Source organism: Micromonospora pisi (genome assembly GCF_003633685.1).
In the GTDB taxonomy this organism is placed as follows: domain Bacteria; phylum Actinomycetota; class Actinomycetes; order Mycobacteriales; family Micromonosporaceae; genus Micromonospora_G; species Micromonospora_G pisi.
Genome location: NZ_RBKT01000001.1, coordinates 8,661,785 through 8,717,048 on the forward strand (window position 1 = coordinate 8,661,785; position 55,264 = coordinate 8,717,048).

At 70.3% G+C, this 55,264-nt stretch carries 58 protein-coding genes, 2 pseudogenes and 1 riboswitch (2 of these 61 cut by a window edge); of the genes and pseudogenes, 25 read left to right on the plus strand and 35 right to left on the minus strand.

Going from position 1 to position 55,264, the window contains the following annotated elements; all coding sequences use genetic code 11:
* Positions 1–376, minus strand: partial view of a GNAT family N-acetyltransferase gene (locus BDK92_RS37835; RefSeq protein WP_121161254.1) — the 5' portion only. The gene continues 134 nt to the left of window position 1, outside the view; only the first 376 of its 510 coding nucleotides appear in the window; its start codon is at positions 374–376; its stop codon lies beyond the left edge, outside the window.
* Positions 377–382: 6 nt separating this feature from the next.
* Positions 383–763 (minus strand): GntR family transcriptional regulator, encoded by a 381-nt coding sequence (locus tag BDK92_RS37840; protein ID WP_121161257.1) that lies wholly within the window; start codon positions 761–763, stop codon positions 383–385.
* 63 nt (positions 764–826) lie between these two features.
* Here BDK92_RS37840 and BDK92_RS37845 point away from each other — a divergent pair, with 63 nt between their 5' ends.
* Complete coding sequence (locus BDK92_RS37845; RefSeq protein WP_170208840.1) at positions 827–1,282, plus strand: Rv0361 family membrane protein; 456 nt, start codon at positions 827–829, stop codon at positions 1,280–1,282.
* A gap of 58 nt (positions 1,283–1,340) precedes the next feature.
* Here the strand turns inward: BDK92_RS37845 and BDK92_RS37850 are convergent, their stop codons facing one another.
* The 3 genes from BDK92_RS37850 to BDK92_RS37860 form a co-directional block, all read right to left on the minus strand.
* The gene (locus tag BDK92_RS37850) at positions 1,341–2,057 is read right to left on the minus strand and encodes a thymidine kinase (protein WP_121161261.1); all 717 of its coding nucleotides are present in this window, start codon (positions 2,055–2,057) and stop codon (positions 1,341–1,343) included.
* 64 nt (positions 2,058–2,121) lie between these two features.
* Positions 2,122–3,507, minus strand: coding sequence for an MFS transporter (locus BDK92_RS37855; protein ID WP_121161263.1), 1,386 nt, complete (start codon positions 3,505–3,507; stop codon positions 2,122–2,124).
* A 43-nt stretch (positions 3,508–3,550) separates the two neighbouring features.
* Positions 3,551–4,330: a glycerophosphodiester phosphodiesterase family protein gene (locus BDK92_RS37860; protein ID WP_246017448.1), complete on the minus strand. Its 780-nt coding sequence runs from the start codon at positions 4,328–4,330 to the stop codon at positions 3,551–3,553.
* Between the two features lie 127 nt (positions 4,331–4,457).
* Here BDK92_RS37860 and BDK92_RS40700 point away from each other — a divergent pair, with 127 nt between their 5' ends.
* The 3 genes from BDK92_RS40700 to BDK92_RS37870 all read left to right on the plus strand — a co-directional run bounded on the left by BDK92_RS40700 (position 4,458) and on the right by BDK92_RS37870 (position 5,822).
* Positions 4,458–4,700 carry a hypothetical protein gene (locus tag BDK92_RS40700; protein ID WP_246017449.1) on the plus strand — a complete coding sequence of 81 codons (243 nt, stop codon included), beginning with the start codon at positions 4,458–4,460 and terminating at the stop codon, positions 4,698–4,700.
* Positions 4,682–5,215: a class I SAM-dependent methyltransferase gene (locus BDK92_RS37865; RefSeq protein WP_246017450.1), complete on the plus strand. Its 534-nt coding sequence runs from the start codon at positions 4,682–4,684 to the stop codon at positions 5,213–5,215. The genes BDK92_RS40700 and BDK92_RS37865 overlap by 19 nt, the downstream gene beginning before the upstream one ends.
* A gap of 88 nt (positions 5,216–5,303) precedes the next feature.
* Complete coding sequence (locus tag BDK92_RS37870; RefSeq protein ID WP_121161267.1) at positions 5,304–5,822, plus strand: hypothetical protein; 519 nt, start codon at positions 5,304–5,306, stop codon at positions 5,820–5,822.
* Positions 5,823–5,840: 18 nt separating this feature from the next.
* Here BDK92_RS37870 and BDK92_RS37875 read toward each other — a convergent pair whose 3' ends face one another.
* Genes BDK92_RS37875 through BDK92_RS37885 form a run of 3 tightly spaced genes read right to left on the minus strand, consistent with a single transcriptional unit; the run spans position 5,841 to position 10,007 of the window.
* A complete protein-coding gene (locus tag BDK92_RS37875) occupies positions 5,841–6,575 on the minus strand; it encodes a hypothetical protein (protein ID WP_121161269.1) in 735 nt (244 codons plus the stop codon).
* Positions 6,576–6,579: 4 nt separating this feature from the next.
* Entirely contained in the window at positions 6,580–8,448 is a 1,869-nt protein-coding gene (locus BDK92_RS37880) for a dynamin family protein (protein WP_246017451.1), read from the minus strand.
* Positions 8,445–10,007: a dynamin family protein gene (locus tag BDK92_RS37885; protein WP_121161271.1), complete on the minus strand. Its 1,563-nt coding sequence runs from the start codon at positions 10,005–10,007 to the stop codon at positions 8,445–8,447. Before BDK92_RS37885 ends, BDK92_RS37880 begins: the two co-directional genes overlap by 4 nt.
* 204 nt (positions 10,008–10,211) lie before the next feature.
* Here BDK92_RS37885 and BDK92_RS40960 point away from each other — a divergent pair, with 204 nt between their 5' ends.
* Positions 10,212–12,770, plus strand: coding sequence for a LuxR C-terminal-related transcriptional regulator (locus BDK92_RS40960; RefSeq protein WP_281278679.1), 2,559 nt, complete (start codon positions 10,212–10,214; stop codon positions 12,768–12,770).
* Positions 12,767–13,306, plus strand: coding sequence for a LuxR family transcriptional regulator (locus BDK92_RS37895; protein WP_121161275.1), 540 nt, complete (start codon positions 12,767–12,769; stop codon positions 13,304–13,306). Before BDK92_RS40960 ends, BDK92_RS37895 begins: the two co-directional genes overlap by 4 nt.
* Before the next feature lie 39 nt (positions 13,307–13,345).
* Here BDK92_RS37895 and BDK92_RS37900 read toward each other — a convergent pair whose 3' ends face one another.
* Positions 13,346–14,149 carry a lysophospholipid acyltransferase family protein gene (locus BDK92_RS37900; protein WP_121161277.1) on the minus strand — a complete coding sequence of 268 codons (804 nt, stop codon included), beginning with the start codon at positions 14,147–14,149 and terminating at the stop codon, positions 13,346–13,348.
* Between the two features lie 193 nt (positions 14,150–14,342).
* Between BDK92_RS37900 and BDK92_RS37905 the strand changes: the two genes are divergently transcribed.
* The 3 genes from BDK92_RS37905 (at position 14,343) to cydB (ending at position 17,213) form a co-directional block, all read left to right on the plus strand.
* Positions 14,343–14,633: a DUF1905 domain-containing protein gene (locus tag BDK92_RS37905; protein WP_121161279.1), complete on the plus strand. Its 291-nt coding sequence runs from the start codon at positions 14,343–14,345 to the stop codon at positions 14,631–14,633.
* 121 nt (positions 14,634–14,754) lie between these two features.
* A complete protein-coding gene (locus BDK92_RS37910; RefSeq protein ID WP_121161281.1) occupies positions 14,755–16,203 on the plus strand; it encodes a cytochrome ubiquinol oxidase subunit I in 1,449 nt (482 codons plus the stop codon).
* A 14-nt stretch (positions 16,204–16,217) separates the two neighbouring features.
* The gene (gene cydB / locus BDK92_RS37915; RefSeq protein ID WP_121161283.1) at positions 16,218–17,213 is read left to right on the plus strand and encodes a cytochrome d ubiquinol oxidase subunit II; all 996 of its coding nucleotides are present in this window, start codon (positions 16,218–16,220) and stop codon (positions 17,211–17,213) included.
* A 74-nt stretch (positions 17,214–17,287) separates the two neighbouring features.
* Here cydB and BDK92_RS37920 read toward each other — a convergent pair whose 3' ends face one another.
* Positions 17,288–18,010 carry a hypothetical protein gene (locus tag BDK92_RS37920; protein ID WP_121161285.1) on the minus strand — a complete coding sequence of 241 codons (723 nt, stop codon included), beginning with the start codon at positions 18,008–18,010 and terminating at the stop codon, positions 17,288–17,290.
* Positions 18,011–18,327: 317 nt separating this feature from the next.
* Between BDK92_RS37920 and BDK92_RS37925 the strand changes: the two genes are divergently transcribed.
* Positions 18,328–19,056 (plus strand): SDR family NAD(P)-dependent oxidoreductase, encoded by a 729-nt coding sequence (locus BDK92_RS37925; protein WP_121161287.1) that lies wholly within the window; start codon positions 18,328–18,330, stop codon positions 19,054–19,056.
* 92 nt (positions 19,057–19,148) lie between these two features.
* On the opposite strand, the gene BDK92_RS37930 is transcribed toward BDK92_RS37925, so the two are convergent.
* Positions 19,149–19,505 carry a DUF2255 family protein gene (locus BDK92_RS37930; protein ID WP_170208841.1) on the minus strand — a complete coding sequence of 119 codons (357 nt, stop codon included), beginning with the start codon at positions 19,503–19,505 and terminating at the stop codon, positions 19,149–19,151.
* A 172-nt stretch (positions 19,506–19,677) separates the two neighbouring features.
* Entirely contained in the window at positions 19,678–20,025 is a 348-nt protein-coding gene (locus BDK92_RS37935) for a DUF1330 domain-containing protein (RefSeq protein WP_121161291.1), read from the minus strand.
* A gap of 460 nt (positions 20,026–20,485) precedes the next feature.
* Here BDK92_RS37935 and BDK92_RS37940 point away from each other — a divergent pair, with 460 nt between their 5' ends.
* The 3 genes and pseudogenes from BDK92_RS37940 to BDK92_RS37950 form a co-directional block, all read left to right on the plus strand.
* Positions 20,486–21,484, plus strand: coding sequence for a tyrosine-type recombinase/integrase (locus tag BDK92_RS37940; RefSeq protein ID WP_121161293.1), 999 nt, complete (start codon positions 20,486–20,488; stop codon positions 21,482–21,484).
* A 29-nt stretch (positions 21,485–21,513) separates the two neighbouring features.
* Positions 21,514–21,678, plus strand: a complete 165-nt coding sequence (locus BDK92_RS39980; protein ID WP_211349528.1) for a hypothetical protein — start codon at positions 21,514–21,516, stop codon at positions 21,676–21,678.
* Positions 21,605–22,144: pseudogene (locus tag BDK92_RS37950) on the plus strand (hypothetical protein); the annotation flags it as partial. The gene BDK92_RS39980 and the pseudogene BDK92_RS37950, both read left to right, overlap by 74 nt.
* Positions 22,145–22,437: 293 nt before the next feature.
* Here BDK92_RS37950 and BDK92_RS40710 read toward each other — a convergent pair.
* Positions 22,438–23,886 carry a pentapeptide repeat-containing protein gene (locus tag BDK92_RS40710; protein WP_246017453.1) on the minus strand — a complete coding sequence of 483 codons (1,449 nt, stop codon included), beginning with the start codon at positions 23,884–23,886 and terminating at the stop codon, positions 22,438–22,440.
* Between the two features lie 556 nt (positions 23,887–24,442).
* On the opposite strand from BDK92_RS40710, the gene BDK92_RS37960 reads away from it, so the two are divergent.
* Positions 24,443–24,919, plus strand: a complete 477-nt coding sequence (locus BDK92_RS37960) for an MFS transporter (protein ID WP_211349529.1) — start codon at positions 24,443–24,445, stop codon at positions 24,917–24,919.
* 22 nt (positions 24,920–24,941) lie between these two features.
* Here BDK92_RS37960 and BDK92_RS39510 read toward each other — a convergent pair whose 3' ends face one another.
* Together BDK92_RS39510 and BDK92_RS37990 are read right to left on the minus strand one after the other, a co-directional pair.
* A complete protein-coding gene (locus tag BDK92_RS39510) occupies positions 24,942–27,587 on the minus strand; it encodes an Hsp70 family protein (protein WP_170208842.1) in 2,646 nt (881 codons plus the stop codon).
* Between the two features lie 128 nt (positions 27,588–27,715).
* A complete protein-coding gene (locus tag BDK92_RS37990) occupies positions 27,716–28,495 on the minus strand; it encodes an endonuclease/exonuclease/phosphatase family protein (RefSeq protein WP_121161299.1) in 780 nt (259 codons plus the stop codon).
* A gap of 208 nt (positions 28,496–28,703) precedes the next feature.
* On the opposite strand from BDK92_RS37990, the gene BDK92_RS37995 reads away from it, so the two are divergent.
* Complete coding sequence (locus BDK92_RS37995) at positions 28,704–29,474, plus strand: sulfite exporter TauE/SafE family protein (protein WP_121161301.1); 771 nt, start codon at positions 28,704–28,706, stop codon at positions 29,472–29,474.
* Between the two features lie 16 nt (positions 29,475–29,490).
* On the opposite strand, the gene def is transcribed toward BDK92_RS37995, so the two are convergent.
* Together def and BDK92_RS38005 are read right to left on the minus strand one after the other, a co-directional pair.
* Positions 29,491–30,000, minus strand: coding sequence for a peptide deformylase (def, locus tag BDK92_RS38000; RefSeq protein WP_121161303.1), 510 nt, complete (start codon positions 29,998–30,000; stop codon positions 29,491–29,493).
* A 110-nt stretch (positions 30,001–30,110) separates the two neighbouring features.
* Positions 30,111–30,992, minus strand: a complete 882-nt coding sequence (locus BDK92_RS38005) for a bifunctional helix-turn-helix transcriptional regulator/GNAT family N-acetyltransferase (RefSeq protein ID WP_121161305.1) — start codon at positions 30,990–30,992, stop codon at positions 30,111–30,113.
* Between the two features lie 171 nt (positions 30,993–31,163).
* Between BDK92_RS38005 and BDK92_RS38010 the strand changes: the two genes are divergently transcribed.
* The 3 genes from BDK92_RS38010 to BDK92_RS38020 all read left to right on the plus strand — a co-directional run bounded on the left by BDK92_RS38010 (position 31,164) and on the right by BDK92_RS38020 (position 33,589).
* A complete protein-coding gene (locus tag BDK92_RS38010) occupies positions 31,164–31,307 on the plus strand; it encodes a hypothetical protein (RefSeq protein WP_211349530.1) in 144 nt (47 codons plus the stop codon).
* A 335-nt stretch (positions 31,308–31,642) separates the two neighbouring features.
* Positions 31,643–32,269, plus strand: a complete 627-nt coding sequence (locus BDK92_RS38015) for a hypothetical protein (RefSeq protein WP_246017454.1) — start codon at positions 31,643–31,645, stop codon at positions 32,267–32,269.
* 453 nt (positions 32,270–32,722) lie between these two features.
* Positions 32,723–33,589 (plus strand): nitroreductase/quinone reductase family protein, encoded by an 867-nt coding sequence (locus tag BDK92_RS38020; RefSeq protein ID WP_121161307.1) that lies wholly within the window; start codon positions 32,723–32,725, stop codon positions 33,587–33,589.
* 3 nt (positions 33,590–33,592) lie between these two features.
* Here BDK92_RS38020 and BDK92_RS38025 read toward each other — a convergent pair whose 3' ends face one another.
* Complete coding sequence (locus tag BDK92_RS38025; RefSeq protein WP_121161309.1) at positions 33,593–34,795, minus strand: chorismate-binding protein; 1,203 nt, start codon at positions 34,793–34,795, stop codon at positions 33,593–33,595.
* Between the two features lie 123 nt (positions 34,796–34,918).
* On the opposite strand from BDK92_RS38025, the gene BDK92_RS38030 reads away from it, so the two are divergent.
* Positions 34,919–35,119: a DUF5999 family protein gene (locus BDK92_RS38030; RefSeq protein ID WP_121161311.1), complete on the plus strand. Its 201-nt coding sequence runs from the start codon at positions 34,919–34,921 to the stop codon at positions 35,117–35,119.
* Positions 35,120–35,290: 171 nt separating this feature from the next.
* Here the strand turns inward: BDK92_RS38030 and gcvP are convergent.
* Positions 35,291–38,114: pseudogene (gene gcvP / locus BDK92_RS38035) on the minus strand (aminomethyl-transferring glycine dehydrogenase).
* 80 nt (positions 38,115–38,194) lie between these two features.
* Positions 38,195–38,293, minus strand: a riboswitch (glycine riboswitch).
* 263 nt (positions 38,294–38,556) lie between these two features.
* Between gcvP and BDK92_RS38040 the strand changes: the two are divergent.
* Both BDK92_RS38040 and mgrA read left to right on the plus strand, forming a co-directional pair.
* Complete coding sequence (locus tag BDK92_RS38040) at positions 38,557–38,973, plus strand: winged helix-turn-helix transcriptional regulator (RefSeq protein ID WP_121161313.1); 417 nt, start codon at positions 38,557–38,559, stop codon at positions 38,971–38,973.
* A 67-nt stretch (positions 38,974–39,040) separates the two neighbouring features.
* The gene (mgrA, locus tag BDK92_RS38045; protein ID WP_281278680.1) at positions 39,041–40,039 is read left to right on the plus strand and encodes an L-glyceraldehyde 3-phosphate reductase; all 999 of its coding nucleotides are present in this window, start codon (positions 39,041–39,043) and stop codon (positions 40,037–40,039) included.
* Positions 40,040–40,127: 88 nt separating this feature from the next.
* Here mgrA and BDK92_RS38050 read toward each other — a convergent pair whose 3' ends face one another.
* From BDK92_RS38050 to ssuE, 13 genes are all read right to left on the minus strand, one after another.
* A complete protein-coding gene (locus BDK92_RS38050) occupies positions 40,128–40,586 on the minus strand; it encodes a group I truncated hemoglobin (protein ID WP_246017456.1) in 459 nt (152 codons plus the stop codon).
* Positions 40,587–40,741: 155 nt separating this feature from the next.
* On the minus strand, positions 40,742–41,383 hold the full coding sequence (locus tag BDK92_RS38055; protein WP_342775888.1) for a SanA/YdcF family protein: 642 nt from the start codon (positions 41,381–41,383) through the stop codon (positions 40,742–40,744).
* A gap of 144 nt (positions 41,384–41,527) precedes the next feature.
* A complete protein-coding gene (locus tag BDK92_RS38060) occupies positions 41,528–42,136 on the minus strand; it encodes a MerR family transcriptional regulator (protein ID WP_121161315.1) in 609 nt (202 codons plus the stop codon).
* Between the two features lie 184 nt (positions 42,137–42,320).
* Complete coding sequence (locus BDK92_RS38065) at positions 42,321–42,785, minus strand: bifunctional nuclease family protein (RefSeq protein WP_121161317.1); 465 nt, start codon at positions 42,783–42,785, stop codon at positions 42,321–42,323.
* A 224-nt stretch (positions 42,786–43,009) separates the two neighbouring features.
* On the minus strand, positions 43,010–43,717 hold the full coding sequence (gene ftsR, locus BDK92_RS38070; protein WP_211349743.1) for a transcriptional regulator FtsR: 708 nt from the start codon (positions 43,715–43,717) through the stop codon (positions 43,010–43,012).
* Positions 43,718–43,773: 56 nt separating this feature from the next.
* Positions 43,774–44,226 (minus strand): oxoglutarate dehydrogenase inhibitor Odhl, encoded by a 453-nt coding sequence (odhI, locus tag BDK92_RS38075; protein WP_121161321.1) that lies wholly within the window; start codon positions 44,224–44,226, stop codon positions 43,774–43,776.
* A gap of 213 nt (positions 44,227–44,439) precedes the next feature.
* A complete protein-coding gene (gcvH, locus tag BDK92_RS38080; RefSeq protein ID WP_121161323.1) occupies positions 44,440–44,820 on the minus strand; it encodes a glycine cleavage system protein GcvH in 381 nt (126 codons plus the stop codon).
* A 60-nt stretch (positions 44,821–44,880) separates the two neighbouring features.
* The gene (locus tag BDK92_RS38085; RefSeq protein WP_121161325.1) at positions 44,881–45,915 is read right to left on the minus strand and encodes a DUF881 domain-containing protein; all 1,035 of its coding nucleotides are present in this window, start codon (positions 45,913–45,915) and stop codon (positions 44,881–44,883) included.
* Positions 45,916–45,925: 10 nt separating this feature from the next.
* Positions 45,926–46,258, minus strand: coding sequence for a small basic family protein (locus BDK92_RS38090; RefSeq protein WP_121161327.1), 333 nt, complete (start codon positions 46,256–46,258; stop codon positions 45,926–45,928).
* On the minus strand, positions 46,255–47,196 hold the full coding sequence (locus BDK92_RS38095; RefSeq protein ID WP_121161329.1) for a DUF881 domain-containing protein: 942 nt from the start codon (positions 47,194–47,196) through the stop codon (positions 46,255–46,257). The genes BDK92_RS38090 and BDK92_RS38095 overlap by 4 nt, the downstream gene beginning before the upstream one ends.
* Positions 47,193–47,834, minus strand: a complete 642-nt coding sequence (gene clsA / locus BDK92_RS38100; protein WP_121161331.1) for a cardiolipin synthase ClsA — start codon at positions 47,832–47,834, stop codon at positions 47,193–47,195. The genes BDK92_RS38095 and clsA overlap by 4 nt, the downstream gene beginning before the upstream one ends.
* Before the next feature lie 385 nt (positions 47,835–48,219).
* The gene (locus BDK92_RS38105) at positions 48,220–49,395 is read right to left on the minus strand and encodes an LLM class flavin-dependent oxidoreductase (RefSeq protein ID WP_121161333.1); all 1,176 of its coding nucleotides are present in this window, start codon (positions 49,393–49,395) and stop codon (positions 48,220–48,222) included.
* Positions 49,396–49,449: 54 nt separating this feature from the next.
* A complete protein-coding gene (ssuE, locus tag BDK92_RS38110) occupies positions 49,450–50,001 on the minus strand; it encodes an NADPH-dependent FMN reductase (RefSeq protein ID WP_121161335.1) in 552 nt (183 codons plus the stop codon).
* A 476-nt stretch (positions 50,002–50,477) separates the two neighbouring features.
* Here ssuE and BDK92_RS38115 point away from each other — a divergent pair, with 476 nt between their 5' ends.
* The 3 genes from BDK92_RS38115 to BDK92_RS38125 are packed head-to-tail and all read left to right on the plus strand — an operon-like array spanning position 50,478 to position 53,055.
* Entirely contained in the window at positions 50,478–51,458 is a 981-nt protein-coding gene (locus tag BDK92_RS38115; protein WP_246017458.1) for an aliphatic sulfonate ABC transporter substrate-binding protein, read from the plus strand.
* On the plus strand, positions 51,455–52,324 hold the full coding sequence (locus BDK92_RS38120; protein WP_121161337.1) for an ABC transporter permease: 870 nt from the start codon (positions 51,455–51,457) through the stop codon (positions 52,322–52,324). Before BDK92_RS38115 ends, BDK92_RS38120 begins: the two co-directional genes overlap by 4 nt.
* Positions 52,297–53,055: an ABC transporter ATP-binding protein gene (locus BDK92_RS38125; protein ID WP_121161339.1), complete on the plus strand. Its 759-nt coding sequence runs from the start codon at positions 52,297–52,299 to the stop codon at positions 53,053–53,055. The genes BDK92_RS38120 and BDK92_RS38125 overlap by 28 nt, the downstream gene beginning before the upstream one ends.
* Here BDK92_RS38125 and BDK92_RS38130 read toward each other — a convergent pair.
* Complete coding sequence (locus BDK92_RS38130) at positions 53,052–53,645, minus strand: GNAT family N-acetyltransferase (protein WP_121161341.1); 594 nt, start codon at positions 53,643–53,645, stop codon at positions 53,052–53,054. The two genes, BDK92_RS38125 and BDK92_RS38130, sit on opposite strands and share 4 nt — an antisense overlap.
* 78 nt (positions 53,646–53,723) lie before the next feature.
* Positions 53,724–54,455: an SAM-dependent methyltransferase gene (locus tag BDK92_RS38135; RefSeq protein ID WP_246017459.1), complete on the minus strand. Its 732-nt coding sequence runs from the start codon at positions 54,453–54,455 to the stop codon at positions 53,724–53,726.
* Positions 54,456–54,597: 142 nt separating this feature from the next.
* On the opposite strand from BDK92_RS38135, the gene BDK92_RS38140 reads away from it, so the two are divergent.
* A complete protein-coding gene (locus BDK92_RS38140) occupies positions 54,598–55,107 on the plus strand; it encodes a GNAT family N-acetyltransferase (RefSeq protein ID WP_121161345.1) in 510 nt (169 codons plus the stop codon).
* Positions 55,108–55,128: 21 nt separating this feature from the next.
* Here BDK92_RS38140 and BDK92_RS38145 read toward each other — a convergent pair whose 3' ends face one another.
* On the minus strand, positions 55,129–55,264 hold the end of the coding sequence (locus BDK92_RS38145; protein WP_121162908.1) for a hypothetical protein. Its footprint extends 164 nt past the window's final position; the window shows 136 of its 300 coding nt (coding positions 165–300); its start codon lies beyond the right edge, outside the window; it ends in the stop codon at positions 55,129–55,131.

Consider the following 55,264-nt stretch of genomic DNA (forward strand, 5'->3'; position numbering starts at 1 on the left):
GACTGACCTGTTCCCAGCCCAGGGCAAGGGCCTGGCCCGCCACCGCCCGCAGCAGCGCCCGGCCGATGCCCTGTCCCCGGTGACCGGGTAGGACGGCCATGCTGAGTTCCGGTACGTCGACGTCGACGAAGCCGTAACCGGGGTCGTCGGCCGGAAACACCCGGGCCCAGACGGCACCGAGCGGTTCACCCGCCTCGTCGATGGCGACAGTGCCGAAGTCCGATGGCCGCTGCCACCCGGTCACGTAGTGCATGACCTGCGGGTCCGCTTCCATCTGCGCGCGACTCAGGGCCGGCTCGTCGGCCCAGTTGAACGCCTCGAACAGCAGCCGGTGCAGCAGTTCCAGATCATCGGGGGTGGCGGCACGCAGGCGCATGGTCGGTCAGCGCTCCGAAGCGGTGGACGGCAGGTCCAGGGCGGCCCGGGCCAGTACCAACGCCTGCTGGGCCGGGACCCCCAGCCGGCGGCTTTCCTCGGCGTAACGCTGGGCGAGCCGCTGCGCCTCGATCCGCACCTGCGCCGCCCGGGCGGTGACGACCGTACCGTGCCGACCCCGGGTCTCGACCAGCCCGGCCTGTTCCAGTTCCCGGTAGGCGCGGGCGACGGTGTTGGCCGCGAGGCCCAGCTCCTCGGCGAGGTGCCGCACGGTCGGCAGGCGGCTGCCGGCGGTCAGCTCACCGGCGGCGGCCAGCGCGGCGATTCCCGCCCGGACCTGCTCGTACGGTGGGACCGGCGAATCCGGGTCCAGTTCGATGAGAGCGATTGACCGAGGGTAGCAACGTGAGTTCCTGCGGTGGGGCGTGGGAGGTCTCTACCGTCGGTAGACGTGGCGTACGAGGTCGCGGGATCGCGGGCACGGCCGGGACGGGCCCTGCGCCGGGCGCTGCTCGTGGTCGGCGTGACGCTCTTCGTCTGCTGTGTCGGCGCGGCCGGACTGGGCGCCTGGAACTACCAGTCGATCCGGCTCGCGGAGGGCCCGGCGAAGAAGGCGACCGAGACGTTCTTGACTGCGGTGAGCTCCGGTGACCACGAGTCGGCGTACGGGCGGCTCTGTCCGGCGACCCGGGAGCAGTGGAGCCTGCCCCGGTTCGCGTTGCAGGCGCAGACCCCGTCGGCGATCGCCCGGTACGCGGTCGAGGACGTCAAGATCTCCAGCAAGGACGGGCAGCAGCGGGCCACGGTCGCGGTCGCGCTTACCCGGCAGAGCGGGTCGGTCGACCAGCACGAGGTGCCGGTGGTCAAGGGCGACGACGGCTGGCGGGTCTGCGGTGACCCGTTCTGAGCCGGCCCGCCCGGTTGCCGCCGCTCGGGTGGGTGCGGGCCGAGCGGGCGGGACTGCCTCAGCCGCGGGGGCCGAGGTTGCCGGTACGGAAGTGACGCCGGCAGAGCACCTGGTAACGCACGTCGGCGCTGACCACCGTGTCGCCGATCACCACCTGCCGCCCCTCCCGGACCACCACACCGTCGACGACCCGGGCGTTGAGCAGCCCTTCCCGGCCGCACCAGCAGAGCACCTCCACCTGGATCCGGGTGACCTCGTCGGCGAGTTCGAACAGTCGCTGGGCCGCCGGGAACAGCCCGGAACGGAAGTCGGTGGCCAGGCCGAACGCGAAGACGTCGACGTCGTAGTCGTCGACCAGTTCGGCCATCTGCTCGACGTGCTGCACGGTGTAGAAGCACGCCTCGTCGCAGATCAGGTAGTCGACCCGCAGCCCTTCGGCACGGCGTCCCCGTACCAGGGCCCGCAGGTCCAGGTCGTCGGTGACCTCGATCGCCTCGTGCGCCAGCCCGATCCGGGTGGTCACCTGCGGGCCGAGGGAACGGTCGATGCGGGTGGTGACCAGCCCGCCCCGCCCCTGCCGCGCGTGGTTGTAGTTCATCTGCAGGGCCATGGTCGACTTGCCACAGTCCATCGGTCCCCAGAAGAACTTCAACGCGGCGGCGTGCAGCGGTCGGCCGTCGCCGGCCGACCGGGCCGCGTAGGTCTGGTCGGCGTCGGGCCCCACGTACGGAGGGGGCGCCAGGCGGGCGGAGGAGGCGGCAACGTCGTCGGTCACGGTCGGGCAGCCTAACGCATGGTGAACAGCGGCCCCTTCCTGTCCGGGCCGTGGTCGGTCTCGCTCACAGCACCCGGGGCGGCGTGTTTCCGGCGGCCACGATGGCGCGTCGGATCGGAACCGCGAGCAGGAGCACGAATCCGACCACGAAGAAGATCAGTAGCGAGACCAAGCCCACCCGGTAGCTGTTGGTGAGCTGGAACACCAATCCGAAGGCGAGCGGCCCGAGCCAGCTCGTACCCTTGTCGCTGATCTCGTAGAAGCCGTAGTACTCGCCCTCCTTGCCTGCGGGAATGAGCTGGCTGAACAGTGACCGGCTCAGCGCCTGGCTGCCGCCGAGCACCAGGCCGATACCGGCGCCGAGAATCATGAACGGCACCGGCGCCTCGGCGGGGAGCCGGAATGCCGCCAGGATCACCACGGTCCAGAGCACCAGGCTGAGCAGCACGGTCTTCCAGGCGCCGATCCGCTTGGCCAGGGCGCCCAGCAGGAGCGCGCCGCCGAAGGCGAGGAACTGCACCAGCAGGATGGTCACGATCAGGGTGGTCTGCTCCAGTCGCAGTTCCTCGGTGCCGTACTGGCTGGCCAGGGCGATCACGGTCTGGATGCCGTCGTTGAAGACCAGGAACGCGAGCAGGAAGAACAACGTCAACGGGTACGCCTTGAGGCCCCGTACGGTCCGACCGAGCTGACGGAACCCGTCGGTGAGCAGGTTGCCGCCGACGCTGGCTTCGGCCGCCGGGCGTTCCCGCAGCCAGCGCAGCGGGACCAGGGTGAAGGCCGCCCACCAGACGCCGGCCGAGACGATCGACCAGCGGGCCAGGTCCAGGGTGCGCTGGGGGTCGCCCTCCACGCTGAACATGGTCACCACGACCAGGTTCACCGCGAGCAGCAGGCCACCGCCGAGGTAGCCCAGCGCCCAGCCTCGGCTGGAGATCCCGTCCCGGTCGTCGGGGCCGCCGAGCTGCGGCAGGAACGAGTTGTAGACCACCACGCTGGCGCCGAAGGCGATGTTGGCGATCAGGAACAGGACACCGCCGAGCAGGTACCGGTCACCGGTGACGAAGAACATCGCGATGGTGGCGGCGGCGCCGACGAAGGCCGCGCCGGCCAGCAGCCGCTTCTTGTGTGCCGACCGGTCCGCGATCGCGCCAGTCACCGGCAGTACGAACACGGTCAGGAAGACCGACAGCGACACCAGGTACGGGAAGTACGAGCCGGCCGCCACCTTGATCCCCAGCGGGTACACGTAGCCGGAGCAGGTGTCGGCGCCGAGTTCACAGCCGGCGGCGAGTTCGGTGACCGTGGTCAGGAACGGGCCGAGGAAGACGGTGATGACGGTGGTGGAGAAGGCCGACATCGCCCAGTCGTAGAAGTACCATCCGGTCCGTTCCCGCCTGGTGCTGGGCGGTGGTGTACCGGTCACGGAGACGGAGACGGTTTCGGCCATCGGTGGTCCTTCGACGGGGGTTGGGCGGCGGGTCCGGTCCGACCTAGGGGGTTCGGTCGGCGGGCCAGTGACCGCGGCTGAGGTACACGTCGCGTAGCACGTCCACGCGATCGGTCATGATGCCATCCACGCCGAGGTCGAGTAACTCGTGCATCTGTGCAGTTTCGTCGATCGTCCAGACATGCACCTGGAGGCCCAGGCGGTGGGCGTAGGTGACGAACCGTCGGTCGACCACCGGGATCCGGCCGTAGCGGACCGGGACCTGGGCGGCGACCACCGACGGTGGCAGGATCAGCCGCCGTCCGGTCAGCGACGCGAGTCGGAGCCGGGCCGCCCCGCGCAGGCCGAGCGAGGTCGCCACCTTCGGGCCGGCCAGGGCGCGCAGCTGGGCGAGTCGGGCGTCGCTGAACGAGGCGAGCAGCACCCGGTCGGCCGCACCGGTCCGTTCCATCGACGCGATCGTGGGGGCGATGCCGCCGTCGGCCTTCACGTCGATGTTGAACCGCACCTGCGGCCAACTGCCGAGCACGTCGTCCAGGCGTGGTACGGCGGCCGCCCCGCCGATCCGTACGCTGGTCAGGTCGGCCCAGGTCAGGTCGGAAATCCGGCCCCGCTCGCCGGTGAGTCGGGCGAGCGTCTCGTCGTGGAACACGACGGCCACCCCGTCGGCGGTGCCGTGTACATCGGTTTCGACGTACCGGTAGCCGAGGTCGATCGCGCGGCTGAACGCCTCGGTGGTGTTCTCGTCGCCGTCGGCGGCGCCGCCCCGGTGGGCGAAGGCCAGTGGTGTCGGCGTGTCGAGGTAGGCGAAGTGCTCGGTCACGCAGCGCAGTATGCCGGCCGGAGGTGGCCGCCGGGTGTCCGTCGCTCGACCGGTGTTGGCCCGGATGCCGCCGAAATTGGGTGTGTCGGGTTCGACGCGACCCCGGTTCGTAACTACCCTTGCGCCCATGGCTCCTTACGTGATCGATCCGGTGGCATGGCAGGAGAGCTGGGACCGGCAGCAGGAGGGCTACCTGCCCGATCGAGAGGAACGCTTCGCCGCGCTGCTCGACACGGTCGAGGCCGTCGCCGCCGGGCCGGGCGTCGCCGTCCTCGACCTCGCTGGCGGCACCGGCAGCATCTCGTTGCGGGCGCTGCGCCGGTTCCCGTCGCGACGACCACGCTGGTCGACGTGGACCCGGTGCTGCTGACCATCGCCCGGGAGTCACTGGACCAGCGCTCGACCGTGGTCACCGCCGACCTGCGTGACCCGGACTGGACGGCCGGCCTGCCGCGACACGACTACGACGCGGTGCTGACCGCCACCGCCCTGCACTGGATCGCCCCGGAGCGCCTCACCGCGCTCTACGCCGAGATCCGACAGGTGCTGCGCCCCGGCGGCGTGTTCGTCAACGTCGACCGGGTGCCCGACGACGGCCTGCCCGGGCTCGGCGCCCGACTCGGTGACGTCGCCCGGCGGCGGCGCGAGTCGCGCTACACCGCCGGCGCGGTGCTCTCCTGGGAGGCGTGGTGGGACCACGTCGCCAGGGACCCGGTCCTCGGACCGTTGCTGGAACAGCGCCGTCAGGTCTTCGCCGAGCGGCACGAGACGGAATGGAACCCGCCGCTGTCGTGGCACCTCGACGCGTTGCGCGCCGCCGGCTACACCGAGACCGGTCTGGTCTGGCGGGGTGGCCGCGACGCGGCGGTGGCCGCCGTCCGCTGAGCCGCCCGACGCCGGGCTGAGCGCCCGGTGCGGACGGCGGTGGTGTCCCGTCGGAACCGCATGACCGGTTCGACCCGTCGAACCGGTCATGCGAACCATCGGAACCGTCTCCGCCTCGCTGACCGTCACCGCCCTGTTGGCCACCGCCTGCGCCGCGTCCGACGCCCCGGCCGAGCGCCCGCCGGCCCCGCCGACCGCCCCGGTCACGGTCGCGGCGACCTGCCCGGCACCGACCCGGTCCCACCCGCCCCGGTCCGGGTACGACCCCGGACCGGCCGGGAACGTACCGGCCGACTTCGGGGCGGTCGCCGCGCTGCGCTGCACCGCGCTGCCGACCGGGATCACCGGACCGGTCACCGTCCAGGAAGATCGGCTCGACGGTGAACTCGACGGGCTGCTCACCGCGCTGGCCACCCCGTGGGCCAGTGAACGGGCCGACGTCTGCCCGTTGGACCACCGGGTGAACCCCTATCTGGTCCTGCTCGCCGCCGACGGGACCGCGATCCGCCCGGCGGTGCCGCTGGACGGCTGCGGCCAACCGCGCCGGGAGGTGATCGACGCGATCGACGCCCTGCCGTGGCGGGCGGTCCCCGTACCGGCCCGGTGAGCACGGCTCACCCGCCGGTCAGCTCTCCCGCTGCCCCCAGAACCGGGCCAGCGCACTGGTCGCCGGGTCCTCGGAATCGGCGAGTACGGCCCACGGGTCGGCGTCGGGCGGTAACTCCCGGGCGGCGTACCCGGCCAGTTCGGTGGGATCGGGGGCGGCCGTGGGAACGGCGGCGGGGTCCGGCAGCGTGTCCGGGCCGCCGAGGGTGGCCGGGTCGGCCCAGGGCCAGCCGTCGATCGGTTCCGGCGCCACCCCGCCCTCGAACGTTTCCGGGAACGCCGGTTGCGGCCACCCGTCGGCGTCGCCGTACGGCCCGAGGTCCGGATCGGCGCCCACCGGTGGCCCGGCCGAGCCGAAACCGACCTCGGCGTCCGGCTCCGCCGACCCCAGGCCGCTGTCGGCCTGCGCCGCGCCGAGGCCCGTGTCGGTGTCCGCCGCCGGACCCAGCCCACTGTCGGCGTCGACGCTTCCCGGCCCGGTTTCGGAGCTGAGGGAGTCGTCGCCGTACCCGAGATCGGTGTCGAAGGTGAACGGCTCGTCGCCGTACCCGATCGGTCCGGTCTCCGGCGACCCGCCGGGGTCCTCGGCGCCGGCACCACCACCACCACCGCCGGTGAGGTCGTCGGCGGGGCCGAACCCCTCGACCGGGTAGCCGTCATCGGCGGAAAGGTCCGGTAGGGCGCCGGTGTTGCCGTCGGGTCCGTCGTCGAATCCCGAACCGTCCTCGATCCACCCGTCCCAGTGGTCGGTCATCCGGCTACCCCCGCTCGTCCGGTGCCGCTGCCGGGGCGAGCACCCGGGCCCGGAGCAGCACCTCGTCGACCTGTTTGATCCGCGCCCGCAGCGTCTCCCGATCGGCCTGCAGCGCCGCCTTGCGTCTGGCCCGGCTCGACTTGTCCTCGACCATCGCCTTGTCGATCTCGGCGATGTGCGCGTCGAGTTCCTTCAACCGTCGTTCGATCGCGTCGTCGAGGGCGAGGGTCAACGCGTACTGCAGGTCGGTGAAACGGTGGGTCACCTCGTCGGAGAGCGCGGCCCGGGCCTCGGCGAGCACCTCCCGCAGCCAGGTCCGGGCCTGCTGCCGGTCGGCCTGCACCCGCCGCCGGTAGAGGATGAACGCGCCAGCGGCCAGGCCGAGCCCCAACCCCGCGAACGGCACCAGCAGCCCGCCGCCGATCAGTGTGCCGGCGCCGAGCGCGGAGGCGCCGGCCATCGCCCCCCGGCCGGCCATGAACGCCATCCCACCGGCCGACATCGCGATCATCACGTTGTCCGCGCCGCCGCCCTCACGGCGCGGTTTGCTGGCCAGGGCGTGCTCCAGTGTCGCGTTGAGCCGGCCCAGCACGTGCCGCAACTCGTCGGGGGCGAACACCTGCGCCAACGCCCGCTCGGCAACCTTGCCGAACCGGGCCTCGAGGTCGCGCGACAGGCGTACGGAGACCGCGTGCAGGGACTCGTCGACCAGTCCCGGCAGCCCCTTGAGGTCCTCACCCCGACCCTTCTCGACCTTGGTCAGGAGTTCCTCCTGCAGACTGCTCAGATACCCGCGCAGCAGACCGGTCACCTCGACCCGGGCCCGTTGCGTCTCGGTGCTCAGCGTCAACGACCACTGCCGGGACTCGGTGCGTTTCCGGGCCGCCAGCGCCGCCCGCTCCTGCCTCGCCCGGGACACGTCCGCCGGCTCCGGGTCGGTCGCCGCCAGCCTCGCCCCGAGGCCGAGGTCCAACCGGACCAGTTCGCTGCGGACCGTACGCAACACGTTCGCCTGGGCCAGCAGGTGCGCCTTGCCGGCCAGGTCGACCAACGCGTGCTGCAGTTCCCCGATCCGTGATTCACGGACCAGTTCGGTGGCCGCCTCGGCGGGGAGGGTCAACGCCAGCTCGGCCAGCCGGGACGAGACCGGGAACCAGGCGGCGGCGGCGAACCGGGCCGCGTGCGTACGCAACTGTGCCTGGTTGTCCGACCAGATCGTCCGCCAACCCGGGTACGCGTCGGTCTTGGTCAACGCGAACACGACCAGGTTGACCCGCTTACTCGCCTCGATCAGGAAGTCGAGTTCGGCCTTGCCGAACGGGGCCGACGCGTCCACCACGAACAACAGCAGGGTGGCCCGTTCCACCGCGTCCAGGGCGATCTCGGCGTGGACCGGGTCCAGCCCACCGGTGCCCGGGGTGTCGACGAGGGCCAGGTACTGCAACAGCGGGGCCGGGTGCCGTACCTCGAGCCGCCTCGGCGGGCGGGTCCCCTCCGGTAGGGTCCCCAGGCCGGTGCCCCAGTCCCGCAGGTCCGCCACACCGATCTCGACCGGGTCCTCCCGGCCCGGCACCCACGCCCGCGCGCCGGGTTCGGACCCGGGTACGAACTCCAGGTAGGTGCTGGTCGCCACGGCCACGTCCACCGGCGACAGTCCGGGCACCCCGATGAGCGCGTTGACCAGCGAACTCTTGCCCCGCTTGGTCTCACCGACCACCACCACCGCCGGCCGGGTCAGCTCCCGCCGCCGGACCGCGTCGACCTCGGCACCCGCGTCCGGGTCGACCTTGCGCAGGTACGCCAGCGACGTCTGCACCGCCCCGGTCAACAGTTTGCCCAGCGCCTCCGGTTTCACGTCCGCAGTCGCCGTCACCGCACCTGCCCTCCGTATCCGTATCCGACCGTCGGCGGCGCGGGTTCCGGCGGCGCCCCGGCACGGATCTGCTGTGCGAGTAGATAGAAGCCCCGATGCGCGACCAGCGCCACCCGGGACTGGGCCGGGCCGGCACCGGCGACCGCGTAGACCCGCCAACGGGTCGCCGCCGCCAGTGCCGCCTCAGCCAGCTCCCGTGGTCCCGCGCCGGGCAGGGACAGAATCCATTGCGGATCGGTGGCCAGCGCCAGCCGGGACAGCTCCTGTTCCATCGGCTCGGGCAGCTCGACCACGCCGGTGCCGACGAGCTGAGCCACCTCCAGCAGCCGCAACCGGTGGTACTCAGGCTGTTGCAGCACCCGTTCGATCGCGTCTCGCAGCAGTTCCCGGTCCGCCGGTACGGCGGCGTGGCTGGCGATCCGCTCCAGGGCGGAGAGCGCCCACCCGGCCTTGATCGCGTCGGTCCGCCACCGGAACGCCTGGTCCAGGGTGTGTCGCAGACGCGGGAAACCCGACGCCTGGAACAGTGCCCGGACCAGGTCACCACTGGCCAACCGTGGTGCGGCGGCGAACCGCGCCAGGGCGAAGCCGACCCCGTACAGGTCCAGCAGCCGCAGCAGCCGCTCCCGTTGCGCCCGTGGCACCACACAGTCCCGCCTGGTGAACAGGTCCACCGAGGCGAGCAGGATCATCCGTTCGGTGGCCGGCAGCCCGGCCAACGTACGCAGCGCCTCACAGTCGGCGGCGGTCAACCGGCCCGCCTCGGTCGTCTCGGCCAGCAGCCCCACCACCGGCACCACGTCCGACACCACCCGACGCAACACGGCGGCCTGGCCGTCGGCGAGCGGCCCGGCGACCGGCCACGGGTCGTCCGGCCCGCCGACGAGCTTGTCGACCTTGTTGAACAGACCGAGGGAGTTGATCGGGTTGCTGGCCAGCCGCGCGGACACCGAACGGAACGCCTCCAGGGCCTCCACGTCGTCGTCCCGTACCGCCTGGGTGAACACGTAGACGATCGCCTCGGCGCCGGAGACCGCCCCGACCGAGTCGGCGTCGATGTCGTCGTCGTACGGGGCGACGGCGTCACCGTGCAGGAACCGGCTGGCACCGTCGCTGACGGAGGTGTTGGTCGAGCCGAGCCCGGGGGTGTCGACCACGGTCAGGTCCCGCAGATGGTCACTGGTGAGCGTCACGTCCACGAACGCGATCTCGGCCCGCGCCACCCCGAGCCGGGACGGGATCATCCCGGCCTCGTCCAGCGGCAGACTCGTACGGCTGCCGTCGCGGCGCACCACGTCGACCCGGTCGGTGGTGCCGTACCGGAACTGGGTGACGACCCGGGTGCACTCGCCGACCTCGGTCGGCGCCACCCGGCGACCGATCAACGCGTTGACAAGTGTCGACTTTCCGGCTTTGAGTCGGCCGGCGATCGCCACCCGCAACGGCTCGTCGAGCCGGCGCCGTACGCCGAAGACCTGTCCCTGCAACGAAACGCCGAGCCGAGGCCCCACCTCGTCGCAGAGCGCGGCGACGCGGGCACCGAGCGGACCTGATCCCATGACTCGTCAGCCGGCGGTACGGTCGGCGACAATGGCATGGTCACGGCGGTCTTGCTCGCTCATATCGTTGGTCGTCCCTCCGACGCGGCGACAGGGCGGGGCGCTCCTGTCGGACCTCACACTACGAATATCCTGCCGGCGCAGGATCCCACGTTCGTGCCACCGCCCCCGCGGTGGTGGCCGCGAGCCCTGGCGGGAGGACCAGTGCGGCACGCACTCGGCGGCGACCCCGACGACCGCGTCCCCGGAGACGGGCCGGTCGACGCGTCCGCGCGCGCCCTCGCCGCCGCCTCGGCGGCGCTGACCGGACCCGGCCTGGTGGTGATCCACGGTGGTCCGGGCAGCGGGCGCAGCACCCTGCTGCGCCGCCTCGGCGCCACCTTCCACGGGCCGGTGTTCTCCGGAAACGCGCTGGCCACCCTGCAGGCGGTGCCGGCGTTCGGGCTCAGTCACGCGCTGCGGGTGCGACTGCCGACCGACGACCCGGCGCTGCTCGCCGAAGCGGTCCGGTCCCGGGTCCGGGCTGGTCTGCTGCTTCTCGACGATCTGCAGTGGGCGGACCCGGTGACCCTCGCCGCCCTGGTCCCACTGGCCGCGCACTGCCGGGTGGCGGTGGCGTTGCGTACCCCGCACCGGCTGCCACCGGCCGCGGTGACGGCGATGCGCGGCGCGGCGACCGGCTGGTTGGCCGTACCGCCGCTGGACCCGGACGCGGCGGCCACGTTGGCCCGCACCACCGCCCCCGGCCTGGACCCGGCCACGGTCGCCGACGTGGTCCGACGCGCCGGCGGCACACCGTTGGCGGTGACGGTGCTGGCCCGGCACGCCGCCGACCATCCGTCCGGTGCCGCCGACGTCGACCAGATCGGGTACGTCGTCGCGACCGCCCTGGCCGACCTGACCCGCCCGGCCCGTACCGCCCTGGCCGCGCTCGGTCTCCTCGGCCGTCCCGCCAGCACGGGGCTGCTCGGCCCCGGTGCCGACGAACTCGCCGCCGCCGGACTGGTCGAACGCACCGGGGACGGCACCGTCGCCCCGGCGTCGCCGTACCTGGCCGAGGTCGCGGCCGGAATGCTCGACCCCGACGGCCGGCGGGCCCTGCACGAGCGGCTGGCCGAACTCGTCCCGGCCGCCGAGTCGCCCCGGCACCTGGCCGCCGCCGGCCGTCCCACGGCCGCGTACGTGGCCGCGGTCACCGCCGCCGACGACGCGACCACCGTCGGGGCCCGCGCCGACCTGCTCCTGTTCGCCTGCGGGCTGCCCGAGGTCGACCCGGAACCCGGGGTCCGGGTCGCCGCCGCCCACGCCGCGCTCGCCTGTGGCCGTCCCCGTGCCGCGGCACGCGTCCTGACCGGCAGCGCCCCGCTCGGGGTGGCCGCCTCGGTGCTGCGGGCCGAGGCCCTGGTACGCGTCGGTGACCTGGCGGCGGCCCGCACCGCGGTCGCACCGGTGCCCGACTCGGCGGCACCCGAACTCGTCGCCTCCCGGGACCGGGTGATGCTGCTCGCGGCACTCGCCGACGACCCGGTCGCCGCGAGCCGGGCACTGGCCGGGGTCGTCGCCCGACACGGCTCCGAGCCGGCCCACCCGGGGCTGCGCGCCGCGTACGCGGCGGTCGCGGCCGTGACCCGGCAGCCCGGCTGGGAACACTCCCTGGGTACGGCCGCCGACGGCGACGACCCGCTCGCCGCCCGGTGGAGCGGGTGGCTGCTGGTCGAGACGTTGATCGCCGACGCCCGGCTGCCCGAGGCGATGCGGGCCGCCACCCGGTACGCCCGCGCCTGCGGCACCGACCTCGCCTACAGCTGGCAGACCCGCTTCCTCGGCGCGTCCCTGTGGTGCGCCGCGCTCTCCGGCACGGGTAGGGAACCGGACGAGGTGCTGCGTCGCGCCGGTGACCTGACCGACCGGACGCTACCCACCCTGGCCCGCCAGTACGCGGTGGCGGCGGCGAGCCTGCTCGAGGCCGACGCCGGGCTCCTCGCACCCGCCCGGGCCCGGCTCGCGACCGTGTCCGGGGCACCCGGCGGGCCACTGGACTGGGTGACCCGGGAGGCGGCCTGGCTCGACGGTCAACCGGAGCGGGCAGCGGCTCCCGGCCACGCCCCGCCGGGACCGACCCTGCTCGACGGGCTGCGCCGGATCACCGCCCGGTGGGCGGCGCACGACAGTTCCCACCCCACCGCCGGCCGCACCGACGGCACCCCGACGACGCGCACCCCGGCCGCCGTACGTCAGACCCTGGCCGCCTGGGACAGCGCCGACGACGACCCGGCCGGCTTCAGCGGCGCCGCCACCGCCTGGCACGACCTGGTGGTACGCGAGGAGGTCCGCTGCCTGCTCGCACACGGCCTGCACGAACACGACCCCGAACGGGCCGTGCCCGCGCTGCTGGCCGCCGAACGGCTGGCCGAAGAGACCGGCCTGGTGGTCCTGCTCGGCCGGGCCCGACGCGGGTTGCGCCGGCACTCGGTACGCCGTGACCGTCGCGGCCCCCGCACCGGCACCTCACTCACCCACCGGGAACGGGACGTGTTGCGCCTGGTCGCGGCGGGGGAGCCGTCCCGGCGGATCGCCGGCCAGCTCGGTGTCTCCGGGGAGACGGTGGAGACACACATCCGTTCCGGGATGCGCAAACTCGGTGCCCGTACCCGTACCGAGGCGGCCGCGCTCGCGCTCACGCTCACCGGGTTGCCGGCGCCGCGTACCGGGGACGAACGGGTACCGGCGGCGCCCACGCCCACCGGGGAGGTGGGCCGATGACCGCGCCCGATTCGCCGCGCTACGTCCTCTCCTCGGCGGTGGACGCCACCACGGTACTGCGCCGGCTGGCCCGCTCCGGCTGGTCGACCCGGGAGGGGTTCGCGTTGCCCGACGGTGGGTGGGACCTGCGGCCGGCCCGGGTGGTGCTCTTCGGTCGGGTGCCGGACCTGGACACGGCGCGGCTGGTGCTGCTGGCCGCCGCCCGGGGTGCCGGTGTGGTGGCGATCGTCGACGCCGGCGCGGACGTCGGCCGGGCGCTCGTCGCCGACCTGGACCGGCTCGGGCCGGTCCACCGGGACGCCGACAGCGGACCGGAACCGGTCGGCGCGACCGTGTCGACGCAACTGGTCCCAGAGCAGCGGGCGTTGCTGGAACGGCTGGCCAACGGTGAGACGATCGCCGCCGCCGCGGCGGCCGAGTTCCTGTCCCTGCGTACCGCCAACCGGCGGATCGCGCAGGCCCGGGAGGCGCTCGGTGTCCGTACCACCCGCGAGGCGGTCCTGGCCTACCTGCGGCAACGCCAACCGGAGCAGTAGCCCACCGCCGGCCGGATCGGGGCGGCGCCCCGACGGTCGTCACACCACGGTCGGCGGACTGTTGCCGGGTTCACCGGGGCGGCGGTGCGAACGGGTCGTCTCCACCGGCCGGGTCGGATCATGATGACGGGGGCGGTCCGGCTCGTCGGGACGCAACGGGGCCAGGCCCGAGGTCAACGCGTCGATGATCCGGTCGGTGGCCCGACGGGCGGCGCCCGGTACGGTCGGGTCGAGCCCGCTCAGGTCGACCGGGTCACCGAAGTGCACCCGGATCACCGGGCGGCGTACGAGTGCCCGACCGACCGCGCGCAGCAGTCCCTGGGGGGTGCCGTAGGGCAGCACCTCGTGCGCCCCCCACTGGGCGACCGGTACCACCACGGCACCGCTGGCGAGGGCGAGCCGGGCGGTGCCGGTCTTGCCTCGTTCGGGCCACATGCCGGGGTCCAGTCCCATCCTTCCCTCCGGGTAGACCAGCACCACCGATCCGCCGGCAACCGCCGAGACCGCCGAGGAGAGAGCCTGGCCGACCTCGGGGGTGCGCCGGTCGACGCGGATGTGGCCACTGCGCCGCATCACGGATCCGATCAGCGGGGCGCGGAACAGACCACCGGTCGCCATGATCCGTGGGGCGATCCGGCGGACCTGGCACGCGGCGGTGAGCACGACCGGGTCGAACGGGCTGATGTGGTTGGCGGCCAGGATCAGCGGCCCGTGGCGCAGCTGATCCGGTACGTCGCCGGTGACTCGTAGCCGGGCGAGCGCCCCGACCAGCATTCGACCGACCAGTTGCAGGGCGCGCCAGAGTCGCGGAGCCCGCCAGGGGGCGTCGGTGACGGTGTCCATCAGCCGCCGATCTTCGCACAGTCCGGCCGGGATCGGCGCGGTAGCGGGCCGGTGGGTGAGCGTGGGCCGGTCCGCCCGGGCCGGGGGGGCCGAGGATCTCCGGCCGGAAACAGCGGCCTGGCGGGCCTCGTCGCGGGGGACATCGACGGTAGCGTCCGGTGGGTTCATCGACAGACGAGTCCGGGAGACGAGCATGGCCACGCCGCGAAGCCCGCAGCCGCTCGACCACACCTTCACCGCGCCGATCGAGAAGCACGGGGCGTTCGCCACCTACGTGACGGTGCCGAACTCAGCCGAAGTGTTCGGGACCAGGCGGGCGGTGAAGGTCGGCGGGACGATCGACGGGCATCCGTTCACCGCGACCTGCATGCCGTCCGGTGCGGGTCCGCACTGGCTGCCGATCAGGGCCGCCCTGTGCAAGCTCATCGGCAAGGACCAGGCCGGCGTTGACGTGACCTTCCACCTGGACCAGCGGTTCAGCTGAGCTCCGTACGGCGGTAGACCGGGCGGGGGAGTGTGGTCGAGCGCACTCCGGTCCAGCCCATCCAGGTTCTACGACAGTCAGTAGTATTTACTACAGGCCGTCGTAGAACCTGGGGGTTTTCGTGGACGCTCTGGATGTCGCCCGCTGGCAGTTCGGTGTCACCACCGTCTACCACTTCCTCTTCGTACCACTGACCATCGGACTCTCCGTACTCGTCGCCATCCTGCAAACCCTCTGGTACCGCACCGGCAACGAGCGCTACCTCAAACTCACCAAGTTCTACGGCAAACTCTTCCTCATCAACTTCGCCATGGGCGTCGTCACCGGCATCGTCCAGGAATTCCAGTTCGGCATGAACTGGAGCGACTACTCCCGCTTCGTCGGCGACGTCTTCGGCGCACCCCTGGCCATCGAAGCACTCCTCGCCTTCTTCCTCGAATCCACCTTCCTCGGCCTATGGATCTTCGGCTGGGACCGGCTACCACGCCGCATCCACCTCGCCACCATCTGGGCCGCCGCCATCGGCTCCACCCTCAGCGCCTACTTCATCCTCGCCGCCAACTCCTGGATGCAGCACCCCGTCGGCTACCGAATCAACCCCGACACCAAACGCGCCGAACTGACCGACATCTTCGCCGTACTCACCAACAAGGTCACCCTCGCCACGTTCCCGCACACCCTCGCCGGATGCTTCCTCGTCGCCGGCTCCCTGATGGTCTCCGTCGCCCTCTGGCACCTCATCCGCCGCCGCCCACACACCACCGACCAACCCGAACCAACGCAACAAAACGACACCGACACCAACGCCTTCCGGTTCGCCCTCAAATTCGGCGCCGTCGTCACCCTTGTCGCCGCCGTAGGCGTCCTCATCAGCGGCGACATCCAAGGCAAGATCATGACCGACGTACAGCCCATGAAAATGGCCGCCGCCGAAGGGCTCTACCACACCGAACAACCCGCCGCGTTCTCCGTACTCACCATCGGCAGCCTCGACGGAACCCGCGAACTCTACGCCCTCAAAATCCCGTACCTGCTCTCCTTCCTCGGCACCGGCGACCCTCACGGCGAAGTCAAAGGCATCAACGACCTCCAAGCCCAGTACGTCTCCGAATACGGACCCGGCAGCTACACCCCGATCATCCCGGTCACCTACTGGAGCTTCCGCTTCATGATCGCCCTCGGCATGGCCGCCGCCGCAGTAGCCGCCTTGGCCCTCTGGACCACCCGCCGAGGCCGCACCCCCACCTCCCGCTGGCTACTACGCGCCGGCATCATCCTGCCCATCCTGCCGCTCGCCGCGAACTGCTTCGGCTGGATCTTCACCGAAATGGGCCGCCAACCCTGGGTCGTCTTCGGCGAAATGCTCACCCGCGACGGCGTCTCCCGCAGCGTCTCCCTCACCGAAGTCCTCACCTCCTTCACCTCCTTCACCCTCATCTACGCCACCCTCGCCTTCATCGAAATCCGACTCCTGCTCCGCTACGCCCGCGCCGGACTACCCGACACCACCCCACCCCCACCCGACGACACCACCGCCGACGAAGACCGCCCCCTCGCCTTCGCCTACTGACCCCGGAGCCCACAGTGGAACTCACCACCGTCTGGTTTCTGCTCATCGCCGTCCTCTTCACCGGCTACTTCATCCTCGAAGGCTTCGACTTCGGCGTCGGCGCGCTCCTACCCGTACTCGGCCGCAACGACCGCGAACGCCGCGTACTGATCAACACCATCGGCCCGGTCTGGGACGGCAACGAAGTCTGGCTGATCACCGCCGCCGGCGGACTCTTCGCCGCCTTCCCCGAGTGGTACGCCACCCTCTTCTCCGGCTTCTACCTGCCCCTACTCCTCATCCTGCTCGCCCTGATCGGCCGAGGCGTCGCCTTCGAATACCGACACAAGCGCCCCGACGCCCCCTGGAAACAACGCTGGGACGCCGTCATCACCATCGGCTCCGCAATCCCCGCCATCGGCTGGGGCATCATCCTCGCCAACATCGTCCGAGGCGTACCGCTCGACACCAACCACGACTACACCGGCGGACTACTCGACCTGCTCCACCCGTACGCCCTCCTCGGCGGCGCCACCACCGCCGCCCTCTTCCTCACCCACGGCGCCGTCTTCCTCGCCCTCAAAACCAACGGCGACATCCGCACCCGCGCCGGAAACCTCGCCACCCGCACCATCCCCGCCGCGCTCGCCCTCACCGCCGCCTTCCTCACCTGGACCCTCACCCAACGCCACAACCTCACCGCCATCACCCTCGCCGCAACAGCCACCCTCGCCCTCACCGGCGCGCTCGCCGCCACCCGAGCACGCCGCGAAGGCTGGGCCTTCGCCGGCACCGCCGCCGCCATCGGCCTCACCATGGCAACCCTCTTCGCCGCCCTCTACCCGAACGTCCTACCCTCCACCACCGACCCCACCGGCACCCTGACCGTCGTCAACGCCGCCTCCACCCCCTACACCCTCAAAATCATGAGCTGGGTGGCCCTCGTCTTCACCCCCGTCGTCCTCGCCTACCAAGGCTGGACCTACTGGGTCTTCCGCCGCCGCATCAGCATCGCCAACATCCCCCACTGACCCCCACCCACCCACACAAAACAGCGCGCCCCCGGAATCGTGATTCCGGGGGCGCGCCAACTAACACACCCAACTCAGCCCGCGTCGCGCAACTCCGCCAACCGGGCCTCGATCTCGGCCAGCTCCGCCCGCAGCTTCTCCGCCTGCTGCTCAGCCTCACTCCGCTCCACCGACATGATCTGCTCCACCGCCTCATGCACACCCGGAACGTCGATCAACGACACCATCTTCAACGCCTCGACCGGCTTGATCACGTACGGCTTCGCCAACGCCTTGCTGCCCTGCGTCGCCGCCAACGTCCACTCCCCGTCAGCGTACGAAAGGGTCACCGTCAGACCCGCCGGACCCTTCGGCCGGGCCGGCTTCGCCACCGCCCGCCGCGCCGGCTTCGCATCCTGCTCCGCCACACCAACCGGGGGAGTGTCCACCGTGCTCACCACAACCTCCTCACGGGGCGCCGGCACCGGCGTCCTCACCACCATGAACTCCGGCTCCGGAGCGGCCTCCACCGGCTCCGGCTCCACCTTCTGCTCAACCCGACGACCCGTCGCCCCACGCGGCGGAATACTCAGATCAGTGGGGGAGAACGGCAACTCGTCCCGACCGAACCGCACCACCACCCACTCATCCGACGTCGCCGGATCGGCCAACTCCACCACCTGACCGATCTGCCCGGCGATCTGCCCCGCCGCCTCGGTGAACATCACCTTCGGCTTCCGACCACCGGCCAACGTGTCCCGGATGGTCTGCAACTCCTCGGTGGACAACCCTCGGGAATCGGTATGCGCGGCAGCCATCAGATCCTTCTTCCGTACACCTGTTTGATTTCCTGCTTTCCTACCAGCCCGCTCCGACAACGTCGAATCCGCCCCACCACCACCGGCCCCACCGACCGGTCACCGCCACCAACACCCGCAACACCCGATCCGCCGCACACCCACCCGCGCGAACCCCGCCACCAGAGCCCGGAAACGACAACCACGCGCCGGATTCCCCAGAGCACCGACGACAATGCGCCGAAGCGTACGCCGTGCGCCACACCACACCGAGCACCCCGTACCAGCACCGACAAAAGCGGTAACGTCGCTCCAACCCACCAGCGCGGAGGCACCCGATGAGCCCGGTAACAGTCGTCACCGGCGGCAGCCGTGGCATCGGCGCCGCGACCGTACGCCAACTCGCCCGCGCCGGCCACGACATCGTCTTCTGCTACCGCCGCGACACCGAAGCCGCCGCCGCCGTCCTGCACGACATCCACACCGCCGGCGTACGCGGCCACGCCGTCCAGGCCGACACCACCGACCCCGAACAGGTCGACCACCTCTTCACCACCGCCGCCGAACTCGGCGACATCACCGGCCTGGTCAACAACGCCGGCGTCACCAGCCCGGTCGGACCCCTCGTCGACCTCACCCTCACCGACCTACGCCGCGTCATCGACGTCAACCTCGTCGGCTACATCCTCTGCGCCCAACAGGCCGCCCGACGGATGGGCGCCGGCGCCGCGATCGTCAACATCTCCTCGGCCGCCGCCACCCTCGGCAGCCCCGGCGAATACATCCACTACGCCGCCGTCAAGGCCGCCACCGACACCCTCACCATCGGACTCGCCAAAGAACTCGGCCCCCGCAAGATCCGGGTCAACACCGTCTCACCCGGCACCATCTGGACCGACATACACGCCGTCTCCGGGGTGCCCGACCGACCCGCCCGGATCGCGGAACGGGTGCCACTCGGGCGCGCCGGAGAAGCCGACGAGATCGCCGCCGCCGTCGTCTGGCTGCTCAGCGACGCCGCTTCGTACACCACCGGAGCGACCCTCAGAGTCGCCGGCGGCCTCTGAACCGGCGCGGACGTGCCGGACAGGCCGCAGAGATCAACCAGGCGCCGGGGGAGAGGCCTGAACCTCAACCTGAACGTCAGGGGACCCGGTCCCTACCTCACGTTGACCCTCATGGTGCACCCACGCACCTGCGGCGACGCGACCTGACGCAGCGCCGAACCCTGGTCGGCGTACTTGGCCTGGTACGCCTCGTCGACCCGCTCGATCACCGCCTCGTCATCGAGGTTCTCGACGGTCACCGGATACCGCTGACTGCCGTCCACGAACGCGGCCCGACCGGTACGTTGCACCCGCCGATACCACTTCGACTGCGGACCATAGGCGCTGCGGACGTACGGCACACCGTCCACCACCACCGCCCAGATCGGGGTGACGACCTCACCGCCGTCGCGCATCTCGGTGGCGATGTGCACCGTGTCCGTACCCGTGAAGTAGTCGATGACAGCCATGTGTTCCATGGTGTACCCGATTTCGCCGCGGCGGAGCCGGTGGACGAAATCTCGTACCAGAGCGTCTCCCTGACGAACGGACACCTTGCCGCCGTGACCGACGAGGATGGACGAGGCTGGCAGGTCGACCGGGGGACGTTCCGTGGAGACGGTGGGGAACCGAGCCTGAGGGCTACTCGGCGGGCAGGGCCTCCCGCATCACCTTCGCGGTGGCAGTCGGGTCGTAGCCCTCGGGGACGCCTTCGATCATGATGATGTCGCCCTCGATGTGCCGCGAGCGTAGCGGGGCGATCTCCTGGTACGCGGGAGAGTCCCACCAGCTTCGTGCCTCGGCGATTCCGGGGAAGCCGATCATCACGACGTTCCCGGGCCAGGTGCCCTCCTTCACCTCGTGCTGCGTGACATGCACGAGGAAGCGGCCACCGTACGGCTCGAAGGTGCCGGCGATGCGCTCGACGTACTCGGCGATCTCCGGGTGCGGGGCGGCCTCTTGCAGGTTTGCTATGACGTAGGCGGGCATGGTGTCCTTTCGGGCCAGTCAGGCTCTGTACGCCAATGATCATCGCAGGCGGACGCACCGGGGGGTCGATGACCTCATTGTTCCTGAGTTCGACTCATCGGCTCCCGATTCGATAATGTGCATTATGTCAACTAGGCCGGTCTCCGGTGCCCGTCGAGCACCGGAGAGGGTCCCTCGGGGCCTCGTCCGGAAACCTCCTCGATCGAGGTTCAGGGGTGCCGCCCCCGGCGATCAGGCGTGCCGGCTCGGCCGACAGCGCGCCGCCGTGCCGACTCACGCCGTGCGTCGGCACGGCGCCGCCGGGGTGCACCAGTGCCCACAGAGCACTGCCGTCGCCGTCGACCACCCTTGATCGGTATGAGCTTCCCCGCGTACGGCACCGTGCCCGGCGGTACGCCAAACAAGATCAGCACCCTCCACCCCTTCCGGTGACACCGGTAAAACATGCATAATATTCCTTATGCAGGACAAAAGTGACATATCGTTACTGAGGCTGATCGAGGACTTCCTCACCGCGCGCGGCACCCGCAAGCCTTCGCCACACACCCTGCAGGCCTATCGCCGGGACCTGGTCGCGATCGGACAGTTGGTCGCCGAGGAGAACGATCCTCCCCTCCCCCTGGCCGAGCTGCCGCTCTCCGTTCTCACCGCGCGCACCCTCCGGTCCGCGTTCGCACGCTTCGCCGCTCCCCGGGCGCCCGCGTCGATCTACCGGGCCTGGTCGACGTGGAACAGCTTCTTCATCTTCCTGGTCACTGACGGTGTGGTGGCCGGGAACCCGATGTCGGCGGTGGACAAACCGTCGGCACCGGTCCCCCTACCCAAGCCGCTTCGGGGTGAGGACACTCCGGAACAGTTGTTGCACGCGGTCGCCCGGGAGGACCAGCGGCAGCGTCATCCGTGGCCCGAGCGGGACCTGGCCGTGCTCGCGTTGGCGCTCTGCGCGGGTCTGCGTCTGTCCGAGCTGCTCGCGTTGCGGGTTGGTTCGCTGGCCGGGCGGGCGGGCGAGCGTCGGGTCGAGGTTGACGGTAAGGGTGGTCGGCCCAGGGTGATCCCGGTGGAGCCGGAGCTTGACGCCGTGGTGCTGCGGTATCTGGACAGTCGGCGGCGGCGCTTCGGCGCACGGTCGGTACGGCGGGAGGCGGTGCTGCTGGTCGATCGGCATGGTGAGCCGTTGCGCCGGGGCGGGTTGCAGTACCTGGTGGAGTCTTGTTACCGGCGGGCGGGGATCAACGATCGGGTTCCGCGTGGGGCGCGGTTGCACGCGTTACGGCACACGTTCGCGACCCGGTTGGCGGAGGACGGTGCGACCGCTTCGGAGATCATGTGGCTGCTGGGCCACGCGAGCTTGACGACCAGTCAGAACTACATCGATGTGACCGCTGGTCAGCAGCGGGCGGCGGTGCGCGCTAATCGCACGAATCGGGCTTTGGGTGGTCTGGCCGCGGGTGGTTCCTGATCGTGCAAGGGCGGGTCACGGGGTGGCCGGTGCCTGGGTTGCCGGTCTTCTGCTGGACGGTCGCGAGCATCTCGGTCATGGACGCCGGCGGGGTCGGTGACGGGGAACTGGACTGCCCGGATGACGGCGGTGGGGTCGACGAGGAGGGTCAGGCGTTTGAACCGGTCGACGCCGGCGGCGCGGAAGGTCGATAGGAGGAGCCCGGCGGCGAGTTTGTTGTCCTGGTCGGAGAGGAGCGGGAGCGGTGGCCGGGCGTGGTCGGCGAGTTGGTCTGGGCGTTGGGTGCTGATGCCGCTGACCGCGCTGACGGTGCTCGACGCCACGGCGTTCGAGTTGGGTCTGGTTGCCGCCGCCAGTTATGTCGCGTGGATCGTGATCGGGTTGCCGGCTGGTGTGCTGGTCCAGCGTCTGCCGTTGCGGGGTGCGCAGGTGGGTGCGGATCTGGCGCGGGCGGTTGCGGTGGGGTCGGTGCCGTTGGCGTGGTGGTGGGGTCATCTGACAATCGCGCAGTTGATCGTCACGGCGCTGGTGGTGAGCTTCGCGAATGTGGTTTTCGACCCAGGCGCGGCGGACCGTTGGCCGCCGGTTCGGGCGATGATCCGGGAGGGTTGGCGTTTCGTCAGCCGTCATGCGGTGATCGGGCCGGCGATGTGGGCGGCAATTAGTTGATCTTCGGGGGCTCCGAGGGTCATCGGTCTGGCGTCTTTGCTGGTAGTCGTGCGACTGGCATCGCGGGTGTTGGTCACGCCATGTCCATCGCGCCGGTCACCACTTTTGGCTGCTGGGTGAGCGACGTGACAACGATGTGGAGGCAACGAACCTGGTTCTGAACGGCGAAGTGCCCCGCCGTCCAGAGCCCGGACGGCGGGGCACTTCTTACTGGCCGGGCGTACAGCAAAACAGCGAAAAACCGAAGCTAAAGGGACCGCCGGCGGTGCCGCCGCCTTGATTACCTAGAACGGCACTGGTTCGGCGTCGGCGAGGTAGCGGTGCAGTGAGGTCTTGGGGATACCGGTCTTGGTGGCGATGGTGCCGAGGCTGGCGCCTTGAGCATTGAGCAGCCGGGCGTATTCGCTCGGGTGGGCGAGCGCAGCCAATTCTACAGCTGGTGGACCCCCGTACTCCTTCCCGTCCAGAGTCGCTCCGTCGAACTCGGCGTCACCGTTGAAGGTAGCTCCGTCGAACCTGATGCCGTTGTGGTACGCCAGGCTGAACGCAGCGCCGTGACTGAAGTCCACCTGAGCGAAATCGGCGTCACCGTTGAACGTCGTCTTGGCGAACGCAGTGCCGTTGCGGAATGTCCCGCTGTGAAATATGGCACGGCCGTGGAAGGTAACCCCGCTGAAACTGGTGCCGTTGTAGCAGGTCGGCTCGATGAACCAGGCATCACCGCTGAACACCGCCCCGTCGAAATCGGTGCCTCCGTGGAAGGTTGTGTAATCGAAAATTGCGTCATCATGGAAGGTTGCCCTGCTGAACGTGGCGTCACCGAGAGACATGACGTCACCGCTGATCGTCCCCCCAATGAACATCGCAAATCTGAACTTGGCCTCATCGCTGAACGTCGCCCCTTCGAACCTGGTGTCGCCGTGGAAGGTCGCAGAGGTGAAGTCGGCGTTGTGGAGGTGGCAGCCGGTGAAGTCGGTGTTGATGAGGTTCGCTTCGGCAAGGTCCAGGACCAGTGTCGGCCCCCAGTACGAGGGGTTGGGTTCCTTGTTCTGGGTTGTGGGGCGCAGGTGGTGGGCGAGGATGCGTTGAGCGGCGAGGCGGACCTGGCGTTCTTCTCGTGGATCCACGGATGCGTTGTGAGGGCCGGTGTCGTCGGTGGTGGCTGGGGCGGGGTCGTCGGTGGTGGGCTTGGTGTCTGGCGGGGTGTAGGGCATACGCAGGTAGGCGCAGATCACCTCGACGATGCTCTGCCGGTGGATCGGGTTGTCCTGGGCGAGACGTTCCAGGGCGTACAGGCCGGCAAGACGGACCGGGGCCTTGTCCGAGCCGAGCTGGTCGGCGGCCTTCACGTACAGCTCGGTGACGCGCTTCTCCCCGGCGTCGTACTCGGTGGCCTGCTGGGTGCGTTCGGCCAACTGTTGTCGGCGGAACGCCAGCACCAGCGCGAACGCGCCGGCCACGGCGGCGCCGATGGTCAGGCCGGTCCGGATGGACTCAACCCGCAGCTGCGCCCGCTGCACCCCGTCGCCGACCATCGGCACGGAACCTTGCAGCCAGGCCACGGCGGCCCAGGTGACCACTCCCACCACGGCCACGCCGGCCGGGATCACCCACGACCGTAGGGGCCGCACCTGCCGGTCCGGTGTCGTCGGCGCGGCGGACGCCTCACTCCCCTGACCATCTCGACGCCGCAGCAGCATCCCCATAGCCAGCACCGCCAGGCTCGCCGCCACCGGTATCAGCACCGACCCCCCGGAGGCCAGGGCACCCCACCATGGCCGGGGAACCAACGCCAGCGCGACCACCAGCAGGCCCAGCCCGCCAGCAGCCATCAGAAGATCACTTAGCCGTTTCGTCACGCTGGGAAATCATGTCACTACAAAGCAAATCTCGTTGTGTCCGGCGAGCCGGTCGAGCACCCCGGCATGGGCGCGGCGGGTGTTCGGGTTCCTGTACCGCGCGGAGCCCAAGAACCGGTCGACCACGATCCGGATCGTCGCGCCCTCCATGAGCCGTAGTCCTTCGGTCGGGCCGGCGCTACGGCGGGCGCCTTACTGACCGCTTCCGTCTACTCGATGTCGTATTCGTACGGTCCTCGGCATCGTCGCGGTTGGCGGCGTCGTGCGCCCGGTCGTCGAAGCCGCTGGTTGCGGTCGGTGAGTTCGGGTCACGTTCGGCCGCCGCGCGGATGCGGTCGGCGGACTCGTTTGCCCCGCGGCGCTGGCGACAGCCCTCGCGGCTAGATCATCTTCTTCGCGGCTGGTGACGCGGTTCTTACCAACGTCCCTGGTGGGTCTGCTGTTGGCGGCTGACGGGATCGGCACGTTGATCGGTGCGGCGTTGCCGACGCGGTTCACGAGGTGGATCGGTTCGGCTCGGGCGTTGATTGTCGCGGGGTTCGTCGCGGCGGCTGGGGCGGTTGTCGTTCCGTGGGGTGCCGGTGGGTTCGCGTACGTGATGTTCGTGGTCGGCAACGTGGTCTTCTCGGCGGGGGTGGTGGTGCCCAGTGTGGTCACTCGAACGTATCGGCAGGTCGCGAGCCCGCCGGAGTTGTTGTCGCGGGTGATGGCGACAGTGCGGTTCGTGTCGTGGGGTGCGGTGCCGGTGGGTGGTGTGGTCGCGGGGGCGCGTCACGTTGTTGGTCTGTGCGGGGTGCTGGTCGGTGCGCCGGTGGTGTTGGTCCTCTCCCCCGTATGCCGGTTGCGGGATCTCACCGATTTCCGGGTGGCGGATCGGGATGGTGAGGCGGTGGCGGTCGGCGGGTGAGGTGTCGGCTGCTGGTTGCGGCTCATTTGGCTGGTGCGGCGGCGAGGTCGGTGATGGTGAAGGTGAGGGTGCGGCGGTCGGCGGTGAGGACGGCGACGAGGTTGCCGTGGAGGGTGACCTGTTCGGGTTGGTCGATGCCGATCGTCACGCCGTTGGTGGTCCGTCCGGTGGCGATTTCCTGGACGGCGACCTGCCATTGGGAGGTGGTGCCGTCGTATTCCTGGACGACCATGTGGGTGCCGTTGGTGGCGGTGACGGCGGCGAACGTGCCGAGTTGTCGGTGCTGGCGGCCGTCGTGGCCGAGGATCCGGGCTTCGGAGATGCGGTTGAACAGGCCGTCGCCGCAGATGAGGGTGGTGGGGCCGGCGTACCAGGTTTCGTCGTCGGCGGACTCGGTGGGGTTGGACCAGGCTTCTTTGCCGGTGCGGGTGTCGATGGCGATGGTGCGGTTCTTGCGGGTCTCGCCGATCGCCGCGCAGATGAGGTGGGGGCCGCAGGGTTTGACGTGTTCGATGTCGACTCCGGCGGGTTGTTCCAGTTTCCATTTCTGTTTCAGGTCGGTGGCGTTGTAGGCGGCGAGTACGTCGCGGCCGGCTGAGCTGGTGTTGCTGAGCTTGCCGATGACGAGGTTGTCGAAGGCGACCCAGCGTTCCTCGTCGAGGGGTAGCGCGCCGCTGCTCTTGACCTTCCCGGTGTGGGCGTCGAGGGTGTAGCCCTTGCCGTTGGTGGTGTTGAGTTCGACGACGGTGGGTGTGGTCGTGACGGTGTCGTGGAGGGCGCCGTACGAGGCGGGCAGGGTGCCGGCGGCCGGGTCGGGTGTGGTGGGCCATTGGCGCATGGCTTCGATCCGGTGGCGGTCGATGAGGAGCAGGTCGGAGTTGCCGGCGCGCTGCCAGCGTTGTTTGCCGGTGCCGAGGTCGATGTTGAGTACGGCGTTGCCGTCGATGGAGCCGCGGGTTTCGATGATGACGTTGGTGCCGTAGTAGGCGACGTCGTGGCGGTTGACCCAGGTGGATTTCCAGAGCAGTTTGCCGTCGGTGGCGGTGAGGACGGCGCGTACGGGTTTGCCGTCGTCGGTGGCGGATTCCTTGCCGTCGACGATGATGAGGCCGCCGTCGGTGGTGTCGACGGCGGTGAGGGTGAGTTCGGCGGGTTCGATGGGGATCTTGGTGGTCCATTGTGCCGCTCCCCCGCTGCCGGGCAGGGCGGTGATGTCGGTGCTGCCGTTGCCGACGGCGGCGGTGATGACGGCGCGGTCGGCGATGGTGACGGCGGCGGCGCCGGTGGCGGTTGCCGGGTGGGTTTGGCCGGGGGCGAGGGTGCCGTCGGGGGTGGGGCGGTCGTCCTGGACGCCGGGGATCCGGTTGGTCTGGTTCGTTTGTTGGATGAGGCTGTTGAGTCGGTCGACGAGGTAGTTGCCGCCGGTGAGGCTGGTGCCGACGCAGGCTGCGACGGTGACGAGTGCGGTGGTGGTGGTCAGGACGCGGCGGGTTCGGCGGCGGTCGGGGGCGGCGGTTGGTGTGGCTGTGGTGGGTGGCGGTGTGGGGGTCGGTCGGGGTGGCGGTGGGACGGGTGTCGGCGGCGGTGTGTGTCGGTTGGTGGTGGGGTGGCGGAGTGCGCCGTAGGCGACGGGGAGTTCGGGTTGTTCGGGTACGGCGGGGGCGATGCCGAGGCGGGCGTGGAGCCGGCTGGCGACCAGTGGCATGCGACTGGATCCGCCGACGAGCAGGAGCGCGGCGAGGGTGGTGGGTTCGATGCCGGCTCGTTGCAGGACGCGGCGGGTTTCGTCGACGGCGCGGGCGATCAGCGGGGCGGCGATGCGGTCGAGTTCTTCGCGGGTGAGGTGGAGGGGTTCGGCGCGTCCGGGCACGGTGACGGGTGCGGTGGTGGTGCGGGAGAGCATTTCCTTGGCGGCGCGGATTTCGGCCCAGAGGGTTTGCCGGTCGCGGCGGTCGACGGGGTTGTCCGGGTGGTGGAGTCGTTGCCACAGGTCGGGGTCGCGTAGGGCGATGAGGTGGCCGAGGTGGGCGACGAGGGCGTCGTCGATGTCGATGCCGCCGAGGTCGTCGAGGCCGCCGGTGGCGAGGACGCGGGGGCCGGTGGTTTCTCGGCGTACGACGGTGACGTCGAGGGTGCCGCCGCCGAAGTCGAAGATGGTCAGGGTGGCGCCGGGCGGCAGCTGCGGGCCGAGGAGGTCGAGGCAGTAGTGGGCGGCGGCGACGGGTTCGTCGACGAGTTCGACTTCGCCGAGTCCCGCTTGGCGGGCGGCGGCGCGGAGCAGTTCGCGGCGGGGTTGGCCCCAGTCGGCGGGGCAGGTGAGGACGGTGCCGGTGCGGGGGTCGACGCCGGTGAGGCGGGCTTCGTCGGCTACCCGGCGTAGGCCGGCGGCGAGGAGTTGTTCGACGGGTGTGTCGTGGTCGCCGAGGAGGACGGTGCCGTCGTCGATGCGGCGTTTGGGGTGTGGTTCGAAGCGGTCGGGTTCTCCGCTGGCGAGTCGGTGGGCGTCGCGGCCGGTATGGGGGGTGCCGTCGGCGTCGAGGTAGATGCCGCTGGGTAGGAGCGGGGTGCCGTCGAAGAGGAGTGGCCGGGGTGGTTGGCCGGGACGGTGGATTACCGCGACGGTGTGGGTGGTGCCGAGGTCGACGGCGAGTCGGGCCGTGGTGTTCACCGTTGTCCGCCTTCCGGCGGACGCGGGGGGACGCCGCCGGGGGGCGATGTTACTGCTTGGGTACGACCGTTGGTGTCGGCTGGGTGGTTCGGTCCCGGCTGTCGGTTTCCGGCTGCGGGGATGGTGGGTCAGCCGAGGTCGACGACGAGGGGTCGGTGGTCGGAGATGGTGGCGGCGGGGGCGGTGACGGCGGTGACGGCGGGGAGCCGTTGGCTGCCGCGTGGGTCGGCGAGGATGTGGTCGAGTTGGACCTGGGGGGCGGCGGAGGGGTAGGTGGGTTGGCAGCCGAGGGTGTGCCAGCGGGAGACGAGGGTGGCGAGTCGGGCGGGGAGGTTGAGGTCGCCGAGGAGGATGCGGGGGGCGGGTAGGGAGCGTAGGGCGCGGACGACCTGGCGGAGTTGGCGGAGGTTCCAGCCGGGTACGAAGGAGAGGTGGGTGGCGGCGGCGGTGATGGGGCCGTGGGGGGTGTCGAGTACGGCGGCGAGTAGTACCCGGGGTTCGTCGTGGAGCAGGGTGAAGCCGCCGCCGGGGCCGGAGATGTAGATGGGGGCGCGTAGCGGTGCCGGTGTGAGGCGGGTGACGCGCCAGGCGCGGGCCGGGTAGCGGCTGACGAGGCCGACTCCGTAGAGGGGTTCGCCGTGGCCGTCGTCTTCGTGGTTGAGGGGGCGGAATCCTTCGCCGGGGGTGCCGACGACGGCGGCGGCGAATCGGTGGGTGGGTGCGTCGAGGGCTTGGGCGGCGATGGCGGTGAGGTCGAGGTGGCCGCTGCGGGACTGGTCCCGGTCGACTTCCTGGAGGGCGAGGATGTCGGCGTCGAGGGCGGTGACGGTGTCGGTCAGCCGGGTCTGGTCCACCATGCCGTCGTGTAGGGATCGGCCGTGGAGCAGGTTGAAGGTGACCAGTCGCACCTCTGCACCTTACGGGCTGTTGTGGGACAGTTTCTGGGTGATCTTCAAGCTGTTGCTCTGTTCGGCGTTGGTGTTTGTGCTTTTGGGTGCGGCCGGTATCGCGTTGCGGCGGCTGCGAGGGCGGTGATCGGCAGGGCTCCGGGTGTGCGGGTGAGGCTGACCACAGGGTCGCTCGTCGTGGGTGGGGGCGGCGGAATAATGCCCGCTCGTGGATCCGGGTGCGTTGACGACGTTGCTGGTGGCGGCCACGGCGGCCGGGTGGGTCGACGCGGTGGTCGGTGGTGGGGGTCTGCTGCTGTTGCCGGCGTTGTTGATCGCCGCGCCGGGGTTGGCGTTGCCGGTGGCGTTGGGGACGAACAAGTTCGCGGCGATCGCGGGTACGGCGACGGCGGCGGTGACGTACGCCCGCCGTACGAAGATCGATTGGCGGTTGGCGGGGCCGGCGGCGGGCCTGGCGGTGGTGATGGCCGGGGTCGGTGCGGCGTTGGCTGGGATGGTGCCGGGACGGGCGTACCGGCCGGTGGTGTTGGCGGTGCTGGTGGCGGTGGCGTTGTTCGTGACGTTGCGGCCCCGGCTGGGGGTGGTGGCGGAGCCGTCGAAGCGTACGGGGGGGCGGGTCGCGGTGGCGGTGGCGGTCGCCGGCGGGGTGATCGCGCTGTACGACGGTCTGATCGGTCCGGGTACCGGCACGTTCCTGGTGTTGACGTTCACGGCTCTGGTCGGCGCTGATTTTGTCCATGGTTCGGCGATGGCGAAGTTGGTCAACGCGGGAACGAACCTGGGGGCGTTGGTGGTGTTCGCGTCCGCCGGGCATGTCTGGTGGACGTTGGGTGCGGCGATGGCGGCGTGCAACGTGCTGGGTGCGGCGGTGGGCGCGCGGATGGCGTTGCGGCGCGGTTCGGGCTTTGTCCGGGTGGTGTTGCTGGTGGTGGTGTTGGCCCTGGTGACGAAGCTCGGCTACGACCAGTGGCTGGCGTGACCGGCCAGGGGTCGGGTCAGGCGTTGGTGCCGGGTGAGGCGAATCGGCCGGCTCGGATCTCCCGTAGTGCCCGGCGGCGGGTGTCGCCGCGCAGGGTGTCGACGTAGAGGCGCCCGTTGAGGTGGTCGGTTTCGTGCTGGAGGGCGCGGGCGAGGAAGCCGGTGCCGTTGATGGTCCGGGGTTCGCCGTGCTGGTCGAAGCCGTGGGCGGTGGCGTGCAGGGCGCGTGGGGTCGGGAAGTAGAGCCCTGGGATGGAGAGGCAGCCCTCGTCGTCGTCCTGGAGTTCGGTGGAGAGTTCCAGGGTGGGGTTGATCAGGTGGCCGCGGTGTCCGTCGGCGTCGTAGACGAAGACGCGGGCGCTGATGCCGATCTGCGGTGCGGCGACGCCGGCGCGGCCGGGGGCGCCGAGCAGGGTGTCCATCAGGTCGGTGACCAGGTCGCGTAGTTCCGCGTCGAAGGTGGTGACCGGTTCGCAGGGGGTGCGCAGTACGGCGTCGCCGATGATCCTGATGGGCCGCATCGTCATGGGGTGAGGTTATCGCCGTACGGTCGGGGGTGGCGCACCGCGGTCGGCTGCGGGGGCGTCGGACTGGTGGTAGGGGTGCGGCGGCGGCGCGTGCCCCGGTCGACGGTGGGTCACGCCAGGGTCTTCTCGAAGTGCAGGTGGTGGTAGCGGGAGTCGTCGTAGGGCGGGATCTCCCGGTAGCCACTGGCGCGGTACAGGGTGATGGCTTCGGTCAGGGTGGTGTGGGTGCCCAGACGCAGAACGGTGGCGCCGTGGGCCGCGGCGGCGGTCTCCAGTGCGCGCAGCAGCCGTCGGCCGATGCCGAGTCCACGGGCCTCGGCGCTCACCCACAGGTGGCGGACCTCGGCGACACCGGGGCCGAGCGCGCGCCATGCCCCGCAGCCGACCGGGTGGTCCTCCTCGCGGGCCAGCAGCAACGCACCGTTGTCACCGGTCAGTTCGTCCGGGTCCACCAGGGCGCCGCTGTCGTACCCCTCTGGGAAGCGGACGGTGAGTTCGTCCGCGTAGGCGCGCAGGCACTGCCGGGCCGGGGCGGATGCGGCGTCGACGGTCTCGATCAGTACGGCGGCCGACCGTAACAGCCGGCGGATCTGTGTCTGTGCGGTGATCAGCTGTGTCCGTTGCCCGGGGGTGAGCCGGGTCAGGAGTTCGTTGACGCTGGCGCTGGAGCGGCGGTCGAGTTCGGTGCGTTCCCGGATGCCGGCGTCGGTCAACTCGACGATCCTGACCCGGCCGTCGTCCGGGTGTGGCCGTACCCGGGCGAGGTTCTGTTCGGCCAGGGAGCGCAGCAGCCGGCTCAGGTAGCCGGAGTCGAGGCCGAGCCGGGTACGCAGGTCGCGTACGTCGGCCCGGTCGCCGATCTCGAACAGCAGTCGGGCCTCGCTCAGCGGGCGGTCCTGGTCGAGGTACCGCTCGGTCAGGACGCCGAGGCGGCGGGTGTAGTACCGGTTGAAGTCACGTACCAGGCCGACCTGTTCGGTGGTGGAGTCCATCCGCCGAGGGTAACCAGGAATCTCTGACCAAAGTCAGAGAACTTCTGGTTCTGTTGTGGACCCCCTGCTTCGGATCGCCCCGCGAGCCCACCCTGGACCGGCGCACCCGCGCCGCCTCCCGGTAGTTGCCCAACACTCGAGTGCGCGATCACCATCGACGGTGGCCTGACCGTGGCACAGGGGCACCGGAACGCGGTCGCCGCCGAACACCGGCTGATCCACGCCGTTGTCCGACTCACCGGCGCCTCCGTGCACGCCGACCTGGATCACCCAGCCGGCGACGACCCGCACGAAGTGCTCTCGCATCATCGGTAGCGCGCTGACCGCAGATGCAGGCACGAGGCACGCATCCGGGACGCCCGTCGCGTGAGTTGCCCCGTCGTCGTCGCTGCCGCCGCCAACATGGCGACCTGCCGTTCCGGATGTCTCCGGTGCGAGGTTTTTGGGCTTGATCGACTTGGTGGCGGGGGCTGTCGGTGGAATGTTGGCGGGGGTGGGGTCGTTATACATCGCGTACGACCGGAGCAGCGCCGAGGCAGTGTTCTCTCCCGCCTCTTAGGGCCTGTGGCCTCGTATTTCTTCCTTCGAACGCGCGCCTTCCCCCTTTTGTGTGCGTGTTTGGAGAACCCCCGATTGGAAGGTGAACCATCGTGAAGACGACTTTCACCGCTATTACCGAAGCTTCGTTCGTTCGTAAGACCGCCCTTGGTGTCGCTGGCCTCGCCTTTGTCGGTGGCGCCGTCGCGGGTCCCGCGTCGCACGCGTTCGCGTCGCCGGCCATGCACGCCGCCCCGGCGATGACCACCGTCACCCCGGTCGCGGACAACAAGCCGGCCATGGACAAGCTGGTGCCGCACGGCACTCAGGGTGCCCAGTCGGAGATCAGCCTCTCCAAGGAGCAGACCGACAACGCCAAGGCCATCACCGACACGGCCAAGAAGCTCGGCATGGGTGAGCGAGGTGCCGTGATCGCGGTCGCCACCTCGATGCAGGAGTCGAAGTTGGAGAACCTGGGTCACCTTGGTGACATGAACGACCACGACTCCCTGGGCCTGTTCCAGCAGCGCCCGTCGTCGGGTTGGGGTACCCCGGAGCAGATCACGGACCCGACCTACGCGGCGACCGCGTTCCTGAGCAACCTGAAGCAGGTTGACGGTTGGCAGGATCTGCCGCTGACGGTGGCGGCGCAGAAGGTTCAGGTGTCGGCGTTCCCGGACGCGTACGCGCAGTGGGAGAACCAGGCCGCCCACATCGTCCAGGACGTCTGGACCAAGTAAGCAACCAGCAGAACAGCACGGCGAAGCCGGGCCCCCGCACGGGGCCCGGCTTTTCGCGTACCCGAAAGAAGTTGAGCTGATGGCGGACGCGGCACTAGCATCGTCGATGTGACTGCCGGGTCGGCCATTGGCCACAACCTCGTGAGGCACCCGGCCATAGCGTGACCGCCGGGCGGCCCAGGGGCCCGCCTGTGTGTCCGCTTTCCTGTCGCCCCGCTCCGCCGCCCGTTCGTCCCGGTGACGTGGACTCCTACCGCCACCGGTCACGGCGGCCCCACCGCACCTCGGGCCGGTGCCCGGCGACTCGTCCCGCTTCGCTCACCACACACCCGAACGTGACCCCGTACGGCGGACACGTTCGGGCTCTCGCGTGATCCGTCCCGCCCACCGGGCGGTTCCTGTCGTGCCCCGACACGGTTCGCGGCACTACCCACAGACGAAGGGAAAGGGCCTATGCCCAATGATTTCAACCAGCAGGTGATCGAGGAGTTCCGGGCCAACGGCGGCCGGGTCGGCGGCTATTTCGAGGGGGCCCGACTGCTGCTGCTGACCACCACCGGCGCCCGCTCCGGGGCCGAACACACGACCCCTCTCGGGTACCTGCCCGACGGCGGCGAACGGGTGCTGGTGATCGGCTCGGCCGGTGGGGCGCGGACCCATCCGGACTGGTTTCACAACATCGTGGCCGATCCCCATGTCACGGTCGAGGACGGCGTCTTCGTCTACGACGCGGTCGCCTCCGTACTCGAGGGAGACGAACGTGACCTGGTCTTCGCCCGCGCTGTCGAGGCCGACCAGGGGTGGGGCGATTATCAGTCCCGTAGCGGGCGGGTCCTGCCGGTCGTCGCCCTGCGGCAGGTGCCGGGACCGCCCCGGTTCGCGGCCGGACCCGACGGCGTGTCCTGGGGTGCGGCGCTCAGGACGGTTCACGACGCGTTCCGGCGTGAACTCGCCCTGATCCGCGCGGAGGTCGCCGCCTCGGGTCCGGGTCTCGGGGCTCAGTTGCGGGTGAACTGCCTGACCGTCTGCCAGGGGCTGCACCTGCACCACACCGGTGAGGACGCTGGAATGTTCCCCGCCCTCGCCGAGGGACGCCCGGAACTGGCCCCGACGATGGAGCGTCTGCGCCGGGAGCACCAGCGGATCGCCGAACTCGTTGACGACCTGCGCGCGGTGCTCTCGGCCGACGGTGTGGACCCGGTCGCGTTGCTCGCCGACGTCGAGCGCCTCACCGACGAGCTCGTTCGACACCTGGCGTACGAGGAGGAGCGGTTGATCCCGGTCCTGGACGGGAGTCCGACTCGGGAGCAGGCCCGGTAGAGGTCAGTGTGGTGGCCCGGCGGCGAGGATGGCGCGTACGGGGCCGGCTTTTGCCGCCGCCTCGGCCACCTCGGCGTCCGGGTCGCTGTCCCAGGTGATGCCGCCGCCGGCCCAGACGTGTAGTCGTTCGCCGTCGGCGGCCGCGGTACGGATGGTCAGCCCGAGGTCGATGTGGTGGGGGCCGACCCAGCCGAGGGCCCCCATGCCGGCGCCCCGGCCGACCGGTTCGAGGGCGGCGATCTGGTGCAGCGCGGAGACCTTGGGGGCGCCGGTGACCGAGCCGCCGGGGCAGACCGCGCGGAGCAGGTCGGCGATGGTGAGGCCGTCGGCGGCGCGGGCCGAGACGGTCGATTCGGCCTGCCACAGGTCGCACCACTGGCGGATCCTGTACAGCTCGTCGACGTGGACCGAGCCGGTGGCCGCGATCCGGGCCAGGTCGTTGCGCTCCAGGTCGACGATCATGATGTGCTCGGCGCGTTCCTTAGTCGAGGTGAGCAGCTCGACCCGGCCCGGTGCGGTGGCCGGTCGGGTGCCCTTGATCGGCCGGGTGACGATGCGGCCGCCGCTCACCTCGATCAGGGTCTCCGGGGAGGCGCAGCCGATCGCCCAACCGGCGCCGGTGAGGATTCCGCCGTAGCGGGCACCGGAGAGCTGACCGAGCCGGGTGAGGGCGGGCAGCGGGTCGCCGGTGTATCGGGCGCTGGTGTGGCCCACCACGTTGACCTGGTAGATGTCGCCGCGTCCGATGGCCGCGCGGGCGGCGGTGACGGCGGCGGCGTGTGCCTGTGGTGTCCAGCTCGGCTGCCATGGTCCCAGCCACCAGTCGGTCGGCGGCTGCCGGTCTGCGGGGCGGGGCCGGCCCGGACGGTCGCGGAAGGCGACGGCGACGACGTCGGGTACGGCGGGGGCGGGGCTCGGCGCCCCGGGTGGGGCGCCGATCATGGTGGCCCCGGCGGCGGCGGAGACGTACAGCGCCGCGCCGGCGGCCGGACCGGTGTGGGTGTCGGTGGGGTGCAGCGCCCCCTGGCCGAGTCCGTGATCGGTCAGAAACCGCTGCACCAGCTCGGCCGGGTCGCCGGGCTGGCCGACGTACCATTCGAATCGGTCGAGCTCAGTCAATGAATTGAGGTATACCGATGGCATCGCGGGGGTCGAGCCGACCCCGTATGGGAGCGTTTCCACGACGAGTGGCCCATTCTCCATCATCCGTTGGGTGGATTCTCCCCGGTTGGCGCCGATCCCTGCTCGATGCAGCGCCGTTCGGCTTGGTACCGTGCGTCACTGGTCATGTGAACCATGACACAGCACCCCCACAGTCCGGAGAACCCGATGTGCCAGCACCAACCCACCTGTCCCTCCGCTGAGGCAACCGACCGGGAAGCCGCCCGCGTCATCGCCTGCTTTCGTGAGCAGGGCTGGAGCCTGCTCTGCAACGGCGTGATCGTCTTCGAGGACACCGGCGAACTACTTCCCGACGGGAGCATGATCGCACCGCACCGCGGCCCCGCTCGACACGCACTCGTCGCCTGACCGATCACAGCCGGTGATCACGGCGGGCACCGTGCGGTCCGCCGGTCGCCGGCATAGGCCGATCAAGGCCGTCCCCGCTGATCAACGAACATCCTCGCCCCGGCCAACTGGGCCCGGGGCGAGGACATCCGACGTGATCGGCGCGGACTACCTTGATCGCACCTGAGGCGCTCAGTCCTCGAACGCGTCCGGCGGCGGACACGCGCAGACCAGATTCCGGTCGCCGTACGCGCCGTCGATACGCCGTACCGGCGGCCAGTACTTCGCCGCCCGGTCGACTCCGCCCGGGTACGCCGCCACCGACCGCGGGTACGGGTGCGACCATTCGTCACCGGTCACCATCGCCGCGGTGTGCGGGGCGTTGCTCAGCGGGTTGTCCTGCGCCGGCCACTGCCCCGCCCCGACCAGGTCGATCTCCTCCCGGATCGCGATCATCGCGGCGCAGAACCGGTCGAGTTCGGCCAGATCCTCGCTCTCCGTCGGCTCCACCATCAGCGTGCCGGCCACCGGGAACGACATCGTCGGCGCGTGGAACCCGTAGTCGATCAACCGCTTCGCGACGTCGTCGACGCTCACCCCGGTCGCCTTCGTCAGCGGCCGCAGGTCGAGGATGCACTCGTGCGCGACCAGGCCCTTGTTGCCGGTGTAGAGCACCGGGTAGTGCGCGCGCAGGCGCGACGCGACGTAGTTCGCCGCCAGGACCGCCGTCCCGGTCGCCCGGGTCAGCCCCTCGGCGCCCATCATCCGCAGGTACGCCCACGGGATCGGCAGGATCCCCGCCGACCCGTGCTGGGCCGCCGAGATCACCGGCTGCCCGTCGACCGACCCACCGAGCGGATCACCGGGTAGGAACGGTGCCAGGTGCGACCGGACCGCCACCGGGCCGACACCCGGGCCGCCACCACCGTGCGGGATGCAGAACGTCTTGTGCAGGTTCAGGTGGGACACGTCCGCGCCGAACTTGCCGGGCCGGGCGAACCCGACCAACGCGTTCAGGTTCGCTCCGTCGACGTACACCTGGCCACCGGCGTCGTGCACCTTCGCGCACAACGACGCGATCCCGGTCTCGTACACCCCGTGTGTCGACGGGTACGTCACCATGATCGCGGCCAGGGTGTCCCGATGCGCCTCGATCTTCCGGTCGAGGTCGACCAGGTCGACGTCACCGTTGTCGTCACAGGCGACCACCACGACCCGCATACCGGCCATCACCGCGCTGGCCGCGTTGGTGCCGTGCGCCGACGACGGGATCAGGCAGACGTTGCGGTGCCCCTCCCCACGCTCACGGTGGTAACCACGGATCGCGAGCAGCCCGGCGAGTTCCCCCTGGGAGCCGGCGTTCGGCTGCACGCTGACCGCGTCATAGCCGGTCACCTCGGCCAGCCACCCCTCGAGGGAGGTGACCAGTTCCCGGTAGCCGGCGGTCTGCTCGACCGGGGGCGAACGGGTGCATGTTCGCGAACTCCGGCCAGGTCACCGACTCCATCTCGGTGGTGGCGTTGAGCTTCATCGTGCACGACCCGAGCGGGATCATGCCCCGGTCGAGGGCGTAGTCGGAGTCCGACAACCGGCGCAGGTAACGCAGCATCGCCGTCTCGGAGTGGTGCCGGTGGAACACCGGGTGGGTCAGGAAGTCGCTGTCGCGCCGCAACGCCACCGGCAACGTCTCGGTGACCTCACCGGTGAACTCCGGCACCCCGAACGCGGACCACACCGCGCTCAGGTGCGCGTCCGTGGTCGTCTCGTCGCACGAGACACCGACCCGGTCGGCGTCGACCAGCCGCAGGTTCACCCCACGGGCGGCGGCATCCGCGACGACCTGCGCGGCACGCCCCGGGACGACCGCGGTCACCGTGTCGAAGAACGCCGTACCCGCCGTCGACACCCCACCGGCGACCAGGCCGGCGGCGAGCCGGGCGGCCGCCCGATGGGTACCGGAGGCGATCCGACGCAGCCCGTCCGGACCGTGGTAGACGGCGTACATGCTGGCCATCACGGCCAGCAGTACCTGGGCGGTGCAGATGTTGCTGGTCGCCTTCTCCCGCCGGATGTGCTGCTCCCGGGTCTGCAACGCCAGCCGGTACGCCGGGTTGCCGTCCGCGTCACGGGACACCCCGACCAGCCGGCCGGGCAGCATCCGCTCCAGGCCGGCGCGGACCGCCAGGTAACCGGCGTGCGGGCCACCGAAGCCCATCGGTACGCCGAACCGCTGCGTGGTGCCGGCGGCGATGTCGGCGCCGATCTCCCCCGGCGGTCGCAGCAGGGTCAGGCCGAGCAGGTCCGCGGCGACGGTCACCAGTGCACCGGCGGCGTGCGCGGTCTCGACCAGGGCGGCCTGGTCACGGACGACCCCGGACGCTCCCGGGTACTGCAGGTGCAGCCCGAAGAACTCGGCCGGCAGCTCCTCGGCGTCGAGGTCGACGATCCGCACCTCGATACCGAGCGGTTCGGCCCGGGTCGCGATCACCGAGATCGTCTGCGGCAGGGTGTCGGCGTCGACCACGTACACCGGGCTCTTGCTTTTCGACGTGCGGCGGGCGAGGGTCATCGCCTCAGCCGCGGCGGTCCCCTCGTCGAGCATCGAGGCGTTCGCGGTGGCCATCCCGGTCAGGTCGGTCACCATCGTCTGGAAGTTCAGCAGCGCCTCCAGCCGGCCCTGGCTGATCTCCGGCTGGTACGGGGTGTAGGCGGTGTACCAGGCCGGGCTCTCCAGCACGTTACGGCGGATCACCGCGGGCGTGTGGGTGCCGTAGTAGCCGAGACCGATCATCGACACCGCGACGGTGTTACGGGCCGCGATCGCCCGCAGCTCGGCGATCACCTCGGCCTCGGTCGCCGGCGCCGGCAGGTCGAGTGTGCCGTGCCACCGGATCACCTCGGGGATCGCGGCATCCATCAGCTCTTCGATCGAGTCGTAGCCGACGGTCTCCAGCATCCGGCGTTCACCGTCGGCGTCCGGGCCGATGTGACGGTCGGCGAACTGATCTGTGGTCATGGCGGCTCCCGGGGGGCGAGGTCGACGATGCGGCCTCCCCCTCTGTCGCACCCGCGCTGCGCGCGGTCGCTCCACAGTCGCCTGCCCACGAGGTCCTTTTGCCTGAGAGGTTCCGGGGAGGATTTGCCCCTTCGGCGCCGCCCTGACATGTGCCGGGCGGTCTCTCCCACGTGGGTGTTACCGGCATGGTCAACGCTACCAGCGGGTGTGTTTCCGGCGGGTATCGGGCCTGGCCGGACGGGACGTCGACGTACGGAATCCGCTCGTCGGCCGGAACCTCCCGGCCGACGCGGACCACCACAGACCGACACGAACCGGGTCCGCGTCGCGCAGCGCCCCGAGGGCTACCACCAGCCCAACCGCCCGGAAGGCTACAGTTTGTGACAACAACCACGGCCCGTGTACGCACGGCCGCCGCCTGACCGGGGACGGAGGACTTCACATGGCGCCCCCGCCCCGCCAAGAGGCACCGGCACCGGCCGACGTGACCGCCGACTGCACCGTTCGTCACGTCCTCGACCGGGTCGGCGGCAAATGGAGCATCGGCATCATCGTCGCCGCCACCCGCGGACCGATCCGGTTCACCGAACTCGAACGCTGCGTCGAAGGCATCAGCCGACGCATGCTGACCCTCACCCTGCGTAACCTCGAACGGGACGGCCTGCTCATCCGGACCGTCTACCCGACCGTTCCCCCCAGGGTCGAGTACACCACCACCGACATGGCCCGCGAACTCCACGACACCCTGCTCGCCCTCACCCACTGGGCGGAACGACACCGGGCCAACATCGCCGCCGCCCGGGTCGCCTACGACCGGGGGCAGCACGGCGACACCCCACCCGAGCAGGAGAGCTGCTGACCCACTGGGACGTATGACACGCCCGCCCCAGCCGAACACGCCGCCACCGGCTCAATAGGGTGGGACCGTGACCGACACCTACCACGCCGCCACCGGCCGCTACGACTCGATGACCTACAACCGCGCCGGCCGAAGCGGTCTGCGCCTACCCCCGATCTCCCTCGGCCTGTGGCACAACTTCGGCCACGAGCGCCCCTGGCAGCGTCAACGCGACATCGTCCGGCGCGCCTTCGACCTCGGCGTGATCCACTTCGACCTGGCGAACAACTACGGCCCCCCGCCCGGCTCCGCCGAGGAGAACTTCGGCCGCATCTTCGCCGCCGACCTGGCCCCGTACCGCGACGAACTCGTCATCTCCACCAAAGCCGGGTACGACATGTGGCCCGGCCCGTACGGCGAGTGGGGCTCCCGCAAGTACCTCATCGCGTCCCTGGACCAGTCACTGCGCCGGATGGGCCTCGACTACGTCGACATCTTCTACCACCACCGCCCCGACCCGGACACCCCGCTCGAAGAGACGATGGGCGCCCTCGACGCCGTCGTCCGCGCCGGCAAGGCCCAGTACGTCGCCATCTCGAACTACAACGCCGAACAGACCGAGAAGGCCGCCGCGATCCTGCGGGACCTCGGCACCCCGCTGGTACTGCACCAACCGTCGTACTCGATGGTGAACCGGTGGATCGAACGCGACCACCTGCTCGACACCCTCGAGAAGGTCGGCGCCGGCTGCATCGCCTACAGCCCCCTCGCCCAGGGCCTGCTCACCAACCGCTACCTCAACGGGGTCCCCGACGACTCCCGGGTCCGCACCAGCCGCTTCCTCAACGAGGAGCAGCTCAGCGACACCACCATGACCAAGGTCCAGGCACTCAACGACATCGCCGCCCGCCGCGGCCAGAGCCTGGCCCAGCTCGCCCTCGTCTGGGCCCTGCGCGACCCCAGGATGACCAGCCTGATCATCGGCGCCAGCAGCGTCGAGCAGCTCGAGAACAACATCGCCGCGCTCGACAACGTCGAACTCAGCGACGCCGAACTGGCCGAGATCGAGCAGTACGCCACCGAATGACCGGCCCGTGTGTGCCGCGCCCAGCCCGATCGGGCGCGGCACACACGATCACGCCGCCCATCTCACCGCACCCGGAGGTGGGCAAGGATCAGACCGGGTCGTCCCCGCGCGTGACCACCTGCGGTTCCACCCGCTCCAGGGCCGCCCGGATGTAGTCCACGACATCCGCCGGGGCGTCCATCCACTCCAGGGTCGCCACCAGGTACCCGCCCACCCTGCTGTAGTGCGCCGGCGGAATACCCAACCCCTGGTGTGCCTCGGTCAACCCCCGACCGTCGTACGTGTCCGGCCCGCCGAGCAGCACCGTCAACATCAGCGCCAGATGACGCCGCTGACCCGCCATCTCCACCGACTCGAAATAGCCGGCGAGTTCCGGATCGGCCAGCACCCGGTCATAGAAGATCCGCACCGCCGCCTGGACCGCCACCGCACCACCGATCCGCTGGTACGCCGAACCACCGTCGACCGGCTCCCCCGCCGGTCGCCCCGGCAGCACCCCGGTACGGGCCTCCCCTGTGGAGGATGCGTTCGCTTCGGTCTCCGTCACGGCCTCGTCCTTCCCACTGGATAGCCGCGACCCGATCCCCAGGTCCACGGCACAGAAGCGGTCACCCGAGCCGGTCGAAGAACACCGCCACGACCCCGTCAGATCGGGGCGACCGCAGTGGGGACGATAATCCAACACCTACGCACTGTCACGCATCAATCACTCATCGACAACGCGTCGTCCACAGCCGACACACGCGGCCCCAGAAACACCGGATCACGACGACTCCACACGTCGTACACCGCCTTCACCGCCGCGAGCCGCTCCCGGAAACTCCCCCACCGCCACGCCCGCTCGAAACGACTCACCGACTCGTCACCCACACCCACCGCGTCCAACCCCACCCGACGGCACAACGTCACCGCCCGCTCCACATGAAACGCCTGCGTCACCACGATCACCCGCCGCACACCGAAGATCCGCGACGCCCGCACACACGAGTCGTAGGTGTCGAAACCCGCATGGTCCTGAACCACCCGCTCAGCGGGCACACCCCGGTCGACCAGCCACCGCCGCATCGCCCCCGGCTCGTCGTACTCCCACCGACCATGATCACCGGAGACCAGCACCACCCGGGCCTTGCCCGCGTCGTACAGCTCCTTCGCCAGCCCCAACCGAGCCGCCAGGAACGGCGCCGGAGTGCCATCCGCCGACACCTGCGCCCCCAACACCAGCACCACCGGCGCCGCCGGCACCCCGGCCACGTCGTACACATGCGCGCGCGCCGACCGCTCGATCCAGACCACACTGGCGAACACCACCAGCGGCCCCAGCAACGCGGCCACCACAGCCGTCACCAACAACCGCCGCCGCCACGCACGCCAACGACGCCGCCGGGTCACCCCCGGCCGCAACGGACCAACAGCCAGCGAATCAACAGAACGGGACGAATCCGGGACAGCCGACATCCTCACATTGTGACCGGCACACCCGACAAACGGTCAGCCAGCCCGACGCCGCGCCCGTCGAGCGGCCAACTCGTCACCAGCGGACTCCGACGCCCCCGGCTCCACGGCCACTCCGACCGACTGCACACCCCCGGCCGGCTCCGCCGGCAGGTGCGACAACGACCCCTGGATCTCCTTGAACGCCCCACCGATCGCGATCCCGAAGACGCCCTGCCCACCCTGGAGCAGGTCCACGACCTCCTCCGGCGACCGGCACTCGTACACGGTCGTGCCATCCGAGATCAACGTGATCCCCGCAAGATCCCCGACGCCGCGCGACCGCAACGCCTCAATCGCCTTACGGATGTTCTGCAATGACACCCCGGCGTCAAGCAACCGCTTGACCACCTTCAGGACCACCAGATCCCGAAACGAGTACAACCGCTGCGTCCCCGACCCGGAAGCGTCCCGGATACTCGGCACCACCAGCGTCGTACGCGCCCAGTAGTCCAACTGCCGATAACTGATACCGACCGCGTGGCAAGCCGTCACCCCGCGATACCCGACTGCGCCGTCCTCCTCCAACGAAGGATCAACCGGCGCGACGCCGTCAGTGTGGCGATGATCTGATGTCCCCGGATCAGGGTCCTGTGGCTCGTGCATCCGGACAACCTCCCCGCCAGTGCGGTGACACGTCGTTTCCGGGACGTGCACCCCTCGACAAGGCAACCCTATAGCGCCCCAGGAGGGATGAGCCGCAGGAATCAGCGCGACACGCCGCGCGAGGGCGACACGCGCCGCACCGGGCACATCACCCTACGACCGCGCCCCACCGGCACAGCCGCCGTCAACCGGCGAAATCCTCCGGCTGCACCTGCTCCAGGAACTCCCGGAACTTCTCGACCTCGTCCTCCTGCTCATCAGGAATAACGATCCCGGCCTCGGTCAGCACCTGCTCCGCACACCGAATCGGCGCACCGACCCGCAACGCCAACGCGATCGAGTCAGACGGCCGGGCAGACACCCGCAACCCGTCCCCGATCAGCAGGTCGGCGTAGAAGACATTCTCCTTCAGCTCGGTGATCTCCACCGCGCGCAGCGGCGCCTCCAGCGCCGCCAGAATGTCCCGCAACAAATCATGGGTCAACGGCCGTGACGGCTTGACCCCCTGCTGCTCGTACGCGATCGCGGTCGCCTCCACCGCACCGATCCAAATCGGCAGGTAACGGTCGCCCTCGACCTCCCTGAGCAGGACGATCGGCTGGTTGCTGGGCAGCTCCACCCGAACCCCGACCACGCTCAGCTCGCGCACCGCCGCCTCCGTGTCGTTGTGTACTTCCCCAGCGCCGACGCGCCGCGACCAAACACCTCAGCCACCGCGACACCGGCCCTTTCCCTGCACGGTACACGGGACGCGAGAAGGTGGTCCCACGCGCGTCGCCCGTACCATTTCCACCCGGGACAGGGTTACCCCGCGAAGCCTACGGCACGCCCGCGACAGCAGATCTTTCCCACCGCGCCACCGCCACCGCAGCCTCAGCGACCGAGCACCGACCGCAACCCCACCCGCACCAGCGCCGCATGCAACTGCTGCGACAACCCCACCAACTCCCGCGCGACCTCCGCCGCCCGAGCCCGCGCCGCCGGATCGTTCTGCCGGGCCAACGGCGCGATCAACTGCTCGAACAAACCGACCTCACGGTCCGCGGCCGTCCGAAACGCCCGCAGATGACGCGGCTCCAACCCGTAAGCGGCCAACCCCGCCACCGCCTGCGCGATCACCACCGCGTCAAGGTCATACCAACCCGGCGGCCGGGAAACGATCAACCCGAGCCGCTCCAACTCGGTCAACGTCACATCATCGATACCCGTACGCGCGACCAGATCAGCCCGATTCACCCGCGAATCCGCCGACTCGACCGGCCCGGCCAAGCCACCGTCCCGCCCCGGAACCTCACCCGCCGGCCCCACCGCGACCAACGCCGGCCGCTGCCGCCCAGGGCTCTCCGGCTCGTGCTCCAGACCCGCCAACTGCTCCCGGATCACCCGCAACGGCAGATACTGATCCCGCTGCGCGGTCAGCACAAACCGCAGCCGGGCAACATCCTCCCAGCTGTACTTCCGGTAACCGGCCGGCGTACGTTGCGGCTCAACCAGGCCCTCGGCCTCCAGAAACCGCAACTTCGAGATCGTGGTGTCCGGAAACTCGACCCGCAGTTGAGCCAGCACCTCACCGATGCTCATCAGCGGCTGGGCCCGACCGGCCGCAGCCGTGGGCGCAGCCGCTGCCGCACGCTCATTCACCCCCGGCCGGCCTCCTCCTCCGGGCGCGGACCGGCGATGAAGACCAACCGGAACTTACCGATCTGCACCTCGTCGCCATTGCTCAAGGTGGCCGCCTCGACCCGCTCACGGTTGACGTAGGTCCCGTTCAAACTCCCCACGTCCCGGACGGTGAACGTACCCCCGTCCCGGTGGAACTCGGCGTGCCGCCGAGACACGGTCACGTCATCAAGGAAAATGTCACTGTCGGGATGCCGGCCACTGGTCGTCACGTCGTGATCCAACAGGAACCGGGCACCGGCGTTCGGGCCACGCCGAACAACCAGCAACGCCATGCCCGGAGGCAACGAGCCCGACATGCGACTCGGAACGACATCGGCATCCGGTCCCTCCAGCACTTCGTCAAGCGCGCCGAGGTTGAGCGTCGATGTGACGTCGAGTGGGGGGAACTCGTCGTCTGGCCGCGTCATGGGACCACCTCACGGATCTGTTCGGTCGGCGTCAGGGTGTGGCGGGTCTGGCCGCCGGGCTGCTAAAAGCCCAGCGGCTGGCTCTCCCGTGCCTGGGAAGGCAATTCCGCAACGCGCAACTATTGATTCTCGGTCGACTGAGCGAGCCTAGCCAGCGCCGAAATACAGGGCAACCAGACGCGCGGGCCGAGATCCGCCCGCGCGAAACCACACTCAGCTCTCGGTCAATTCCCGGTACGCCGCCGCGGAGAGCAGACCCTCGACCGCAGCCGGCCCACCAGGAGCGATCTCCACCAACCAACCCGCACCGTACGGATCGGTGTTGATCAACTCCGGAGTGTCCGTGAGCTCACCATTACGCGCCACCACCGTGCCACTCACCGGGGCGTAGATCTCCGAAACACTCTTCGTCGACTCGATCTCACCCAGGGACTCGCCCGCCTCGACCACGGCACCCTCCTCCGGAAGCTGCACGTAGACGATGTCACCCAACGCGTCCTGCGCGAAGTGGGTGATGCCCACCCGCACCGAACCGCTGCCGTCGCCCGCCACCCACTCGTGCTCGGCCGTGTAACGCAGGTCCTCAGGAATCACCAGCCGCGTCCTTCATCATCCTCGATCGGTACCGCACCCGGAAGGTACGGCCGCGCCCGGTCAGGAGACCGGGCGCGCGTGCTTCAGGTCCAACGGAGCACTCAGGGTCGACACGTCGACCACCTCCCGCTCCTGGACCGTCACGTTACCGCCGTCCCCAGTGACCGACGCGACCACCCCGCCCGGAATGTTCAACGCGGTCCGCATCGTCGATGGATCACCAATGACCGTGATCGTGTACGGCCCGGTCAACCGCTTCCCACTAACCGCGACCCCCGCACCATCGTCGAGGAAGAAAGTGCTGGCCACGATCCGTACCGCACCCCCACCACCGGAGATCTGCATCGCCTCCGCACCGGCACCACGCAACTCCTGCACCGCGTCGAGCAACGTCGCCGCCTCGACCGGCTTCGCCCCCGCCGAGAACGTCACCGTCAACCCCGGCCCCCGGGCCGGCAACCTGCCCGCCAGGATGCCCAGCTCATCCGCGCGCCGCGTCGCCTCGTCCAACGCCGCCTGCCGCCCCTGCGCACCCGACGCGAGCTGCCGCTGACTCTCCTCCAGCCCGGCGATGTCCTGACGCAGCCGCTCCTCCTGCGACTCCAGATCCGACAGGATCCGCACCAGGTCCTCCTGCCGCGTCGCCGCCAACTCCGGATCCGCCGAATTGCTCTTCAACTGGACCACCAGCGTGAACCCGAGCAGAGCCAACAACACCGCGATGATCACACTGGCGCCGCTCCAACGAGACCGCCCCGCCACCGGCTCCCGCGCCGGACCAGCCGGCTCGCCCACCTGGTCCACGTCCGAATCGAGCCGCGAAGCCGACGGATCGTCCACACCATCGGGGTCATCCGCCACCGGATCACCCACGCCAGGACGTACCCCGGCCGACCCGCCGCCGCTGCCACCCTCGGCGACCACCGACCGACGCAGACCAGCCAGGTCCACCGTCGGCCCGTCCGCCAACCCAACCCCCTCGGAGCCCGCAGACTCCGCACCGGACCCCTCCGGTACGGCATCGACCGGCAACGCGCCACCCACCGGCACCGTCGCCTCGGCATCGGACCCGCTCTGTCGCTGCTCGTCGCTCATCGCCAGAAACCTACGCCCGGAACAGGTGCCGGCGGATCGCCGCCACGTTGCCGAAAATCCGGACACCGAGGACCACCACGACACCTGTGGACAACTGACCACCCACACCCAACTGGTCACCCAGATACACGATCACGCCCGCCACCAGCACGTTCGAGATGAACGAGATCACGAACTGCTTGTCATCGAAGATGCCGTCGAGCTTCGCCCGGACCCCACCGAACACCGCGTCCAGCGCCGCGACCACGGCAATCGGCAGATACGGCAGCAACGCCGCAGGCACCGTCGGGTCCAGCACCACGCCAAGCACAACGCCGGCGAGCAACGCGAGTACAGGGATCATCGGCCGCCTCCGGAGGGACTGAGGGATTTACCAGCGCCAGGCGACGCCGGACTGTTGGACGGTCCCGTACCCGACGGCACCGGTGACCCGGGAGCAGACGGCGACACCGAGGGGACGGCATAACGCAACTGAGGTTCACTCGCCGCCGGAAGAGTCAGATCATCGGCGCCGCGTACGTCGAACGACATACCGTGCTCGGCCGCCACCTGCCGCAACAGCGCCGCCGCACCACTGTTACGGAACTTCCGCTCCAACTGACTCGGGCCGATCGCGGACACCTCGTACGGACCCGTCACCGGCCGGAAGTCGACCAGGATCGCCCCACCGGCAGCCCGGATCGTCGACGTCGCGGTGAGCCGCTGACCATTGATCGAAACCGCCTCGGCGCCCGCACTCCACAGGGCATTCGCGATGTCCTGAAGATCCCGGTCCAACACCTTGCCGAGGTTAGTACCGGCCACCCCGGTCACCGCATCGGGCTCCGACGGACCATCGGCGACACGCACCGCCACACCGTCGCCCCGTACCCGACCCAATCCGGTGGCCGCCTCCAGGTCGCGCAACCGCGCCGCGTCGCTACCGGACAGAGCCGCGTCCCGCTGCCGGTTCACGTCCCCCCGCAGCTCGTCGGCCCGACGAGCCAACTGGTCGGTCTCGCTCTCCCGCTGCTTGATCTGCGCCACCAACCCGGCCCTCGCCTGACTGCGACCCGGCTCCCCCTCGATCGTCTGCCGGTACGCCAACGCCAGCAGGAACCCCAGCGCGACCAGGGTGACCAGGGTGACCACCCGGATCGACGACCGCCGCCACCCGGTCGGTCCACGGCCCGCGCGACGACTCGCCGCCGCATCCGAGTAGCCGGGATCAAGCGGATTCTGGAACAGCTCGGTGAGGAAATCCGGGGCGTACTTCCGCTCCGGTCCACGCCCGGCGTTCATCCGGTCTCCCGGCCGTGAGCCCCGATCAGGCGCGCGGCCTGGATGAGATAGAACACGCCGGCGGCCCAGTAGAGCACCAGGCCCCACCACGCCAGCCCCCAGCCAATCGCACCGGCCGCCGTTGCCGCACCGGGCACGGCGTCCGCGAGCAGCAGTGTCGGGAAGGCGGCAAGCAGGATGAACGTGGCCGTCTTGCCGAGATAGTGCACCGGCGGCGGGCCGTAGCCGTGCCGACGTAGGACGAGCAGGGAAACGAAGAGCATCAGCTCACGGGCGAGCAGCGCTGCGGTGAACTCCCAGGGCACGATCTCGCGGGCGGTGAAACCGACCAGGGTGGCCAGGATGTACAGCCGGTCGGCGGCCGGGTCGAGCAGCTCGCCCAGCCTGCTGACCTGGTGCAATCGGCGGGCAACATAGCCGTCGACCCAGTCGCTGGTGCCACCGATCGCCAGCACCACCAGGGCCGCGACGTCCGCGTGCGGCCCCAGCAGCAGATAGAGGAAGAGGGGCACGCCCAGCAGCCTGGCGAAACTGATCAGGTTGGGAATGGTGAGGATCCGGGTGCCGACAACCTCTGACCGGGTGTCGGTGCCCCCGGGTGGCTGGGCATCGTCCGCCCGCGCCGGCCGACGCGACACCGAACCTCCCTCTGCTGCGGACCCGACGTCCCGCTGGCACGGGTCGGTCCGGGACCGTGCACGCTCCGGCCGGTCTTGCCGAACCCACTCCGGTGGCTTCGGCGCGATCCGGCTCCTGGCTCAACCCCGGCGGCCCGCTGTTGACGGACATACCGGGGCTGCTGATTTGCGGTGCCACTATATCCATCCCCTGCTGGTGGCCCGCGTGTGCCGAGGCGCATCGTTCTTACGTGACGAGCGACACAACCCGTAGTGCGTCCTAGGATGCTAGCTCAGTCTCGCTCCAGTCGGGGTGCCGACACGAAGGTTGTCGAGGTCGACGCGGTGGACGCGTAGACCTCTGACGGAGGCCCTCCGGGGGACGCGGTGGGCCTCCGTCGAACCGTCAGTGCGGCGAACTCGTCGCCGCCGCCGGGACCGCGAATGGAACCGCCGCCGGTGTGCTCGCCACCCGGGGCTCCCCCGCCGGATGCGACCAGAGGCCACGCCCGCGCAGGATCGGCAGCACACCCTCACCGAACCAGTACGCCTCCTCCACATGCGGATGCCCGGAGAGGATGAACTCGGTGATTCCCAGGGCGTGGTACTCGGCGATCCGGTCGGCGATCTCGGTGTGGCTGCCAACGAGTGCGGTGCCGGCACCTCCCCGGACCAACCCCACTCCGGCCCAGAGGTTCGGTGCGATCTCCAGCCCGTCCCGGGAGCCGCCGTGGAGCGCGATCATCCGGCGCTGGCCCTCCGACTCGCTACGTGCCAGGCCGGCCTGCACCGCCTTGATGTCGGCCTCGGGAATGCCGTCAAGCAACCGCTGGGCCTGGGCCCATGCCTGCTCTGAGGTGTCCCGGGCGACCACGTGCAGCCGGATCCCGAACCGGAGTTCCCGCCCGGCATCGGCTGCCAGCGAGCGGATCCAGGCGAGTTTCTCGGCCACCTGGGCCGGCGGCTCGCCCCAGGTCAGATAAACATCGGAGTGCGCCACCGCCACCGGGCCGGCCGCCTTCGACGAGCCGCCGAAGTAGATCTGCGGCACCGGGTCCGGCAGCCGGCCCAGCTTCGCCTGCTCAACCCGGACGTGGGGGCCGTCGTGGGTCACCGTCTCACCCCGCCACAACGCTCGCACCACCTGCAGGAACTCATCGGTACGCGCGTACCGCGCGTCCTTGTCGAGGAAGTCGCCGTACGCCCGTTGTTCGTGGCTCTCGCCACCGGTGACGACGTTGAGCAGCAGCCGCCCCTGGGAGAGCCGCTGGTAGGTCGAGGCCATCTGCGCGGCGAGGGTGGGCGACATCATGCCGGGGCGGAACGCCACGAGGAACTTCAGCCGCTCGGTGACCTCGGTCAGCATGGCGGTGGCCAGCCAGGCGTCCTCGCACCAGGCACCGGTCGGGGTGAGCGCCCCCTCGAAGCCGAGTTGTTCGGCGGTCCGGGCGATCTGGCCGAGGTAGGCCAGGGTCGCGGGGCGTGCGCCACCGGCCGTACCGGCGGCCAGTCCGTGCCCGCCACCGACGATGTCGCGGCTGTCGCCATAGGTGGGAAGGAACCAGTGGAAGGTGAGTGCCATGGTGTTCTCTCTCGGTCCGGGGCGGGAAGCTGGGGTACGGGGTCGGTGCGGGGCTCAGGCCGCGATCGGCAGCCCCGCCGGTGCCAACGCGCGGGCAAAGGTGTCCACCGCTGCGTACAGGGCCGGAACGGCACTCGCGTCGACCACGGTCGCACCGTCGGCTCCGGTCAGGATCAGCTGGTCGAGCAGGAAGTAGCCGGGCACGATGTGCGCCGCCCCCATGGCGCTGAGCACCGGTCGCATCGCGTAGTCGATCGCCAGTACGTGCGCGAGCGTGCCACCGGTGGCCAGCGGCAGCACCACCTTGCCGGCGAGCGCGTACTGCGGCAGCAGGTCGAGCAGCGACTTCAGCGCGCCGCTGTAGGACGCCTTGTAGACGGGGGTGGCGACGAGCAGACCATCGGCGTTGGCAAGCTCCTCCGCCACCGCCTCGATGGCCGGGTGCGCGGGGTCCGCGCCCAACAGGGCCGCCGGTGGCAGGTCACGGACGGAGAGGGCGTGGACCTGGTGACCGGCGTCGGCCAGCCGTACGGCGAGCAGGTCGACCAGTCGCGCCGTACGCGAGGTGGCCGACGGCGAACCGGAGATGGCGAGGATGGTGGACATGCGCTCTCCTCGGGTCGTCAGCGGACGTCGGGCGGACGACCACGATCGGATCAGCGTCGCCGGTGACGGCGGGCGGCACGCGGGCAGCTTACCGACAATTCCTATCGGTTGAGTAGACCTTTCCCGGATGACTTGATCAACCAACGCCGGAAGAAGGTCTCGGCAGACATCTGACGTCACGCCGCCAGGACCTCCGAATACTCGGTTTTTTCTATCGGCGGAATAGGACAAGGCGCCCGGAGTGGCCCACCCGACACAGCCCTTTGAAGCCCTGTCCTCGCAGCTCACCATGGGTTCAGTGGGTAGCAGTGACGGCCCACAAGGATGCACCGGCGAGACAGCGCGGACCACAAGTGACCTGAGTCACAGGACATTGACGGCATCGATGGGCCGCCCGAACCATGGTCGCCGGCAGCCGCCGCCACGCTTGCACCACTGTGGAGCGCCAGTCCCCCTCGACGTACCGGGAGTTGCTCATGTCGATGACCCCGCGTCCCCGCGGCCGGTTCCGGCGCCGCGTCCTGCCCCTCGTCCTCGGCGTGGGGATGCTCGCCTCGGCCTGCCTGGTCGCCGGCTGCGGCGACGCCGAGAGGGCGGGGACGGCGGAGGCACCGCTGCGGGTCGGTTACCAGCGGTTCGGCGGGCTGAGCCTGGTCAAGGCCCGTGCCGCGGCACCGGGCGTCACCTGGTCGCTCTTCGAGAGCGGGCCGGCGCTGACCGAGGCGTTCAAGGCCGACGCGATCGACATCGGACAGGTCGGCGAGGCGCCCCCGATCTTCGCCGCCGCGGCCAAGATTCCATTCAAGATCATCGGCACCTCGGCCGAGATCCCCGAGGGCGAGGCCGTACTGGTCAAGGAGGGCAGCGGCATCAGCACCTTCGCCGACCTCAAGGGCCGGACGGTCGCCCTGAACAAGGGCTCGAACGTGCACTGGCTGCTGGTCCGGCTGTTGGCCGCCAACAACATGACGCTCGACGACATCAAGGTCAAGTACCTCAAGCCGGCCGAGGGACGGCCCGCGTTCGACGCCGGCCAGGTCGACGCCTGGATCATCTGGGACCCGTACTTCGCCCTCGCCGAGCAGCCGGGCGTAAAGGTCCTGGTCAACGCGACCGGTCTGGCCGGCAACCGGGAGTACCTGCTGGTCTCGCCGGACGCGCTGAAGAACAAGCCGGAACAGATCCGCAGCTTCCTGCGGACGTACCGGGAGGTCACCGACTGGGGCATCGCCAACCCGGCCGACCGGGCCCGCATCCTGGCCCCGGAGCTGAAGATCCCCGAGGACGTCACCACCCGCGCGTTGGCCCGCAGCGCACGGCCGCTCGCACCGGTCACCCCGGCGATCGGCGACGAACTCCAGGCGATCGCCGACGGCTTCACCACACTCGAACTCATCCCCACCTCGATCGACATGCGGGCCCGGGTGGACGGGCAGTTCGCCGAGGTCCTGGGATGACCCGACCCACGCTGGTGCCGGCGTCCGGGACGGCCGGTTCCACCGCACCGGACGTACCGGGGGCGACGGAACCGGCCCACGGACGCCCCGGTCGCGCCCGCCGACCCGTCGGGGCCAGGTGGCGCCGGACGGCCAGCCCGGTGCTGCTCGTACTCGCCTGGGAACTGGCGTCGCGTACCGGCCTGCTGGCACCGGAGAAACTCTCCGCCCCCAGCGAGGTGCTCCGGACCGGCTGGCGCCTGGCCGCCGACGGCACCCTCTGGATCCACCTGACCGATTCGCTCACCCGGGCGGCGATCGGCCTCGCCATCGGCGGCACCCTCGGGGTGCTGCTCGGCGCCCTGGCCGGCCTGGTCCGCCTCGGCGACGACCTGGTCGACCCGCCGGTACAGATGGCCCGGATGCTGCCCCACCTCGGGCTGGTCCCGTTGCTGATCATCTGGGTCGGAATCGGCGAGTCGCTGAAGATCACGTTGGTCTGCCTCGGCGCCTTCTTCCCGATCTACTTCAACATGTACGCCGGCATCCGCGAGATCGACGCCCGACTGGTCGAGGCGGCCCGCACCTGCGGGCTCAACGCGCTGCAGCGGGTACGGCACGTGATCCTTCCCGGCGCGCTCCCGGCCCTCTTCCTCGGTCTGCGTCTGGCCATCGGCGCGGCCTGGCTGAGCCTCGTCGTCGGCGAGCAGGTCAACGCCCAGACCGGCATCGGTTTTCTGATGATGGAGGCCCGGGAGTTCAGCCAGACCGACGTGGTGGTGCTCGGTCTGCTCGTCTACGCGCTGCTCGGGCTCCTGTCCGACGTGGCCATCAGGGCCCTCGAGAAACGGACGCTCACATGGCGCAACGGCATCCAGGCGAGTTGACCGGGGCCGCTTCGACCGGCCGGGATTCGGTGGTGACCGCGACCGGGGTCCGGCGCGACTACGGCGGGACGGTGGTGCTCGACGGCGTCACACTCGGCATCCGTCCCGGTGAGGTGGTGGCGCTGCTCGGAGGCTCCGGCTCCGGCAAGAGCACGCTGCTGCGGGTGCTGGCGGGGCTCGACCCCGAGGCGACCGGAACCGTCGTGGTACGCGGTCGCTCGGCCGTGGTCTTCCAGGAGCACCGGTTGCTGCCCTGGAAACGCGTCGGCGACAACGTCGCGCTCGGGTTGGCCGGTCCGGACGTACGTGACCGGGTCCGGTCGGCGTTGGCCGAGGTGGGCCTCGCCGACCGGGAACGGGCCTGGCCGGCGGAACTCTCCGGTGGACAGGCCCAGCGGGTCGCGGTCGCCCGCGCGCTGGTCCGGGAGCCCGAGGTGCTGCTGCTGGACGAGCCGTTCGGCGCGCTCGACGCGCTCACCCGGCTACGCATGCAGGGCCTGCTCGGCCGGCTCCGGGCCGAGCACGGCTTCGCTGCCCTGCTGGTCACCCACGACGTCGACGAGGCGCTGCTGCTCGCCGACCGTACGCTGGTGCTGGAGGGTGGCCGGATCGTCGAGGAGAGCGCCGTACCGCTGTCCCATCCCCGGGCACCCGACACGCCCGGTTTCGGTCTGCTCCGGCGGCACCTGCTCGACCGGCTCGGTGTGCCGGGCGGTGCGACGTTCGGCTAGCCCGTCGTCGCTGACGAGGCCGGACGGGACGCGTTCCGGCTCCGCCACTCACGGGCCAGGATCGCGTAGATGAGCTGTTCGCCCCACTGTCCCTTGAAGATCTCGTCCTCGACGAAGTGGGCCTCGCGGCGCATCCCGAGCCGCTCCATCAGCCGCCAGGACGGCTCGTTGAGTACGTCGCACGCGGCGGTGACGCGGTGCAGTCCGAGCTCCTCGAAGCCGAGTCGGAGCCCCACCTCGGCGGCTTCACGCGCGTACCCCTTGCCGTGGAAGGCACGGTTGAAGACAAAACCGAGCTCGCCCTGGTGATGGGCGACGCTGACCCACTTGAGCACCACCTGACCGATCACCTGACCGGTCGCCCGCAGTTGCACGGCGAGGACCAGCCGCTGACCCTCGCCGGTCAGCTCCCCCTGCGCCATCTGACGGCTGAGGGCGTCCCGGGTGCCGGCCTCGTCGTGCACCTCCCAGTAGAGGTACCGCACCACTTCCGGGTCCGAGGTCAGCGCGTGCAGGTCGGCGAGGTCACGCTCCTCGAACGGTCGCAGCAGCAGACGTCCGGTCTTGATCGGGTAGTCGGGGCGCAGCACCGGCTGATGCTATGTCGGGTGCCGACACCCCGCACCTCCGTTTTCCCGCCCGCCCCGCTGGAGCCGCTGCTCGGGCCGCTACTTCAGGGCCAACCCGCCGTAGAACGCGTCGGGCACGTCGGCCGGGTCGCCGTCGGGGCGCCATCGGGCCACCGGGACGATGCCGTCGGCGGTCAACCGCCAACTGCCGAGTAGGGCCGGGAAGCCGGCCGGGTCCCGCATGTGGAACCCCTCGCCCATCATCGCCAACGCGGCCGGATGGCCGGCGAGTTCCTCGCCGTCGAAGTCGAACGCCAGCATGCTCCCGGCCGGCACGGCACGGTAGAGCTGATCGAGGGTACGGGCCAGCGTCGGATCGTCGAGGAACGCGGCCAGGCCGAGGAAGACCACACCGATCGGCTCCCGGCCCCACCCGGGCAGGAACGTCGCGATGGCGGCCGGGTCGATGCCGTCCGGGTCGGTCGCGTCCCCGAAGGCGTACGCGGCACGGCCGTGCCCGGCCAGGATCTCCTGGCCGAGAGCGATGGTGACCGGGTCGATGTCGGTGTAGAGCACGTGGGCGCCGGTGGCGACCTCGTGCACGTTGCCCTGAGTGGGCACGCCCGCGCCGAAGACCAGGAAGTTCTGGATTCCCTGGGTCACCAGGTGGGTCACCATGCGCCCGGAGAAGTCCCGTAGCGAGCGGAAGATCACCGCACAGGGGCCGTACGCCCCTTCGAATGCCTTGGCCGCGGCGACGTCCACTGGGAAGTGGTGCCGACCACCGAGCCAGTAGTCGATCATGCGGGCGGTACTCGGCGTCTCCGTCATCGACACACATCCTCCGGTCACGGCCCATCGGGCGCACCAGCGTACCCAGTGGAGCGGGCCTCGACGGCGAGCAGAACCGGCGATCGTCGTAGCGTCGTGGTGTACTCCGGCGAGCTTTGGGGAGCGAGGACCGGGAGAGTTCATGCGGCTACGAAATGTCCGGGCGGACGACGTCGAGGCGTACGTCCGGATGCGTTGCGACCCGGTCATGATGGCCGAGCTCGGCGGTCCGCTTCCCCGGGAGGGGATGGAGGAGAAGGTGGCGCGGGACGCGCGCGGCGCGGCGGCCGACCTCGACTGGATCCGGATGATCGTGCCGGACGACGACGTTCCGGAGGTGGTCGCCGGGACGGTGACGCTCTGGGCGCACGAGACCGACGGCGAGCCGGTCTCGGAGATCGGTTGGATGGTGCTACCCGAGTTCCAGGGGCGGGGACTGGCCAAGCGGGCCGTCCGGATGCTGCTGGAGCAGGCGCGCGACGACGGACGATGGGGGCCGGTGCACGCCTACCCGGCGACCGCGAACGGCCCGTCGAACGGCATCTGCCGTTCCCTCGGCTTCCGGCTGGTCGGGGAACGTGACATGCCGTTCGCCGGGCGGATGCTCCGGTCCAACGACTGGGTCATCGACCCCGGCCTCGACCTCGTCTGACCCGGGGCGCCCAGGGCCCGGTCAGGGGAGACGCCCGTCGAGCATCACCCCTTCCTCCGAACTGACCAGTTCGTCGACCAACTCGAAGAACGCCTGGATGTACGGCCGGTTCCCGCCCTTCGCCCGGGACGCGGCAAGGTCCTCCGGAGAACGCCAG

Coding starts and splice junctions, on each gene's coding strand:
- BDK92_RS37855 (WP_121161263.1), bottom strand. CDS start 3,507: ATGGCCGAAACCGTCTCCGTCTCCGTGACCGGTACACCACCGCCCAGC.
- BDK92_RS40700 (WP_246017449.1), top strand. CDS start 4,458: ATGGCTCCTTACGTGATCGATCCGGTGGCATGGCAGGAGAGCTGGGAC.
- BDK92_RS37870 (WP_121161267.1), top strand. CDS start 5,304: ATGCGAACCATCGGAACCGTCTCCGCCTCGCTGACCGTCACCGCCCTG.
- BDK92_RS37875 (WP_121161269.1), bottom strand. CDS start 6,575: ATGACCGACCACTGGGACGGGTGGATCGAGGACGGTTCGGGATTCGAC.
- BDK92_RS37885 (WP_121161271.1), bottom strand. CDS start 10,007: ATGGGATCAGGTCCGCTCGGTGCCCGCGTCGCCGCGCTCTGCGACGAG.
- BDK92_RS37895 (WP_121161275.1), top strand. CDS start 12,767: ATGACCGCGCCCGATTCGCCGCGCTACGTCCTCTCCTCGGCGGTGGAC.
- BDK92_RS37900 (WP_121161277.1), bottom strand. CDS start 14,149: ATGGACACCGTCACCGACGCCCCCTGGCGGGCTCCGCGACTCTGGCGC.
- BDK92_RS37905 (WP_121161279.1), top strand. CDS start 14,343: ATGGCCACGCCGCGAAGCCCGCAGCCGCTCGACCACACCTTCACCGCG.
- BDK92_RS37920 (WP_121161285.1), bottom strand. CDS start 18,010: ATGGCTGCCGCGCATACCGATTCCCGAGGGTTGTCCACCGAGGAGTTG.
- BDK92_RS37925 (WP_121161287.1), top strand. CDS start 18,328: ATGAGCCCGGTAACAGTCGTCACCGGCGGCAGCCGTGGCATCGGCGCC.
- BDK92_RS37930 (WP_170208841.1), bottom strand. CDS start 19,505: ATGGCTGTCATCGACTACTTCACGGGTACGGACACGGTGCACATCGCC.
- BDK92_RS37935 (WP_121161291.1), bottom strand. CDS start 20,025: ATGCCCGCCTACGTCATAGCAAACCTGCAAGAGGCCGCCCCGCACCCG.
- BDK92_RS37940 (WP_121161293.1), top strand. CDS start 20,486: ATGCAGGACAAAAGTGACATATCGTTACTGAGGCTGATCGAGGACTTC.
- def (WP_121161303.1), bottom strand. CDS start 30,000: ATGACGATGCGGCCCATCAGGATCATCGGCGACGCCGTACTGCGCACC.
- BDK92_RS38005 (WP_121161305.1), bottom strand. CDS start 30,992: ATGGACTCCACCACCGAACAGGTCGGCCTGGTACGTGACTTCAACCGG.
- BDK92_RS38020 (WP_121161307.1), top strand. CDS start 32,723: ATGCCCAATGATTTCAACCAGCAGGTGATCGAGGAGTTCCGGGCCAAC.
- BDK92_RS38025 (WP_121161309.1), bottom strand. CDS start 34,795: ATGATGGAGAATGGGCCACTCGTCGTGGAAACGCTCCCATACGGGGTC.
- BDK92_RS38030 (WP_121161311.1), top strand. CDS start 34,919: ATGTGCCAGCACCAACCCACCTGTCCCTCCGCTGAGGCAACCGACCGG.
- BDK92_RS38040 (WP_121161313.1), top strand. CDS start 38,557: ATGGCGCCCCCGCCCCGCCAAGAGGCACCGGCACCGGCCGACGTGACC.
- BDK92_RS38060 (WP_121161315.1), bottom strand. CDS start 42,136: ATGCACGAGCCACAGGACCCTGATCCGGGGACATCAGATCATCGCCAC.
- ftsR (WP_211349743.1), bottom strand. CDS start 43,717: ATGAGCATCGGTGAGGTGCTGGCTCAACTGCGGGTCGAGTTTCCGGAC.
- odhI (WP_121161321.1), bottom strand. CDS start 44,226: ATGACGCGGCCAGACGACGAGTTCCCCCCACTCGACGTCACATCGACG.
- BDK92_RS38085 (WP_121161325.1), bottom strand. CDS start 45,915: ATGAGCGACGAGCAGCGACAGAGCGGGTCCGATGCCGAGGCGACGGTG.
- BDK92_RS38090 (WP_121161327.1), bottom strand. CDS start 46,258: ATGATCCCTGTACTCGCGTTGCTCGCCGGCGTTGTGCTTGGCGTGGTG.
- BDK92_RS38095 (WP_121161329.1), bottom strand. CDS start 47,196: ATGAACGCCGGGCGTGGACCGGAGCGGAAGTACGCCCCGGATTTCCTC.
- BDK92_RS38105 (WP_121161333.1), bottom strand. CDS start 49,395: ATGGCACTCACCTTCCACTGGTTCCTTCCCACCTATGGCGACAGCCGC.
- ssuE (WP_121161335.1), bottom strand. CDS start 50,001: ATGTCCACCATCCTCGCCATCTCCGGTTCGCCGTCGGCCACCTCGCGT.
- BDK92_RS38115 (WP_246017458.1), top strand. CDS start 50,478: ATGTCGATGACCCCGCGTCCCCGCGGCCGGTTCCGGCGCCGCGTCCTG.
- BDK92_RS38120 (WP_121161337.1), top strand. CDS start 51,455: ATGACCCGACCCACGCTGGTGCCGGCGTCCGGGACGGCCGGTTCCACC.
- BDK92_RS38125 (WP_121161339.1), top strand. CDS start 52,297: ATGGCGCAACGGCATCCAGGCGAGTTGACCGGGGCCGCTTCGACCGGC.
- BDK92_RS38135 (WP_246017459.1), bottom strand. CDS start 54,455: ATGACGGAGACGCCGAGTACCGCCCGCATGATCGACTACTGGCTCGGT.
- BDK92_RS38140 (WP_121161345.1), top strand. CDS start 54,598: ATGCGGCTACGAAATGTCCGGGCGGACGACGTCGAGGCGTACGTCCGG.